This is a genomic window from Altererythrobacter sp. (assembly GCF_050299635.1).
In the GTDB taxonomy this organism is placed as follows: Bacteria; Pseudomonadota; Alphaproteobacteria; order Sphingomonadales; family Sphingomonadaceae; genus Erythrobacter.
Genome location: NZ_JBNKWF010000019.1, coordinates 1 through 42,500, shown reverse-complemented (window position 1 = coordinate 42,500; position 42,500 = coordinate 1). Strand labels below are relative to the sequence as shown.

General features: G+C 61.6%; 35 protein-coding genes, 1 tRNA gene and 2 rRNA genes (1 of these 38 running past the window's edge). 15 read left to right on the top strand and 23 right to left on the bottom strand.

Annotation, left to right across the window (positions count from 1 at the left end; all coding sequences use genetic code 11):
- The 3 genes from ACQY6C_RS10935 to ACQY6C_RS10925 form a co-directional block, all read left to right on the top strand.
- Nucleotides 1–2,027, top strand: a 23S ribosomal RNA gene (locus ACQY6C_RS10935) (it extends 762 nt beyond the left edge of the window).
- A gap of 175 nt (nt 2,028–2,202) precedes the next feature.
- Nucleotides 2,203–2,317: ribosomal RNA gene (gene rrf / locus ACQY6C_RS10930) — 5S ribosomal RNA — on the top strand.
- A 218-nt stretch (nt 2,318–2,535) separates the two neighbouring features.
- Nucleotides 2,536–2,612: transfer RNA gene (locus ACQY6C_RS10925), tRNA-Met, on the top strand.
- 429 nt (nt 2,613–3,041) lie between these two features.
- On the opposite strand, the gene ACQY6C_RS10920 is transcribed toward ACQY6C_RS10925, so the two are convergent.
- The 8 genes from ACQY6C_RS10920 to ACQY6C_RS10885 all read right to left on the bottom strand — a co-directional run bounded on the left by ACQY6C_RS10920 (nt 3,042) and on the right by ACQY6C_RS10885 (nt 13,154).
- Entirely contained in the window at nt 3,042–4,892 is a 1,851-nt protein-coding gene (locus ACQY6C_RS10920; protein ID WP_427968641.1) for a methyl-accepting chemotaxis protein, read from the bottom strand.
- Complete coding sequence (locus ACQY6C_RS10915; protein ID WP_427968638.1) at nt 4,889–6,424, bottom strand: putative bifunctional diguanylate cyclase/phosphodiesterase; 1,536 nt, start codon at nt 6,422–6,424, stop codon at nt 4,889–4,891. Before ACQY6C_RS10915 ends, ACQY6C_RS10920 begins: the two co-directional genes overlap by 4 nt.
- Nucleotides 6,425–6,541: 117 nt before the next feature.
- Nucleotides 6,542–7,393 (bottom strand): CheR family methyltransferase, encoded by an 852-nt coding sequence (locus tag ACQY6C_RS10910; RefSeq protein WP_427968636.1) that lies wholly within the window; start codon nt 7,391–7,393, stop codon nt 6,542–6,544.
- Nucleotides 7,384–8,502: a chemotaxis-specific protein-glutamate methyltransferase CheB gene (cheB, locus tag ACQY6C_RS10905; protein WP_427968634.1), complete on the bottom strand. Its 1,119-nt coding sequence runs from the start codon at nt 8,500–8,502 to the stop codon at nt 7,384–7,386. The genes ACQY6C_RS10910 and cheB overlap by 10 nt, the downstream gene beginning before the upstream one ends.
- A gap of 11 nt (nt 8,503–8,513) precedes the next feature.
- Nucleotides 8,514–8,879: a response regulator gene (locus ACQY6C_RS10900; protein WP_427968632.1), complete on the bottom strand. Its 366-nt coding sequence runs from the start codon at nt 8,877–8,879 to the stop codon at nt 8,514–8,516.
- Between the two features lie 52 nt (nt 8,880–8,931).
- Nucleotides 8,932–9,375 carry a chemotaxis protein CheW gene (locus ACQY6C_RS10895; protein WP_427968630.1) on the bottom strand — a complete coding sequence of 148 codons (444 nt, stop codon included), beginning with the start codon at nt 9,373–9,375 and terminating at the stop codon, nt 8,932–8,934.
- A complete protein-coding gene (locus tag ACQY6C_RS10890; RefSeq protein ID WP_427968628.1) occupies nt 9,372–11,750 on the bottom strand; it encodes a chemotaxis protein CheA in 2,379 nt (792 codons plus the stop codon). Before ACQY6C_RS10890 ends, ACQY6C_RS10895 begins: the two co-directional genes overlap by 4 nt.
- A 57-nt stretch (nt 11,751–11,807) precedes the next feature.
- Complete coding sequence (locus tag ACQY6C_RS10885; protein WP_427968626.1) at nt 11,808–13,154, bottom strand: MATE family efflux transporter; 1,347 nt, start codon at nt 13,152–13,154, stop codon at nt 11,808–11,810.
- A 139-nt stretch (nt 13,155–13,293) separates the two neighbouring features.
- On the opposite strand from ACQY6C_RS10885, the gene ACQY6C_RS10880 reads away from it, so the two are divergent.
- Nucleotides 13,294–13,863, top strand: coding sequence for a (2Fe-2S)-binding protein (locus tag ACQY6C_RS10880; protein ID WP_427968692.1), 570 nt, complete (start codon nt 13,294–13,296; stop codon nt 13,861–13,863).
- Between the two features lie 44 nt (nt 13,864–13,907).
- On the opposite strand, the gene ACQY6C_RS10875 is transcribed toward ACQY6C_RS10880, so the two are convergent.
- Complete coding sequence (locus ACQY6C_RS10875; RefSeq protein WP_427968624.1) at nt 13,908–16,007, bottom strand: TonB-dependent receptor; 2,100 nt, start codon at nt 16,005–16,007, stop codon at nt 13,908–13,910.
- 156 nt (nt 16,008–16,163) lie between these two features.
- Here ACQY6C_RS10875 and arsC point away from each other — a divergent pair, with 156 nt between their 5' ends.
- Complete coding sequence (gene arsC / locus ACQY6C_RS10870; protein WP_427968622.1) at nt 16,164–16,505, top strand: arsenate reductase (glutaredoxin); 342 nt, start codon at nt 16,164–16,166, stop codon at nt 16,503–16,505.
- A 33-nt stretch (nt 16,506–16,538) separates the two neighbouring features.
- Here arsC and ACQY6C_RS10865 read toward each other — a convergent pair whose 3' ends face one another.
- On the bottom strand, nt 16,539–17,939 hold the full coding sequence (locus tag ACQY6C_RS10865; protein WP_427968620.1) for an MFS transporter: 1,401 nt from the start codon (nt 17,937–17,939) through the stop codon (nt 16,539–16,541).
- 115 nt (nt 17,940–18,054) lie between these two features.
- On the opposite strand from ACQY6C_RS10865, the gene ACQY6C_RS10860 reads away from it, so the two are divergent.
- Entirely contained in the window at nt 18,055–18,708 is a 654-nt protein-coding gene (locus tag ACQY6C_RS10860; RefSeq protein ID WP_427968618.1) for a class I SAM-dependent methyltransferase, read from the top strand.
- Between the two features lie 18 nt (nt 18,709–18,726).
- On the opposite strand, the gene ACQY6C_RS10855 is transcribed toward ACQY6C_RS10860, so the two are convergent.
- On the bottom strand, nt 18,727–19,545 hold the full coding sequence (locus ACQY6C_RS10855; RefSeq protein WP_427968616.1) for a glycerophosphoryl diester phosphodiesterase membrane domain-containing protein: 819 nt from the start codon (nt 19,543–19,545) through the stop codon (nt 18,727–18,729).
- Between the two features lie 74 nt (nt 19,546–19,619).
- On the opposite strand from ACQY6C_RS10855, the gene lipB reads away from it, so the two are divergent.
- Nucleotides 19,620–20,291 (top strand): lipoyl(octanoyl) transferase LipB, encoded by a 672-nt coding sequence (gene lipB, locus ACQY6C_RS10850; RefSeq protein WP_427968614.1) that lies wholly within the window; start codon nt 19,620–19,622, stop codon nt 20,289–20,291.
- A 2-nt stretch (nt 20,292–20,293) separates the two neighbouring features.
- Nucleotides 20,294–20,644: a hypothetical protein gene (locus tag ACQY6C_RS10845; protein WP_427968612.1), complete on the top strand. Its 351-nt coding sequence runs from the start codon at nt 20,294–20,296 to the stop codon at nt 20,642–20,644.
- Here the strand turns inward: ACQY6C_RS10845 and ACQY6C_RS10840 are convergent.
- Nucleotides 20,641–21,741 (bottom strand): alkene reductase, encoded by a 1,101-nt coding sequence (locus ACQY6C_RS10840; protein WP_427968610.1) that lies wholly within the window; start codon nt 21,739–21,741, stop codon nt 20,641–20,643. The two genes, ACQY6C_RS10845 and ACQY6C_RS10840, sit on opposite strands and share 4 nt — an antisense overlap.
- A 67-nt stretch (nt 21,742–21,808) precedes the next feature.
- Between ACQY6C_RS10840 and ACQY6C_RS10835 the strand changes: the two genes are divergently transcribed.
- A complete protein-coding gene (locus tag ACQY6C_RS10835; protein ID WP_427968690.1) occupies nt 21,809–22,723 on the top strand; it encodes a DMT family transporter in 915 nt (304 codons plus the stop codon).
- Between the two features lie 10 nt (nt 22,724–22,733).
- Here ACQY6C_RS10835 and nadA read toward each other — a convergent pair whose 3' ends face one another.
- The 3 genes from nadA to ACQY6C_RS10820 form a co-directional block, all read right to left on the bottom strand.
- A complete protein-coding gene (nadA, locus tag ACQY6C_RS10830; RefSeq protein WP_427968608.1) occupies nt 22,734–23,720 on the bottom strand; it encodes a quinolinate synthase NadA in 987 nt (328 codons plus the stop codon).
- A 68-nt stretch (nt 23,721–23,788) separates the two neighbouring features.
- Nucleotides 23,789–24,559, bottom strand: a complete 771-nt coding sequence (locus tag ACQY6C_RS10825) for a hypothetical protein (RefSeq protein ID WP_427968607.1) — start codon at nt 24,557–24,559, stop codon at nt 23,789–23,791.
- Between the two features lie 100 nt (nt 24,560–24,659).
- Complete coding sequence (locus ACQY6C_RS10820; RefSeq protein ID WP_427968605.1) at nt 24,660–25,538, bottom strand: MBL fold metallo-hydrolase; 879 nt, start codon at nt 25,536–25,538, stop codon at nt 24,660–24,662.
- Between the two features lie 86 nt (nt 25,539–25,624).
- Here ACQY6C_RS10820 and glpK point away from each other — a divergent pair, with 86 nt between their 5' ends.
- Entirely contained in the window at nt 25,625–27,094 is a 1,470-nt protein-coding gene (gene glpK / locus ACQY6C_RS10815; RefSeq protein ID WP_427968603.1) for a glycerol kinase GlpK, read from the top strand.
- 11 nt (nt 27,095–27,105) lie between these two features.
- Here glpK and ACQY6C_RS10810 read toward each other — a convergent pair whose 3' ends face one another.
- Together ACQY6C_RS10810 and ACQY6C_RS10805 are read right to left on the bottom strand one after the other, a co-directional pair.
- Nucleotides 27,106–27,606 (bottom strand): DUF1465 family protein, encoded by a 501-nt coding sequence (locus ACQY6C_RS10810; RefSeq protein ID WP_427968601.1) that lies wholly within the window; start codon nt 27,604–27,606, stop codon nt 27,106–27,108.
- A 140-nt stretch (nt 27,607–27,746) separates the two neighbouring features.
- Nucleotides 27,747–27,944, bottom strand: coding sequence for a YdcH family protein (locus ACQY6C_RS10805; protein WP_427968599.1), 198 nt, complete (start codon nt 27,942–27,944; stop codon nt 27,747–27,749).
- Between the two features lie 167 nt (nt 27,945–28,111).
- Here ACQY6C_RS10805 and ACQY6C_RS10800 point away from each other — a divergent pair, with 167 nt between their 5' ends.
- The 5 genes from ACQY6C_RS10800 to tilS all read left to right on the top strand — a co-directional run bounded on the left by ACQY6C_RS10800 (nt 28,112) and on the right by tilS (nt 33,739).
- A complete protein-coding gene (locus ACQY6C_RS10800) occupies nt 28,112–28,267 on the top strand; it encodes a YdcH family protein (RefSeq protein WP_427968597.1) in 156 nt (51 codons plus the stop codon).
- A gap of 167 nt (nt 28,268–28,434) precedes the next feature.
- Nucleotides 28,435–30,705: a phosphoenolpyruvate--protein phosphotransferase gene (gene ptsP / locus ACQY6C_RS10795; protein ID WP_427968595.1), complete on the top strand. Its 2,271-nt coding sequence runs from the start codon at nt 28,435–28,437 to the stop codon at nt 30,703–30,705.
- A 137-nt stretch (nt 30,706–30,842) separates the two neighbouring features.
- Nucleotides 30,843–31,694 (top strand): helix-turn-helix domain-containing protein, encoded by an 852-nt coding sequence (locus ACQY6C_RS10790; protein ID WP_427968593.1) that lies wholly within the window; start codon nt 30,843–30,845, stop codon nt 31,692–31,694.
- Between the two features lie 148 nt (nt 31,695–31,842).
- Complete coding sequence (locus ACQY6C_RS10785) at nt 31,843–32,787, top strand: tetratricopeptide repeat protein (RefSeq protein WP_427968591.1); 945 nt, start codon at nt 31,843–31,845, stop codon at nt 32,785–32,787.
- Complete coding sequence (gene tilS, locus ACQY6C_RS10780) at nt 32,753–33,739, top strand: tRNA lysidine(34) synthetase TilS (RefSeq protein ID WP_427968589.1); 987 nt, start codon at nt 32,753–32,755, stop codon at nt 33,737–33,739. Before ACQY6C_RS10785 ends, tilS begins: the two co-directional genes overlap by 35 nt.
- A gap of 69 nt (nt 33,740–33,808) precedes the next feature.
- Here the strand turns inward: tilS and ACQY6C_RS10775 are convergent, their stop codons facing one another.
- The 6 genes from ACQY6C_RS10775 to zwf all read right to left on the bottom strand — a co-directional run bounded on the left by ACQY6C_RS10775 (nt 33,809) and on the right by zwf (nt 42,309).
- On the bottom strand, nt 33,809–34,573 hold the full coding sequence (locus tag ACQY6C_RS10775; protein ID WP_427968588.1) for a L,D-transpeptidase family protein: 765 nt from the start codon (nt 34,571–34,573) through the stop codon (nt 33,809–33,811).
- Between the two features lie 112 nt (nt 34,574–34,685).
- On the bottom strand, nt 34,686–37,472 hold the full coding sequence (locus tag ACQY6C_RS10770) for a phosphoenolpyruvate carboxylase (protein ID WP_427968586.1): 2,787 nt from the start codon (nt 37,470–37,472) through the stop codon (nt 34,686–34,688).
- Nucleotides 37,469–38,062, bottom strand: a complete 594-nt coding sequence (eda, locus tag ACQY6C_RS10765) for a bifunctional 4-hydroxy-2-oxoglutarate aldolase/2-dehydro-3-deoxy-phosphogluconate aldolase (RefSeq protein ID WP_427968688.1) — start codon at nt 38,060–38,062, stop codon at nt 37,469–37,471. The genes ACQY6C_RS10770 and eda overlap by 4 nt, the downstream gene beginning before the upstream one ends.
- Nucleotides 38,063–38,079: 17 nt before the next feature.
- Entirely contained in the window at nt 38,080–39,060 is a 981-nt protein-coding gene (gene glk, locus ACQY6C_RS10760; RefSeq protein ID WP_427968584.1) for a glucokinase, read from the bottom strand.
- A 5-nt stretch (nt 39,061–39,065) separates the two neighbouring features.
- On the bottom strand, nt 39,066–40,874 hold the full coding sequence (edd, locus tag ACQY6C_RS10755) for a phosphogluconate dehydratase (protein WP_427968582.1): 1,809 nt from the start codon (nt 40,872–40,874) through the stop codon (nt 39,066–39,068).
- Nucleotides 40,867–42,309 (bottom strand): glucose-6-phosphate dehydrogenase, encoded by a 1,443-nt coding sequence (gene zwf, locus ACQY6C_RS10750; protein ID WP_427968580.1) that lies wholly within the window; start codon nt 42,307–42,309, stop codon nt 40,867–40,869. Before zwf ends, edd begins: the two co-directional genes overlap by 8 nt.
- Nucleotides 42,310–42,500 lie beyond the last annotated feature (191 nt).

The window sequence follows — 42,500 nt, the reverse complement described above, 5'->3', positions numbered from 1 at the left end:
GAACCGTTGAATGTTGAAAAATTCTCGGATGAGCTGTGTTTAGGGGTGAAAGGCCAATCAAGCCGGGAAATAGCTGGTTCTCCGCGAAATCTATTGAGGTAGAGCGTCGGATGTATGCCGATGGGGGTAGAGCACTGGATGGGCTAGGGCGGCGCGAGCTGTACCAAACCTAACCAAACTCCGAATACCATCGAGTCTTATCCGGCAGACAGACGGCGGGTGCTAAGGTCCGTCGTCAAAAGGGAAACAGCCCTAACCTACAGCTAAGGTCCCCAAGTCATATCTAAGTGGGAAAGCATGTGGGAATCCCAAAACAACCAGGAGGTTGGCTTAGAAGCAGCCATCCTTTAAAGAAAGCGTAACAGCTCACTGGTCTAAATAAGGGTTCCTGCGGCGAAGATGTAACGGGGCTAAAGATATGCACCGAAGCTTAGGGTTGCAGTTTACTGCAGCGGTAGCGGAGCGTTCCGTAAGCGGATGAAGCCGAAGGGTAACCGACGGTGGACGTATCGGAAGTGCGAATGCTGACATGAGTAGCGATAAAGAGGGTGAGATGCCCTCTCGCCGAAAGACCAAGGGTTCCTGCGCAACGCTAATCGGCGCAGGGTGAGCCGGCCCCTAAGACGAGCCCGAAGGGGGTAGTCGATGGGAACCACGTTAATATTCGTGGGCCTGGTGGTGTGTGACGGATCGTGGAAGTTGTGTGTCCTTATTGGATTGGGCATGCAGCCAAGCGGTTCCAGGAAATAGCCCCACCGTATAGACCGTACCCGAAACCGACACAGGTGGTCAGGTAGAGTATACCAAGGCGCTTGAGAGAAGTATCCTGAAGGAACTCGGCAAATTGCCTCCGTACCTTCGGAAGAAGGAGGCCCCGTTAGAAGGCAACTTTTAGCGGGGGGCACAGGCCAGGGGGTAGCGACTGTTTATCAAAAACACAGGACTCTGCTAAGTCGGCTTCAAGACGACGTATAGGGTCTGACGCCTGCCCGGTGCTCGAAGGTTAAGAGGAGGAGTGCAAGCTCCGAATTGAAGCCCGAGTAAACGGCGGCCGTAACTATAACGGTCCTAAGGTAGCGAAATTCCTTGTCGGGTAAGTTCCGACCTGCACGAATGGCGTAACGACTTCCCCACTGTCTCCAGGATATGCTCAGCGAAATTGAATTCTCCGTGAAGATGCGGAGTACCCGCGGTTAGACGGAAAGACCCCGTGCACCTTTACTGCAGCTTCAGAGTGGCATTAGGAAAGAGTTGTGTAGCATAGGTGGGAGGCTTTGAAACTTGGGCGCCAGTCCAAGTGGAGCCATAGGTGAAATACCACCCTGCTGTTTTCTGATGTCTAACCAACTACCGTTATCCGGTAGTGGGACCCTCTGTGGCGGGTAGTTTGACTGGGGCGGTCGCCTCCTAAAGAGTAACGGAGGCGCGCGATGGTAGGCTCAGGCCGGTTGGAAACCGGCTGCGAGAGTGCAATGGCATAAGCCTGCCTGACTGCGAGACTGACGAGTCGAGCAGAGACGAAAGTCGGTCATAGTGATCCGGTGGTCCCTCGTGGAAGGGCCATCGCTCAACGGATAAAAGGTACGCCGGGGATAACAGGCTGATGATTCCCAAGAGCTCATATCGACGGAATCGTTTGGCACCTCGATGTCGGCTCATCACATCCTGGGGCTGGAGCAGGTCCCAAGGGTTTGGCTGTTCGCCAATTAAAGTGGTACGTGAGCTGGGTTCAGAACGTCGCGAGACAGTTTGGTCCCTATCTGCCGTGGGCGTCGATTGTTGAGAGGAGTTGCCCCTAGTACGAGAGGACCGGGGTGAACATACCTCTGGTGTACCTGTCATCGCGCCAGCGGTGCCGCAGGGTAGCTATGTATGGACGGGATAACCGCTGAAAGCATCTAAGCGGGAAGCCTCCCTCAAGATAAGCAATCTTCGAACCGTCATAGACCATGACGTTGATAGGCTGGGTGTGGAAGCGCAGTAATGCGTGGAGCTAACCAGTCCTAATAGTTCTTATCGCGCTTGATGAATCCCACCATCAACGACAGTCCTGAAAAGGCTGTCAGGTGGAGGATTTCTCCAGCCAGATACGCCCAACACGCCTTTAACCCAGCAATTGCTGGGAAGGTGCATCGATTTAATTTCCATGGTTATCCCATCGGGTTCAGCCCGATGGGTGGCCAGCATCCGCCTGCTTCATTGCTTGGTGGCCATAGCGTCTGTGACCCACCCGATCCCATCTCGAACTCGGCCGTGAAACCGGACTGCGCCGATGGTACTAACGCCTAAGCGTTGGAAGAGTAGGTCGCCGCCAGGCATTGTAGCCGGCGGGTGCGCGGAAAAAACCCATTCACTTGTCAGAGGGCCAACCCCAGGGTTTGGCCCTTTTGGCGTCTCTGGCCTCGGTAAGAGGTCATTGGTGCGGTGCCAGACGAAGCCGCAGGCTTCGCAAGGCCGACCGGCCGTCGCGCGGTCAGCGCGGCAGCCGAGCCGACGGATGTCGGCGCTGGCGCTTGAAGCCAGACAAATAGGTGCCGCGGGGTGGAGCAGTCCGGTAGCTCGTCAGGCTCATAACCTGAAGGTCGTTGGTTCAAATCCAACCCCCGCAACCACCGAAACTCCCAATATTTGAATTGAGTGCAGGCCAGTTGGCCCTGCCTGTCGCGTGACCCCAGCGGCGCTTGCGGCCCGGATCTGCCCGTTAGCGGGCCGCCGGCGATACCGTCGCCGCATTCTCCGAGAGAGCGTGCCTGGGCCCCGCATTTCCAACAAACAGCAGCCGCTCCGTCATTCGGGGCGGCTTTTGTCGTTTTGGGCAGGGACATGATCCGCCACGCCTGCAGACAGTGTCAGCATAGTGCTGCTCCTGCGGTCAGGGTGCGGCAGAGGCTTGGTGCGAGCAACCAACTCTCTGAAAGGGGTGTTCCCCCGCCTCGGTGCTTCACCTCATGGAAAGTCCCGTGCTCAAGCCACACCGCAAAGGGCCCGCTGCTCGCTTGAGCAACGGGCCCTCTGTCAGTGAAGTATGTCGATTTGCGAGCTTAGCCCGAACGGACTTTTCCGAGGAAGCTTTGCATCTGGGTACGAAGCGAAGACGCCTGTTCTTCCAGATCCGTGGCAGACGACAGCACCTGCGTAGCTGCTGCACCGGTCGCCAGCGAAAGCTCGCGAACTTCGTCGACATGACTTGAAACCCGGTCGGTGCTACGCGCGGCTAGATCGATGCTGCGCGCGAGATCCTGGCCTGCGACAGACTGTTGATCGACCGCCGAGGCGATGGAAACAGCTGTCGTTTCAAGCTGTTGTACCTGGCTTGCGATGGAGCGCAGTGCCTCCACACTTGCTCCCGTCGTCTCCTGCATCGACTGGATCTGCTCGGATACCTTCTCGGTGGCGCGGCTCGTCTGCATGGCGAGCTCCTTCACCTCCGATGCAACCACAGCGAAGCCGCGTCCCGCTTCGCCGCCACGCGCCGCCTCGATCGAGGCGTTGAGCGCAAGCAGATTGGTACGTTGGGCAATGGTCTGGATCAGTTCGACGATATGGCCGATCTGTTCAGCAGAATCGCTCAACTCAGAGATTGTCTCGTCGGCCTTGGTCGCCTTGATGGCCGCGTCGCGCGCCAGCTCGGCAGAGGAAGCGGCCTGGCGGCTGATTTCTCCGATCGACATGGCAAATTCGTCGCTGGCTGCGGCCGCTGCAGTTGCGCCGGCGTTTGCCTCTTCCATGGACTTGGCGACCTCGGCGGTCTGACGGGTGGATTCCTCGGCCGATGCCGCCATGGTCGATGCGGTTGCCTGCAGCTGGCTGGAGGCCGATGCCACGCCGCTCACGATATCGCCGACGGTGCGTTCGAATTGGTCGGCAAGATCGATGATGATCCCGCTTTTCTGCTTTTCAGCCTCTTCACGTTCGCGCTGGCGCTCCTGCTGCTGCTCGAGTTGCTTTGCGGCCGCCTTGGCACGTTCATCGGCGAACTGCTCGAGCCTGACGCTGGCGCGCTTGAAGAGCGCCATAGCTTGCAGCATCTCGCCAATCTCGTCCTTGCGTTCGATTCCTTCAATTTCAAAATCGCGGTCGCCCTGGGCAAGTTGAGTCATCCCTGCGGAGATCTCAGCAATCTTCCCAGCAAAGTCCCCGGCGAAGTACCGAATTCCGATTACCATCGCTGCCGCACCAATTACGATAAGTGTCAGGATGACAAACGACATGTAGTTGAAATAGGCGAGCGCCGAGCTTTCGAGATTGTCGGCAGCCTGCATCATGCTGTTGCCAAAGGTCGAAGTTCGCTCAATCAGCGTATCGCCCTGTGCCGAAAGTTCATAGGCAAGGCCAATCGAAGTCTGGCTCTGGCCTTCGCGTGCGAGGCTGGCGCGTAGCTCTTCGAACTTTGCGTCATAGGCTATCAGGTCTTCTGCAAGTTGATCGGCCTGCGAAGTCAGTAGCGGCACGCGAGCGCGGACCACTTCGGTGATCGCTTCCAACCGATTCTTGGCATTTTCATAACTGGTGCGCTGGCGCTCAAGTGCAGCTTCTTCTCCACCGAACACGAATCTAACGGAGTTGTATCGGAAATTGCTCGCTTCGTAGCGCAGTTCCGCTGCGTCTTCCGCCGCTTGTTGCACATCTGCATGCGCATTGTAGCGCCCGATGACCTGGTACAGGCCGATTGCCATGACCAACGCAATCGCCACGGCGAGGACTGAGTAGAGCGAAGTGACGCTGCGGACCTTTTGAACCAGCTTGCGATCGCGAAAACGCTCGATGAACTGGTACCAATTGTGTTCGCCATCCTGCGATGGCGAAGCGCTGCGCCGATGTGCAAAGGCATCAACCAGCGAAGCGTCCTGGTCAGCTTCGGGTTCGTGAGTAATGTCCTGGATAGCGCTCATGCCACGCCCTTCCTCATCGGTTCGAATGTTTCGATTTGTGTTGTGCCGGCGACGCCCAGAAGAACGTCGATTTCACTGGCAGGCATGGCCTTGTAATAGAGCCATCCCTGTATCTGGTCGCAGCCAGCGGTTCGCACCATGGTGGCCTGCTCTTCGGTTTCCACGCCTTCTGCGGTGACGCCCATGTTCAGTGCGCGGGCAACGGTGATGCTTGAAAGCATCATGGCGCGCGAACCGTCATCGTCACCGGCCTGGACCACCAGCGATCGATCCAGCTTGAGTTTTTCGAAGCGGAACTGCCGCAGGAACCCGATCGAGGCGTAGCCTGTGCCGAAATCATCGAGCGAAACATTCACGCCGAAGCTGCGAATGACCTCAAGGCTTCGCTCTGCGACCACCGGATCCAGCACCAGGCAGGTTTCGGTAATCTCCAGTTCCAGCCGTTCGGCCGGGAAGCCGGTTTCTTCGAGAATATGTCCAAGCCGGATCGGGAACTCCGGGTTGCGCAGCTGCGCTGCGGAAATATTTACCGACAGGGTTATGCCGTCCCACTTCAACGCATCGCGGCACGCGCGCTCGAGCACCCACAGCCCGATCTCGTTGATAAAGCCCGATTCTTCGGCAACCGGAATGAAGATGTGCGGTCCGATCGGATCGCCATTGCGCCGTTCCCAGCGAATGAGCGATTCGACTGCGACGATCTGTTGCGTGTCGGCATGGACCAGCGGCTGATAGTGAACGCAGAATTCCTCATTCGCGAGCGCCTGGCGCAATTCGTCATCGAGTTCGCGCTGGGCTTCACGATTTCGGTCGAATGTCTCGCTGTACCAGGTGCAGCGCATCTTGCCGCCGCGCTTCGAGGCATCCATCGCCACATCGGAACGGCGCAGAAGCTCTGAAGATGTCAGCCCGTCATGGCCTGTGCTCCGGGCCAGGCCGACGCTTGCCCCGATGACAACGCGGCGATCGTCAATTGCAATGGGATTGGACAGCCGGGTCACTGCGTTGCGGCAGATCCCTTCCAGGATCGTGCCCGCGACTGGACCGACCAGGCAAATTGCAAATTCGTCTCCACCAAGCCGGTAGCAGCGCGCCTCTTCTCCGCACAGCTCCGTCAGAATGCGGCCAGCCTCGCAGATCAGCTTGTCGCCGACGCTATGGCCAAAATGATCGTTTACCTGTTTGAAGCGGTCCAGATCGACAAGCGCGGTTGCAACTTCGTCACCCGACTTCGCGCTTTTCGCGATATCGGCGTGAAGTGCGCGGCGATTGGGCAGGCCAGTCAGCGAATCCTTCAGGCTGAGTGCTTCGAGCTGTCGCAGTCTGGCCACGCCGAAGTGACCGAGAAGGAAGATCGTCGCGCCGTAAAGCAGGATGCCGCTAACAAGCAGCGATGATGGAGAAACGAAACTAATTCTGTCGCTTTGCAATACGGCAAGCGTAATGAGGCCGAACAATGCCGACAGGATAATCAGCGGTACAATCGCGACCGCTGCAGGCGTAAGCCTTCCTTGCCTGAGCAAAAACCCCATTCGTACCCCCGTTTGACCCGTGGATCGCACAATCTAGCCAAGTGATTATCTTCGTTTCGCTAATGAACGGTAAACCCGATATTTACCTTGGTTCGCCGCCTCTCCGCATCGCTCGACTCAGCCTGCCAGGCGCATGCGATCTCCGGCGGTAGCCGGCACGGGCTCGCAGATACTTGCGTGTTTCGCGAGCGGTACGAACATGTCGGTCTGGCCGACCACGGTTTCGCCTGCGCCAAGCATCAGGAAACCATCCGGCGAAACTGCGCTATGCAAACGCTGGAATGCGCGGCGGCGTGTGTATGGATCGAAATAGAGCAGCACGTTGCGGCACAGGACGAGGTCGAACCTGCGCCGTGCAGGAGGTTCGTCCAGAACATTATGTTGTTGAAAACGAACGTCTTTGCGAGTGCCTGACCGGATCTGCCAGCCGTTGGTCGTTTCATCGAAATGCTGAAGCATCTGGGCTACTGACAGGCCGCGCTGCACTTCGAACTGGCTGTAACGGCCGCTTCGTGCCGCCGCGATCACCTTGTGCGACACGTCCGTACCGAGAATGTCGATCGACCAGTCGTCCCAACGCGATCCCTGTTCCGCAAACATGATCGCGATCGAGTGAACTTCTTGGCCGGTCGAGCAGCCTGCGCACCAGATCTGCAGGTGTCGCTCCGCAGCTCGCCGCTTGGCCAGGAGCGGAAAGATGTCTTCAGGAAGCTGGTCGAAGGTCGGCTTGTCGCGGAAGAAATAGGTTTCGTTGTTGAGCAGGGCTTCGACGACGTCCTGGGCGAGCTGCGTCTCGTGCTCCTGCGCCAGCAAGCAAGCGAGCTGGTCCAGATTGGTGATGCCGCGTTCGCGGAAGATCCCGGCCAGGGACGTGCCGACCCGCCAGCGGCGGCTCTCATTCAGCCGCTGCCCGGTGCGCGCTTCCAGAAGGTCTTCGATCAGTGCGAAGGAAGCGTGACTTATTTCCATTGTGCAACTCCGGCGGCCGCAACCACAAGCTCGGCCAGTTTTTCGGGCGGTTCGATTGCGCTGGCGAGTCCAGCCTTGGCGATGCTGCCGGGCATTCCCCAGACGGCTGAGCTCGCAGCGTCCTGTGCCAGGATCGCTCCGCCTTCGCCGACAAGGGCTCCCGCGCCTTCCGTCCCGTCGCGTCCCATGCCTGACAGGATCACGCCGATGGCGTGACCTTTGAGCGCCTGCGCCACGCTGGTGAACATCGGATCGACCGATGGCATACAGCCGCTGCTGGCAGGTTCGACGTCGAGCATCGCGTAGAGCGATTCACCACGCCGTTTTACGATCATATGTCCGTTTCCTGGCGCAATGACGATTTCCCCGCGCCTGATTTCCGTGCCTTCTTCAGCCACGACGGTCCGCCGCGCGGAGGCGACTTCCAATTGCCGCGCCAGCACCGGCATGAATGAAGCGGGCAGGTGCTGGGTGATGAGGATTGGCAATTCGAAATTGTGCGGCAAGCTGCGCAAGAAAAGGTTGATCGCGTGAATCCCGCCGGTCGAAGCGCCGATCGCGACCAGTTCGGGAGTCTTCCTGCGCGGTAGCGGCCTTGTGTTCTGTTCAGGCGATGCCGGGGCAGTAGTGGCCAGGCCCGGCTGCGGCGCTCCTCGATGCTTGCCGCCCAATGCGCGGATCTTGGCAAGCAGTGCCGAACGATAGACTGCATCGAATCCGCCGGTTCGGGGCTTCAGCATCGTTTCGGCTGCGCCCATCGAAAGCGCTGCCAGAGTGTGCTCCGCGCCTTCCTCCGTCAGCGAGGAAACGACCAGAACCTGCGCCTTGGCGGCGGTCTCCAGCATCTTTGGCAGAGCTTGCAGCCCGCCCATGCCGGGCATTTCCAGATCGAGCAGGATCACATCGACCGGGAGTTCTTCGAGCTTGGCGATAGCGCGTTCTGCGCTGGAGAAGGTTCCCGCAACCTCCATTCCGCCTTCGTCTGCCACCATCCGCGCAAAGATGGTGCGCACTGTCAGGGAATCGTCAACCACCATCACCCTGATGGGGGCGTGGTTCTCCCTGTCCGGCGATGACTTCCGATTGACCGGGTCCGGGCGGTTGGCCATGGGACCGGCTCTCAGGCGAAGCCGACGAGTTGTAGCTTGATCTGCAGCGTTTCGTGATCGAACGGTTTCATCACATACTCATCTGCACCAGCGCTGATCGCTTCGCGAATATGCGCCACGTCGTTCTCGGTGGTGCAGAACACGACCTTGGGCTTGGCGCCGTTCGGGCGTTCACGCAGTTGAGTGATGAACTCGATGCCGGTCATGACAGGCATGTTCCAGTCGAGCAGGATCACGTCGGGCATGGCCTCGTCGCACTGCTCGAGGCCTTCCTGGCCGTTTTCAGCTTCCTCCACCGTGAATCCGAGTGTTTCGAGAATATGCCTCGAAACCTTCCGGATGACGCGGGAATCATCGACTATCAGACACGTTTTCATTTTGACCCCTATTTTGCGCGCATTCGTGTAGCTGGCAGGCGTAACTATTGAATTAAGCTGCTGCGGCGGGTTTGATCGATCCAGCGATCAGCGCACCGATATCCAGCATCAGCACCGGTCCATCGGCGGTTTCGACGATTCCCTCTGCCGCGGCGGTCCATTCCTCGCCGAAGCCGCCCAGCACCGTATCGATTTCGCTGACCGCTTCGGTAACGTCTTCCACCTTGTCGACAAGCAGGGCGTAGCCATGCTCGGCATGCTGCACCACCGGCGCGCGGGCGTCGGATTGAAGCTCGTCATCGCTTTCGATGCCTATCGACTTGCGGCAATCTATGACGGTTAGTGCGCGGCTGCGGAGCGCGGTCAGCCCGATCACGAAATCTGCAACACCGGGAACGGGGGTGATCTCTTCAAGCTCAATGACCGATTGCACATCCTTTGCGTGAAAGCCGCAACGGCGACCGGCAATGGTTACGGTGACGAGTAGTTCGCTCACGCGGCCTCTCCTTTGCGGACCTGGCGCAACGCTTCGAGAAGCGCCGCCCTGTTGTAGCGGTAGATTGAGCTTTCCTTCTCTTCGCCGGAAACCTCACTGTCAGGTGTGCTGCGCAGATCGATCACGGCGCTTTTCCCGTCGCGCGGTTTCGATGTCCCCTGGCCGTCAAGCGTGATGGCAACATCGGCTTCCTCTTCGTCGTCGCGGACGATTTCGTAGCCAGCATTGGCAAGCAGCGGCGCCAGCATACGTCGCGACCATTCGTCATCCGGCAGGCTGCAGCTTAGGCGCGAAACCCGCTTCGGCACGGCGCCGTGTTTGGCGAAGAGCGTATGCGCATCGATAACGCCGACGGAAACACCATCAACCAGAGTGACAGCTTCCAGCACCGGATCGTCGTCTGTCTTGACCAGTTCCTGATCGAGCACGACCGAATCCTCGACCCGTTCGACCGCGTAGAGGACCTCACTGCTGCCGTCGGAAAGGCGCAGCAGGCGGACATGGTCGTCCGGCAAGGGGCCGTCAGGCAAGCCGGCGAGCGGCAGAATTTCGTCATCGACCACAGCGCGTGCCGCAACGGCGGTCCGCTCGATGGCGTCAGCTGCAATTGTCTCGATCCGCTGGACGAGGCCGAGCGCGATCGCACGGCGATGCCCATCGAAATCGGTGAACAGCATGGCGCGGACTTCATCCTTGTCCTGTTCGTCCGATACGCTGTCGATCGTGCGTTCGATCATGGAGCGCGATTCCGTCAGGAAGCCAGCCGTGCGTGATATCAGCGCAATGTCCAGCACCAGTATCGGCCTGCCGTTATCCAGCAGCGTGGATCCGGCGTAGCAATTGGTAGCCATGATCGCTGGTGGCAACGGCTTCACGACCAGATCGGAGATCGAGTGGATGCGGTCCACGATCATGGCGAAGATATTGCCGTTGGCCAATTTCATCAGCACCGCCGAACGATCGATCGTGGGTGCCGAATGCTCGATTCCGAGTGTGTCGCCCAGCGACAGGCATGGCGTGCGCTGCCCACGGAAATCGATCAGCGTAGTGCCGCCGACCTTGGTAAGCTGGATATGCTCGGCCCCCAGATGCACGATTTCCTCGACATAGGACTGAGGGATAGCGAACTGCTGATCGGCCACTTCCACCGCCAGTGCGGAGATGATGCTGAGCGTGAGCGGGATCTGGAGCAGGAACTGCGTGCCTTCACCCGGCGTGCTGGACACGCGGATCGAGCCGCCGATCTTCTCGATATTGTCGCGCACCACGTCCAGCCCGACGCCGCGACCCGAAACCGCGCTGACCGTTTCGCTGGTGGAAAGCCCCGGCTCGAAAACGAGCTGGAGGATTTCGTCGCGGGTCATGTTCTTGCGTGCGGATGTGGAAATCAGCCCGTTGGCGACGGCCTTGTCTGCAATCCGGTCTTCCTGCAGGCCGGCACCATCGTCGTTGACGACGATCGAGATCTTGTTGCTCGATTGACGCGCTGCAATCCGCAGGATCCCGATTTCATGCTTGCCCGATTCACGCCGGTCCGCCGGAGTTTCGATGCCGTGATCGATCGCGTTGCGGATGATGTGCGTCATGGGATCGCGGATCATCTCGATCATTTCGCGGTCGAGTTCGACATCGCCGCCCTCGATGTCGATCATCACCTGCTTGCCCAGTTCAGCGGAAAGATCGCGTACCATGCGCGGGAAGGCCCCGAACAGGAACTCGAGACGCTGCATGCGCATCCGGGTGACCGCTTCACGCACGTCGGTCAGGATTGTGCTCAGCCGCTCGAACGGGCCGTCGATCGCAGGCTGCGTGCCCGCTTCGCGCAGGCGGTGAGCCAGATCGTTGCGGGCCAGGACCATGTCGGAAACGCCGCTCATCACGCGGTCGAGCAGGTCGACCGACAGGCGGATCGAGCGCGGGGCTGCGATGGAGTTTTCGGGTTTCTGTCCGGACTTCTGATCGCTGTATTCAGGGCCCGCGGTGACGGGTTCGTCTTCCGGGATGTAGCCTTCTTCGAGCGCGTCGATCAGCCGCTGATCTCGCTTGTCGTCTCCCAGCTCCTCGCCGTTCTCGATGGCGTCGACCATTTCTGAGATGCGATCGATGATTGAAAGGACAGCCGTGACCATATTGGCGTCGGGCCGGCGGCGGCCTGCCCTTACCTCGGCCAGGGCATCTTCGGCCGCATGACTGAGCTTTTCCAGACGCGGAAAATCGAAGAATCCGCAGTTACCCTTAACGGTGTGAACAAACCGGAATATCGTATCCAGTCGAGCGCGATCGGTCGGATCAGCCTCCCAGGCTATGATCTCGCCCTCGCTCGCTTTGAGCATTTCGCGCGTTTCTGCGACGAATTCCGCCAGCAGCTCTTCCATCAAGACACGTCCCCACAGCTATTGGAGCCTCTATGCGTTATGATGGTTAACGAATGGTCATCCTCTCAAAGATTTACTGCGCAAGGCCCGCCAGACGACCGCTGCGGCAATTGTGCCGCCTATCAGATTGGCGGAAAGTTCGGCGGCGTAAATCGCGTCCGCGCCCCAGGCGCTGCGCATCAGCCATGCGACCGGCAGCATCACGAGAAACACGCGGCTGGCCGATTGCAGCAGCGCAAAGGAGGCCCTGTCCACAGCGTTGAGCACTCCATTCGCGACGATCAGCATCCCGAACCCGGCGTAGCCCCATGCCGCGATCGAGAGGTATCGCGCGAACTGCCTCATCACGGCCGGGTCTTCGGTGAAGAAGTCCGCGAACCATCCTCCGTTGAATGAAAGGATCGCGGCGATCAGCAAACCATATGCCAGGCAGAATAACCCGGCGAGAGTCGCTGCATGTTGCGCGCGCTCGAACTGCCTCGCGCCGACATTCTGGCCAACAATCGCGCCGATAGACCCGGAAAGCCCCAACAGCGGCACCACGGCAAAGCTTTGTACGCGGCCCGCCGCTCCGAAGCCCGCGACTGCGGCATCGCCTTCGCTGGCGATCAGCGCGGTGAGGATCGAAAGCCCGATCGGGTTGATCGAATTCGAGAGGGCCGCCGGGCCTGCCACCCGCAGCATGGCGGTGAGTGGCTCGCGCAAGCGACAATTGTGCAGCAAGGCAAACTGGAGCCGGAGCGGCGCATGTCTGATCAGCCACAGGCCCAGCGCGATCGCCATCGCCCAACCCGTCAGGCTGGCATAGGCCGCGCCCGCCATCCCGAAACCCTCGAAGCCGAGCGCGCCGGTAATGAGGATGGGATCGAGCACCCAGTTGGCGATTGAATAACAGATCGAGACCATCGACGTCTTGCGTGCCTCACCCTGTCCTCGCAGTACGCCATTGATGCCCATGATCGCCATTTGCAGCGGGAAACCGAGCGCGAAGGGCCGCATATAGGCCCGGATGAACGGCAGCAGGTCGTCCGATACCTGCATCAGGCCGAACAGGGGATCTAGTGCCAGGAACAGCAGCAGGCCGGCGACGATCCCTGCACAAACCGCAAAGATCATGCCCAACAGGCCGCGTCGCGCCGCCTTGTCCTCATCGCCTTCACCCAGCGCACGCGCGACGACGGAATTGATCCCCACCATCACGCCAACGCCCAGGCTGCCCATCGCAATCGTGATCGGGAAGATGAAGGAGATCGCGGCCAGTTGCTGGCTACCGAGCTGACCGATGAAATAGGCGTCGACCAGGCCGATCGACATGATCGCGGCAACACCGATAATCATTGGCAATGTTTGCGAGACGAGATGCCCGGCGATGGGGCCACGCGTCAATTTGGCATTCCCGCTCATTGCCGGTGGACTACCGCCGCGAAGGCGCGGAGCATAGCAAAAACGCGAACAAGATCCGCGCGGGCGCTTGTGCCGCATTCATCCCTCATGCGATAGGGCTGGCCATTCGAACCCAAGTGAAGTGAGGGATGCAGCGCCGATGCCGGGCCTGACCGTGAATGACCGTCCGGTCGATTTCGAAATGGACCCGCAAACGCCCCTGCTCTGGGCGCTGCGCGACGCCGCCAATCTGACCGGCACCAAATATGGCTGCGGCAATGGCGATTGTGGTGCCTGCATGGTGATCGTCGATGGCGCTGCGCTGCGATCCTGCATGATTACATTGGCCGAGGCCGAAGGGCGTTTCGTCACGACCATCGAAGGGCTGTCGCGCGATCGCTCGCATCCCGTGCAACAGGCGCTGGTGGCCGAACAGGCGATCCAGTGCGGCTTTTGTACGCCGGGCATCGTCATGGCCGCTGCTGCACTGCTCCAGCGCAATACCCGTCCGAGCGAGGACGAGATCAAGGCCTCTCTCGCCAATCTGTGCCGCTGCGGGGTCTATCCGCGGTTGGTGCGCGCGATCCAGCGGGCAGGGCGCGTAATGCGCGGCGCGGAGACAATCAGCGCCGCGCCTGCACCGGGAATCAATGCCGAAGATGCGGCGCGCGAGGTCCCTGCCTTGCGCCCGCCTCCAAATGAGGCGGAGCCGGGCCCCGGCACGGAATAGAGGTGGCGCGGCCAGGCCGGTGCCACCCCTCCCGCGACATTCGATCACATCTTCAAACGAATGCCGAAACGCGCGCTGAATGGTTCGGCGGGCTGGATATTGTTGTCGCCGTGAGCGCTTGCATAATAGGTTTCGTCGAACAGGTTCTCAATGTTGACCTGGACCGAGAGACGTTTGTTCACATCCCAATAGGCCGCTGCGTCGACGCGCCAGTAATCCGGCAGAGTCACCGAATTGCTCACCGACGTGAACTGTTCGTCCTGATAGATCGCGCCCAGGCCCAGGCCGAAAGCCTCGGTTAGCTGGAAACGATTCCAGATGCTGAGCTGATTTTCCGGGAGCTGTTCAAGCCGGGTTCCCGCCGGGGCTGCCGCTGTATCGTTGCGGATCTTGCCGTCGAGATAGGTGTAACCAATGTTGGCCTGCCATTGCTCCGTGATCTTGCCGACCAGGTTCAGTTCAATCCCCTTGGTGCGGGTCTCGCCAGTCAGCACGACGTTGCCGGGAACCAGCGGGTCCGGCGCACGGGTGTTCGAGCGGTCGAGTTGGAATGCAGCAGCGGTCAGGAACAAATCGTCCTTCACCAGCCACTTGGCGCCGATCTCGAAATTCTCGAACTCCTCCGGATCAAGTTCTGCGGTACTGGATGAGAGGCTGACGAACTGATCGCCCGATTGCGGGAGGAAGCTCTGCGCGTAGCTGGCATAGAAGGAGAGCTGCGGAATCGGTTTGACGACGAGGCCGAAGCGCGGGCTGACCATTTCGTCCTTGCGACCCAGTAGCTGGCCCGACTGCTGGTTGCGCGTTTCGAGGTCGAAACTGTCCCAGCGCACGCCCGCGACGAGTTGCAGGTGCTCACCGAATTCGATCTGATCCTGCACATAGGCGCTGAGCGTGGTGAGCTTGCTGTCGCGTGCACGAACGGGAGCGGTCAGCGAAAAGCCTGGAATGGCCAGCCGCCGGGCAAGCGGAATTGTGACATTCGTTGCGGGGCCAGTGGCGGTGTCGAACTCGACGAGCCTGCGTGAATCGTCGGTCTGCTGGTCCCCCGCTTCGAACCCGGCCAGCACGGTATGCCGGATCGGACCCATCGCTGCCTTCCAGACCAGGTTTGCCTGACCGATCAGGTTCTGCCGGTCTGTTTCATTGCGATAGCCTGCCAGCGATACGTCCGTGCCGTCAGTCGAACGGGGCACGACGTTGGCATAGAGCTTGTCGTAGTCGGCAAACTGGACCGAGACGTTCGCGCTCAAGTCATTCGAGAACTGATGCTCGAGACGCGAGCGGGCAATGTGTACCTTGGTGCGGGCGACGTTGAAGTCCGGATCGCCGAACATAGTCTTGTCAAATCCGGCCAGCGGCCCGCCGTTCAGCGAGGGAATACCGCGATCGGTGAGGCGGCGATCATCGTCATAGGTGTAATGGGCCGTAAGACGGGTATCGGGGCCTAGCTCGACCGTTACCGTCGGGGAAATGCCGATGAAACGCCCTTCGTAAAAGTCCCGATCATTGTCGAACTCTTCATAGGTCGCGTTGAGCCGAATGGCGGCGGGCTGGGCGATCCTGGTTGTCACATCGCCTGCGATCGAGAACGCGCCGAAGCTATTGACCGAGGCATCGAACTGGGCCGAATTGCCGTTGAGCCGCGCAGTCTTGCTCACGCGGTTGACGACACCGCCGCCACCGCCACGACCGAAGATGAGCGCATTGGCACCCTTGAGCACTTCGATGCGCTCAACATTGTAGAGCGAGCGGTAATATTGTGCGTCGTCGCGCAGCCCGTCGAGATAGAAGTCCGCTGTCGATTCCTGTCCCCGGATAAACACCGCGTCGCGATTGCCTTCACCCGATTCGAGGCTGACGCCCGGAACATAGGCAAGGGCATTGGCAAGCTGGCGAACGCCCTGGTCTTCCAACTGATCGCGCGTGATCACGTCGATCGTCTGGGGGACTTCGATCAGCGGTGTGGGTGTCTTGGTCCCGGATGAGCCATCATCGGCGGCGTAGCCTTCGCGTTCGCCACTCACGATGATCGAGCCCGGCAGATAGTCGCGATCTTCCGTATCGGCGGCATGGGCCACGGCTGGGAAGAGGAGCGCCGCCGCGGTGGAGAGAAGGACGGAACGGGAAAAGTTGGATGTCATGAAGCCACTTTCTTGCGAATGATTCTTGATAGCGGTTGCCTGCTATTGAGAATAAGTCGCAAATGCAAGTGCTCATTCGCGCTTGGCAAAAAAGTTTGTTCGCTGCTAGTCGAAAGGACGAGACATCCGACAAATTCCCGACTTCAGGAGAGCAGTGTGAAGGCGACTATCTGGCACAATCCGAAATGCGGAACCTCGCGCAAGACGCTGGCGATGCTTGAGGAGGCAGGCGTCGATCTGACAGTCATCGAATATCTCAAACAGGCACCCACGCGCGAAAAACTGGAACAGCTCTATCGCGACGCCGGGATCACGCCGCAGCAGGGATTGCGCATTCGCGGCACCGACGCGGAGGAACGCGGCTTGCCAGATGCCGATGCTGCGACGGTCCTTGATGCCATGGCGGCCGAGCCGATCCTGATCGAACGCCCGCTGGTCGAAACGGACAAGGGCGTGCGCCTTTGCCGTCCGCAGGAAAAGGTCCAGGAAATCCTCTGACACAATCGCCTGAAGAAGCGCTCCTTGCGGTCCCTAATGTCGGTCGCGGGTCAAGTGAGTGTCGTCGCCCAGCCGGATCCAGCCCAATACGAACACGGCACAGCACAATAGGCAGATGGTCGCGAAGCCGATCAGCGGGTGATGACCGTACAGCCACACTCCGATTGCCGGAGCGAGGACATAGGCCGCACCGTTCACCGATGCGACGATCCCACTGACCTGCCCCTGCTCGATCCTGCTGACGGACAGCGATGCGCCCGACGTAAAGCCGGGGCGGAACAGGCCATAGCCGAGCGAGGCGATGGCAAAGCCGACCGTGATCGAATGCAGGTCTTGCGACACGGCGAAGGTCGCCGTGCCGAGCGCCGACAGTGCCACGCCCCACATGGTCGAGGCGCGCGGACCCAGCTTGAGTATCGGGATCAATCCCCATTGTGCGAGCAGAGTAGCGATCGCGCCGCTCATCAGGACCAGCCCGATCGGCCCGGTTCCAGCGCCGGGATCGCTCCGCAATCCCAGCCTGTCGAGGATGAAGAAGCCGATGATCCCCAGCGTTGCCGCCTGAGCGTGGCCCCCCAGCAGCCCAGCCAGGATCCACGGCTTGAGGCGGCTGTCGCTCCATTTAAGATCGGGAATCGATGCTCCTTCGGCGGCGACGGTGGCAGCATTATCCTCGTTATCGTCAGATTCCTGGGAAGCGACTTCACTGCCGATGCGTGGGTTCGAGCCCGCGCTGAACGGCGCGGCCATCACTTCGCCGCGCGCGGCAAAGGTCGGCGTATCGTCCGGCAGTCGCAGCCGCAGCGTGACCAGCACCAGTACTGCAAAGATGGCAAAGGCGAAGAACGGGCCGACCAGCCCGGTCGAAGGAAAGATCAGCAAGGGAGCGAGCGCGGGGCCGATTACCGTGCCGAGGCCGAAGCTCGACGCGACCAGCGCAAGCGCTTGCGTGCGTTCGGAGCGCGGCGTGCGGCTCGCGACATAGGCCTGGACAGCGGGCGGAGCCGCCGAGCCGAAGCCGCCATAGAGACTTCGCGCCAGGGCAAACAGGATCAGCGTTGCCGCTGCAGGAAGCAGGCCAGCCAGGCCGAAGATCAGCGCCAGACCGCACAGCGACATCGATGCGATGAAGCCCACCAATCCCATCGCCATCATCGCCTTGCGCCCGCGTCGGTCGGAACGCCGCGCCCAAAGCGGTGCACAGATCACCCACAGCAGCGCCGACCAGGTATAGGCCAGGCTGATCCAGACATCGGCCACGCCCAACTCGGTTCCGATCGAAGGCATGACCGATTGCATCGCCGTATTGCCGGCCGCCGTTACCAGCATGACCATGAACAGCAGCGCCATTCGCTCGCGCGAGATTGTTCGCTGCGGCGCGGATTGAACATTTGGCGCGGTTTGATCGTTTCTGGTCGGTTCGACGTTTGACATGGCTGCTTTGCCGCTAGTCAAGCCAAGGCGTGCTTGCAATGCAAGGCTGCTTCTGCGAGTGCCGCAAACTCTATGTTTGGCTGCCCCGCACGCCGGGCGCGATACAGGAATGCAGATGGATTCTGAAACACTGGCGATCGGGGAACGCGGGGGTCTGCGTGAACGGCTGGGCCTCTATCTCGCGCAATGTTCTGTCTTTTTCCGCGGGTTTCTCGAGCATCCGCGAATGGTCGGATCGATCATTCCGTCGTCGCGCTTCACAGTGCGGCAGATGCTGGAGCCGGTTGACTGGGGCAGTTGCAATCTGTTCGTGGAATACGGCCCCGGTATCGGGACCTTCTGCCGTCCGGTGCTCGACCGGTTGCGGGGTGACGCGACGCTGATCGTGATCGACACCAATCCGCTCTACATCGACTATCTCAAGCGCGCGATCCGCGACAAGCGCTTCCATGCCGTGCTGGGGTCGGCCGAGGATGTCGAGCAGATCGTGCGCGATCACGGCTTCGATCATGCCGATTATGTACTGTCGGGCCTGCCGTTCTCGACTCTGCCGTCCGGTGTCGCACCAGCCATCGCCGCAGCCACGCATCGCGTGCTGCGCCCGGGCGGAGCTTTTCTGGTCTATCAGTTCACCGCTGCCTGCCGCGACTATATGGCGCCGCACTTCCGGCGGATCGACGCCGGGTTTGAACCGCTCAATATCTTGCCCTGCAAGCTGTTCTGGGGCTGGAAGGACGAACCGGCGGAAGACGCGAACGCCTCCGCCTGATCGCTTTTCGTCCGGTCTCTACTCGAAAGTTTCGCTGACAGCTTCTGTACTTGGCCCGGCGAGTTGGCGGTGCACCGCTGCAAGGACCGCGAGGAAAACCGTCACGAAAATTGCGTTGATCGCGCTCGAGATGACTCCGTTGCCGATCACTTCGATGTCGCCGCCAATGACCGCAAGGATCAGGCCGAAGATCATCGTTGCAATAATCAGCAAGACACCCATTGCGACGGCAAGCAGCACGTAGAAGACCAGTAGGCGCACACTGTTGCCCTTGGTCAACTGCCACGACCGCTTGAGCACCTGGACCGGATTGAGAATGCCGTCGATCGCGATGACCTGGGGGATCAGGGAACCCTTCACGACAGCGTAGAGCATGAAGACGACGGCGGCGATGACCAGGACCGCGATCAGCGCGCCTACGCCGGACGCAGCGGCAGCTCCGAGCGGAAGACCGATGACCAGCGCCACGCCGAATGCCAACAGGAGTTGCGCCCCCAGATAGGACGGGAATCCCGACGCGCCGCGTTTGAGTGCTTCGCCCACGGTCGGGCGCGAACGGTCGGTCAGAAGCGCCAGGAGCGCGAGCATGCCGATGCCCTGCGCCACGCTGGAGAGCAGAACGGCCCACCAGTTTTCCGTATAGATTTGCATCATGGCTTCGAGTGCCGCCTTAGGATCGGCAGTTTCAGCAGGCGGCTGGACCGATTCTGGCAGGAGCAGGACAAGCGCAAGCGAGGGCAGAAAAAAGAACACGCCCGCCACGATCATGACAACGCTGCGATTGGCCGTCAGCATGGCAATTGCCGCGTTCCATGCCTGACCCATATCGAGTTTCATCAATTCACTCTCCAATCCGAAATTCGCCTATTCCCCTCTTGATAAGCGCGGACAATGCCCCCACGCAATCTCTCATGGATAACTCTTCAGGATCCGCGATCGAATGGCGGCGCGACTATGCGCAGGTGCCCTATCGTGCCGCGCTTGAGGAGATGGAAAACCGCAACCGCGCCATTGCTGCGGGCGAAGCGCGCGAGATGATCTGGCTGCTTGAACATCCGCCGGTCTATACTGCCGGGACAAGCGCGGATGAGAATGAACTGCTCGACCCGCGTTTCGAAGTGGTAGAGGCAGGCCGCGGCGGTCGCTACACCTATCACGGGCCGGGCCAGCGGATCGGCTATGTGCTGCTCGATCTCAACAAGCGCGGCAAGGACGTGCGCTGCTTCGTCCATGGGCTGGAGCAATGGGTCATCGCTGCGCTGGCCAATTTCGGTGTCGAAGCCTGGGCGGCGGAGGGACGCGTAGGAATCTGGACGCACGACATAGACGGATCGGAGGCCAAGATCGGCGCGATAGGCGTGCGTGTGCGGCGCTGGGTGACGATGCACGGATTCTCGGTCAATCTTGCGCCCGACCTCTCGCACTTCACCGGGATCGTGCCCTGCGGGATCGAGGAGTTTGGCGTTACCAGCCTGGCTAAGCTGGGGCTCGACATTTCGCCGCAGGAATGGGACGAGGCGCTGATCGCGACTTCGCCGGGCTTCCTTGAAAGCCTTGCCGGACAAACGGGAATTTGCCGATGAGAATGACTGCCGCCATTTCCCTGCCGCTGCTGGTGCTCCTGGTCGCCTGCGGTGGCTCGCCTGACAAGAGCCGTGCGGACGATGATGCCGCGAATGCCGAAGGCGAAGTGCTGGGCGGCTCGATCAGCGACGCTATGCTGCCGCTCGATCAATTGAAATCACAATCGCCGCCTTTGAAGGCTGCGCCGCGCTCGGCCGCTGCAAACAGCGACACTCAGGGCGAAGGTGATGCGGGCGAGGAACCGCCGGCGGCTGAAGCCCCCGCACAGCCTCCTGCAGCTCCCGCCCCAGCGCCGGAACCGCCCGCGCCTTCAGCCGAAGCTCCGGCGGGCGGTCCAGGTACTGACGGCTAGGCCGCTTCTTCTTCCAGGGCCGGATAGTCGATATAGCCTTCCGCGCCGGGCAGGTACCAGCTCTTGGGAACATTGACATTGGGAGCCCATTCGGCCTCCAGCCTGATCCGCTGGTCGAGATCGGGGTTCGAGATATAGGGCCGCCCGAAGCTCACGGCATCGCATTTGCCTGAGGCAATGTCGGTGCTTGCCTGCGCAGCCGTGTAGTCGCTGTTGAGCACCAGCGGGCCGGAATAAAGCGTGCGGATCATCGGGCTCTGCTTGGGCACGTCGGTGCGACCGAAGGTGCCGTCCGGCCCTGGCTCGCGCAATTCGAGGAAGGCGAGGCCGAGTTCCTCGATCACCCTGGCCGCAGCGCCAAAGGTTGCAGCCGGATCGCTGTCGTCGCAGCCCTGCGTCTCACCATTGGGAGAGAGGCGGATGCCGACGCGATCGGCGCCCCAGACATCGATCAGTCCTTCCAGAACTTCGCGCATGAAGCGGGTGCGGTTCTCGGGCGAGCCGCCATATTCGTCCTCGCGCAGATTGCTGCTGTCGCGCAGGAACTGGTCGACAAGATATCCATTCGCGCCGTGCAATTGCACCCCGTCGAAACCGGCCGCCTTGGCATTGGCGGCGGCAAGGCGGTAATCCTCGACCACGCGCTTGATTTCGTCTTTCGTGAGCGCGCGCGCCTGCTCGTTTGGCTTGCGGCCCGTGGGCGTATGCGCGTGATCGGGCGCAGTGGTTGCGCTGGCGGAGACAGGTGAATTGCCGCCCAGGAAGTCTGGATGTACCAGCCGGCCCATGTGCCACAGTTGCAGCACAATCTTGCCGCCGGCTTCATGGACCGCTTCGGTCGTCAGCTTCCAGCCTTCGGTCTGCTCCTCGCTCCATACGCCGGGCGCGGCGGGCCAGCCCAACCCTTCGACACTGATACCCGTCGCTTCGGCGATGATGAGGCCAGCGCCCGCGCGCTGGCGGTAATAGGTTGCCATCATCTCGTTGGGTATGAAGCCCGGCAGGGTAGCGCGTCCGCGCGTGAGCGGAGCCATGAAAATGCGGTTCTTCGCTTCGATTGCACCGAGTTTGAGCGGCTGGAAGAGGATATCGGTCACGTGTTTCCTTTCGCCTATCTTGAAGTTGAATTTATTCGTGCTTGTCTGTTGGCAGAGCTATGGCGCGCTGGTGACAGTTTCAACCGCAACAAAAGCGAGCAGGGGAGATAGCTCAACTTGGCCGCGCTGGCTGCTGCTGGCGGCGCTCCTGCTTGGCAATGTCGCGCTGGCGCTGGGGCCATGGTCAGTCCGGTTGACCGACAGCGGACCGGTTAGCGCAGCCTTCTGGCGATTGTTCCTGGTCTTGCCTTTCCTGGCCTTGCTGGCGCGCAGGACAGGGCAAAGGCTGACCGGCATTCCCCGCCGCACATTGTTCTTTGTGGCACTGGGGGCCTGTGCCTTTGCGCTCGACCTCGCCAGTTGGCATGTCGGGATCGAGCGAACGCGGCTCGGCAACGCGACGCTGTTCGGAAATGCCGGATCCATCATCCTGCTGTTCTGGGGCTTCATTGTCGCGCGTACGCTACCGCGCGGGCTGGAATGGCTTGCGATCGTCTTCGCGCTGGGAGGGGCGGGAATCCTGATGGGCCGCAGCCTCGACATCTCGATCGCAACACTGCTGGGCGACCTGTTCTGCCTGGCGGCGGGCATGTTGTACGCGGTCTATCTCATCACACTGCAGAACGCGCGCGGGACGATCGGGTCATGGAGCCTGCTGGTCTGGGTCAGCATTTTTGCCTGCCCGGTATTGCTGGTGATTGCGCTGGTGCTTGGCGAGCCGGTGTGGCCTGGCAGCGAAGGGGGCACATGGGCGCCGCTGATCGCGCTCGCCTTCCTGAGCCAGTTGATGGGGCAGGGCCTGTTGGTGTTCAGCCTGCGCCATTTCCCGCCGCTGGTAATCGGGCTGGCCCTGCTGACACAGCCCGCCGTCGCCGCACTCTATGGCTACGGCGTGTTCGGCGAAGTGCTGACTCCGCTCGATGTCTTGGGCATGGTCCTGCTGGGCAGCGCGCTGGTGGTGGCACGGATGCGGCGAGACTGATCGGGTAACGCTAGACCTTACCCAGATCGCCCTTGCCGACCGTGCCACTGGCCATTTCGAGCATCTTGTCGAGGCTCTTCTTGGCGGCAAGGCGCAGATCCTCGTCGATCTCGATCCGCGGCTCCAGATCGCGCAGTGCGACATAGAGCTTTTCCATCGTGTTAAGCGCCATATAGGGGCAGATGTTGCAGCTGCAGTTGCCGTCTGCACCCGGCGCACCGATGAAGGTCTTTTCCGGCAGCGCCTTTTCCATCTGGTGCATGATATGCGGCTCGGTCGCGACGATCAGCGTATCGCCTTCGAATTCCTTGGCGAACTTCAGGATCGAACTGGTCGATCCGACATGATCGGCATGGTCGATGATCGATGGCGGGCATTCGGGATGCGCGGCCACGGGGGCGCCGGGATATTGCTCCTTCAGCTTGAGCAGCTCGGTCTCGCTGAAGGCCTCGTGCACGATGCACACGCCCGGCCAAAGCAGCATTTCGCGGTTGAACTTGCGGCTGAGGTATCCGCCCAGGTGCCGGTCAGGCCCGAAGATGATCTTCTGTTCGGGCGGGATCTGCTGCAGGATCGTTTCCGCACTCGAGCTGGTGACGATGACGTCGCTCAGTGCTTTCACTTCGGTCGAGCAATTGATGTAGGTCAGCGCGATGTGATCGGGATGCGCCGCGCGGAAAGCCTTGAACTTTTCCGGCGGGCAGGAATCTTCCAGGCTGCAACCTGCGTCCATATCGGGCAGCACCACGATCTTCTCGGGGCTCAGAATCTTGGCGGTATCTGCCATGAATTTGACGCCGCAAAAGGCAATTACATCGGCATCGGTCGCCGCCGCCTTGCGGCTCAGTTCCAGCGAATCGCCCACGAAATCGGCAATGTCCTGAATATCGGGCGTCTGGTAATAATGCGCCAAAATCACCGCGTTGCGCTCTTTGCGCAGCCGGTCGATCTCGGCCAACAGGTCTGTGCCGGAAGGAATCTTGGTCTCAACGCTCATCAAACAATCCAGTTATTTACCGCTGGCTCCCATATAGGCATGCGGTGCAGGATTGCGAATGCCAAGTTTCAGAGCGCGCTTCCCTTCAGCGCGAAGACATAGTCCGCGAAGACTGGAACAGAGGCCAGCGTCCAGATTGACGCGTAAAGGAGCGCAACGCCCGTCATGGCCAGCCATATCGCCGGGTGAACGCTGCCGCGAACCGCACGGTCGCGCCAGGCGACAATTCCGACGATGGAAAGCTGCGCCACCATCTCGATCGTAGGGACGAGCCATTGGTTTGACCCAGCCAGTGCGATGGCTTTGGCCGGATCACCTGTCACCAGGAGCAGCGAGATGATCGTCAGGCGGCCGAGAGCCGGTTCGGTCACGATCAATATTGCGCCGAGCATGAGGCGGCGATGCCAGTCGGTGCGCTTGCGCATCAAGATGGCGGCAGTGATGAACCCGGCAAAGAATACCGGGGTCAGCAGGTTCAGACCTAGGAAATAGGGAGGGTAGAAAACCGGCGGCACGCGGTCGACCATGGTGGTGGTGAAGCCGGTATTCCATGCAGTGGCAACCGCCACAACCGCCAGGCCTGCGCCGAACCAGCCCAGTTTGCGGTGCAGGGACAGGTTACGCCCGGTACCCAGAAAGCTCTGCACAACGAACAGCGCCAGCCAGGCAAACATGATCAGGCCATGCAGCCATGCGCTTCGCGGCATCACTCTCAAATCGGTAATGCCCAGGCCGTTGAATAGGCCGAAGGCTATCAGGATCAGCGCGGCAAGGGCGAGTGCCACCGTCTTGTAGAGCTTGTTTTCGCGCGTGAATAATGCGGCAGGCGTTGTAGCCATGGAGCTTGTCCCCCTCTGCAAGCGACCGCAATTGCGACTTAATACAATTTGTCTTGCGCCATGTGAAGCTCCTGCGCGTTCCCCGTATGCACCGGGGCGATCAGGTGCTTCGCCAGATGTCGTCCTCGCTTGCGACCATGCCGCGCTTCTCGAGATCGAGCAGATGCGCCTTGACGCTCATCTGTGCAGCGCCGTGCAGTCGCTCGTCGAGGCCTTTGTACATCTCGGGGATGAAGTCGGGGATCGGTCGTGCGCGCTCGCCCAGCAGGCGCAGGATCTGGTTCTCGCGCTGGCGGCGGTGGCCGATCATCCCGCGTACAAGCTGGCGCGGCCTTGTGATCGGATCGCCATGCGCGGAGTAATAGACATGGTCCTCGCGTACCTGCAGCTTTTCAAGACTTTTCAGATAATCGCCCATGTCGCCATCGGGCGGAATGACTACGCTGGTGGACCAGCCCATGACATGGTCGCCAGTGAACAGCGCGCCCGATTCCTCCAGCGCGAAGCAGAGGTGGTTGGATGTGTGGCCGGGCGTGTGGAGTGCGCGCAAGGTCCAGCCGGGGCCGGTCATGGCTTCGCCGTCTTCCATCACTCGGTCGGGGGCGTAGCTTCTGTCGAAGGCTTCGTCTGAACGGGGCAGGGTTGTTTCGATCACCAGCGGTGCGCAACCGACGATGGGCGCTCCGGTCCGTTCGGCCAGTGGCGCAGCGGCGGGCGAGTGATCGCGGTGAGTATGGGTGCACATGATCGCTGTTACCCTGGCCTCGCCCACCGCCTGCAGGATCGCATCGAGATGCGCTTCGTCGGCAGGGCCCGGATCGATCACCGCCACCTCTTTGCCGGCGCCGACGATATAGGTCTGTGTGCCGGTATAGGTGTAGGGCGAGGGGTTGGGTGCAAGCACGCGCCGCACCAATGCCTCGCATTGCTCGGCAATGCCGGTGGGCCAGGGTTTGGGCGGAATAGCCATATCTTGCATATGGAGATGAAGCTGGCAGAAGTCACCCCAAGGCCAAACGCGAGATGGCGCGTGTTGTGGCAGAGTTGCCGCCCAAGGGAGGGTTAATGTCAGAGCTGATTCTGGTTCTCGATGAAGGAACTACCTCGACCCGCGCGATGCTGTTCGGCCCGGACGGGCGCTTCCACGGCAGCGCCCAGCAGGAAATCACGCAGCATTACCCGCGCGCAGGTTGGGTAGAGCATGACGCCGGTGAAATCTGGGAGCGGACGCTGGCTTGCGCGCGCGAGGCAGTTGAAAAGGCGGGCGGCGCAGACCGGATTGCCGCGATCGGAATTACCAATCAACGCGAGACGGTGGTTGCCTGGGACCGGCAGAGCGGCGAGCCGCTATCCCGCGCAATCGTGTGGCAGGACCGCCGGACCGCGGATTTCTGCGCGACATTGCGCGAGGCGGGGCACGAGCTGGAAGTGCAGCGACGCACTGGCCTGCTGCTCGATCCCTATTTCTCGGGCACCAAGATGCGCTGGCTGCTCGAGCATGGCGACGAGGTGAAGAGTGCCGCCGAAGCGGGCAGGCTCGCCTTCGGAACTGTTGAAAGCTGGCTGATCTACAAGCTCACTGGCGGGGCGCATCTTTCCGACGCGAGCAATGCCAGCCGTACGCTGCTGCTGGAGCTTGGTGGCAAGCAGTTCGACACCGGCCTTGCGGAACTGTTCGGTGTGCCTATCGGCGCGTTGCCTGAGGTCATCGACAATGCAGGCGAGCTTGGCGTTTCGAACCCCGAATGGCTTGGCCGCGCTATCCCGATCACCGGGCTCGCGGGCGATCAGCAGGCGGCGACCATCGGCCAAGCCTGCCTTGCGCCGGGCGAAACCAAGGCGACTTACGGCACCGGCGCATTCGTGCTGACCAATAAGGGTAGCGCGCTGCCATCGTCGGAAAACCGGCTGCTTGGCACGGTGCTCTGCCAGATCGGTGGCGAGCGGACCTATGCGCTGGAAGGTTCCGTCTTCGTTGCGGGCAGCCTGGTGCAATGGCTGCGCGATTCGCTCGGCATCGTTGATGTCGCCGCGCAGACGGAGGAGCTTGCCCGGTCGATCGACGATACAGGCGGAGTGACCATCGTTCCGGCGCTCGCCGGGCTGGGCGCGCCGCATTGGCGCGCCGACGCGCGCGGCGTGATTTCGGGGTTGAGTTTCGCCAGCGGCAAGGCCGAACTGGCGCGCGCAGCACTGGAAGCTATGGCGCATCAAACCCACGATCTGGCCGAAGCCTTTGCCGCCGATGGCGCGCCCTGGCAAAGCCTGAAGATCGATGGCGGGATGAGCGCGAACGACTGGATGGCGCAGGATCTCGCCAATATTCTCGACCTGACTGTCGAGCGGCCCAGCTTCGTGGAGACAACTGCGCTCGGCGCGGCCATGTTGGCGGCAACAGGCGCCGGGCTTCATCCCGATCTGGAAACCGCCGCTGCTGCAATGCGCGGAGAGTTGAGCCAGTTTACGCCCGAAATGAATGATGCGGTCCGGCAGGAACGGCTGGCTCGCTGGCGCGAAGCTCTCGCCGCTGCCTGAACCAGGGCCGTTTAACCCAGCCGTCGACCTTGGTGCGAGGAGGGCCGCTGCATCTCTCGCTCAATCATGGCTCGCCCGATCCGTTCGTGCAACGCCCGCACGTAAGGCTGCGCCTCGAAACCATCGCGCCATGCAGAGTCGAGCCGCGCGATACGGCGATGTAGCCGCATCGTATCCTCGATCAGCTCGCGCGTCGCATCTTCCAGCAAGGCCATGTCTTCCTCGCTCGACTCGCGGTCCTTCGGCAATTCGCTGTGCTTGCGAAGCTGGTTTTCCGTCAGGTCACCGGAGAAATAGGCACGCTGGTTCAGCAACCATGCCAGCACATGCATCATGCGCGTCGTCGCTTTCAGCCCTTCGCTCGAAAGCGCGAGACGGAGCGCATCGCTCGCCCCCTGCAGGCTGCTGTCCAGACCCAATGCGAAGACTGCACGCACTTCGTCTGCGAGCACAAGCGCTTCGGTATAGAGCGATTCGATGATCGGCTGCGAGAGGTTGTTCGGCCTTGCCATAACGGCAGTTTGGGTAGTCCTTCGATTGGCGCGGCACCAGCTTGGCAACCATCTTTTCCAGCGGGAACCGCACCCGTGTCCCAGACTGAAACGCAATTGTCGCAAACGTTATACGAAGAGTGCCCTGAAGGGAGATTCCGTCAGGCGATGATGTCAGGCAGCAGGTAATCCTCGATCAACGAGATCTGGTCCCTCAGCTTGAGCTTGCGTTTCTTGAGTCGCGCAATCTGGAGCTGGTCGGTCGAACCGGCACCCACCAATGCCGCGATCGCGGCGTCCAGGTCCCGATGCTCTGTCTTGAGCAATTCCAGCCTCTTTTGCAGCTCTTGCTCGTTCAAGCACCTTGCTCCCTGACACAACGATTCGGCGCATCCTTTAGCGCATGTATCGATAGAATCCTCATAGACCTTCCCAAGATAGGATCGTTGTGGTTTTATGACAATTCGCGGCCTGTCCGCGCTGGACGAGTCGTCTCGCCGGGGCCGCACCGCGAAAGGAGACCCAAATGGAATCGTCCCACGTTCACGCGCTACAGTCCAAACATGATCGGCTCGAGGCTCTGCTTCATGACGAGATGAACAGGCCGGCGCCCAACGCAGCGACGATCCAGGAGCTCAAGAAGCGCAAGCTGATTATCAAGGAAGAGCTTCAACAGGCCTGACCGCGCTCCAAGCCGCAAACCTTTCGGAGCCTCTGCGGCGCCGGGAACCGGTTTGCGCTCCGACCCTGCCGGTCGCGTGCCGGCTCTACCCGACCCTTGCGGCCGCCGGTCTGGCGGCAGGGTGTGCATTTTGCTTTTACCAAACACTGCTATAGGCGGTTGAGATCATGACAGCTGCCGCATCTGCCCGCCAGATTCTTGTCCGCCTGCACGAGGTGATGGCTTCGCGCATGCATGCGCAAGGCAAGCTGGACGCTGTGGTCGACATTGTCGGTGAGGCGCTCGATAGCGAAGTTTGCTCGATCTACCTCCTGCGCGAGGGGATGCTGGAGCTTTACGCTACGCGAGGCTTGAACAAGAGCGCTGTCCACGTGACCCGGATGGCGGTGGGCGAGGGCCTGACCGGCACGATTGCGCAGAATATCGAAACGCTCAACCTGGCCGAAGCGAAGGCCCATCCGGACTTTGAATATCGTCCAGAGACGGGCGAGGAGAAGTTCCACTCCTTCGCCGGCGTGCCAATCGTCTATCGCGAACGTGCAGTGGGTGCGCTGATCGTCCAGCATGTCGATCCGCGCCGCTACGAAGATATCGAGATCGAAGCGCTTCAGACGACTGCGATGGTACTGTCCGAACTCATCGCCAATGCAGAGCTGATCGACGAAGTGGAGGCCGGGTCGACCGGCGACGGACATAATGGCACGCAGGTTGTCAACGGACTGGCGCTGGTAAAGGGCCTGGCAGCGGGCCAGGCCGTGTTCCACCAGCCAAGGGTCGAAATCGTCCAGGTCGTGGCCGACGATATCGAAGCCGAACGCCAGCGGGTCTATCGCGCCTTCGACAAGATGCGCGAGCAGATCGACAATATGGCGAGCCAGGCCGAATTCGGCGTTGGCGGCGAGCATGAAGAAGTGCTCGAGACCTACAAGATGTTCGCCTATGACGAAGGCTGGTCGCGCCGCATCAACGAAGCGATCGACTCCGGCCTCACTGCCGAAGCGGCGATCGAACGGGTCCAGCAACGCACCCGTATGCGCATGCGGGAGATTGACGATCCGCTGCTGGCGGACCGGATGCACGATCTGGAAGACCTCGCCAACCGCTTGCTGCGGATCGTTTCGGGCCAGTTGGGGACGGCGGCGAGCCAGGGCCTGCGGCGCGACACGATCCTGATCGCGCGCAATCTGGGCCCGGCCGAACTGCTCGAATATGATCGGCGCCGGCTCAAGGGAGTGATCCTCGAGGAAGGATCGCTCACTGCGCATGTGGTTATCGTGGCGCGTGCAATGGGCATCCCGGTGCTGGGCCGCGCACGTGGTTTGCGCGGGCTGGTGCGCGAGGGCGACGAAGTCCTGCTCGATGCCGATGCGGGAACGGCCACGATCCGTCCTTCGCAGCAGATTGCCGACGCCTTCGACACGCGCTTCGCCCGTACTCGCGAGAAGCAGGCCGTCTATGCCGAGCTGCGCGACGTCGAGCCCTTTACCCGCTGTGGAACGCGGATCCAGGTGATGATCAATGCCGGGCTGCGAGACGATGTCAGCGCGCTGGCGATGACCGGGGCTGACGGTATCGGGCTGTTCCGCACGGAGTTCCAGTTTCTTGTATCGGCGACACTGCCCCAGCGCGAGAAGCAGACGCGGCTCTATCGCGATGTGCTGGAGGCGGCGGGCGACAAGCCGGTGATCTTCCGTACGGTCGATATCGGCGGCGACAAGGCTGTACCCTATTTGCGCGACGAGGACGCCGCGCTCGACGAAAACCCCTCGATGGGCTGGCGTGCGCTGCGCCTGGCGCTTGAGCGCGAAGGGCTGTTGCGCGCGCAGGCGCGGGCGCTGCTGGAGGCTGCAGGTGGACACACTCTGAACGTAATGTTCCCGATGGTGTCGGAGCCCTGGGAGTTCGACGCAGCCAAGGCCGTGTTTGACGAACAGTTGCAATATCTCAAGACGCGCAAGAAAGTCTTGCCAGAGGCGATCCGCTATGGAGCGATGCTGGAAGTGCCCTCCTTGGCCGAGGTGCTCGATTTGCTGATCCCGAAGTTGTCGTTCATTTCGGTCGGGACCAACGATCTCACACAGTTCCTGCTCGCGGCCGATCGCGCCAATCCCAAGCTGGCGGTTCGGTATGACTGGCTCAGCCATTCGATTCTGCGCTTCCTGCGCCGTGTGGTGCAAAATGTTGCCGGGCAGGAGGTCGATTTGGGTGTCTGTGGCGAGATGGGCGGCCGCCGGCTGGAAGCCCTCGCGTTGCTTGGGCTCGGATTTCGGCGTTTCTCGATCACTCCGGCTGCGGTCGGCCCGATCAAGGAACTGATCCGCAAGGTCGAACTGGAAGAGATTACTGCGGCCATGAACGGGTGGCTTTCTTCACCCACGGTCGATCTGCGCCACGAACTGCAGGAATGGGCGAGCGAACGGGATATTGACTTCGAATAGCGGGGATGGGTGCTGTTTGACCGCGACTGTAAGCCATTTCGTCGCTTTGGGATGATTCACACCTGTCGGATTGCTTGACAGCCGAGCCGCAGACCGATCTTCTGCAGTCAAATACGATTTGGGTCGCGAGTTGAGGTATGGTGGAAGAACAGCAAGAGGTAGCGCAAGAGCTGCCGATGGAGAATGTCGGCAGCAAGCTGCGACGTGCTCGCGAAGCGAAGGGTCTAGACCTTGAGCAGGTCGCGGCTGAAACGCGCATCCCCCAGAGGCATCTCGAAGTTATCGAACGGAGCGCTTTTAACGAGCTTCCCGCGCGCACCTATGCAATCGGGTTCACCCGCACCTATGCCCGCATGGTCGGTCTCGATGATGTTGCGCTGGCGTCCGAGGTTCGCGCCGAGATGGCGGAGTATGAGGAAAGTCGGCCCGAGCGCGGGGCGAGTTTCGAGCCGGGCGATCCGGCCAAGGTGCCTTCCGCCGGCCTGGCCTGGGCGGGAGGGATCGCCGCGATCATCCTGTTTGCAGGCGCAGTGGCGTTCTATTCCAGCTACTTCGGGATCGGCAAAGGTCCCGATCCGCTTCAACCCGACGCACCGCCGCCACAACAGATGAGCGGCATGACCGATGTTTCCGCGCCTGATGCAGCCACGGCCACGGCCTCGGCCACTACGGCAAGGCCCGGAGATGGGCAGGTGGTGTTCACCGCCCTCGAAGAAGGTGTCTGGGTTCGTTTCTATGACGCCAATGGAAACCGTCTGCTCGAAAAGCAGATGGCCAGCGGTGAGCGGTTCGAAATCCCCTCGGATGCGCAGAGTCCGCAGATATGGACCGGGCGCCCCGATGCCTTTGCCATCACGATCGACGGGCACCCGGTGCCCAAGCTGGCAGACGACGATTTCGTCATGCGCGATGTCGCCATTTCCGCTGAAGCGCTGATGGCCCGATCCGATCAGACCGGCGATCCGAACTCCACGCCATCGGTCAACTGACAATTTTGCACCATTTTGCGCAGGTGTCGGCTCGACTTGGAAGCTCGCCTTGGGCACAGATTCGCCTGTAGTTCAGGCTGGCGTGGTTAACGCCCGTCTGTAGGCCCGGCCTGGTGCCGGATGGCAGAAACTGAGGAGTTCAGGCAGCATGTCTTCACGGATCCCCCGCATACTGGCCCCGGCACTTGCGGCATGCGTGGTGCTTTCGACGCCCGTTCCGGCACTGGCGCAGGACGGAACGTCCGAAGCGCGCCTGCGCAAGATCGAAGCGGAAGTGCGCGCCTTGCAGCGCAAAGTATTCCCTGGCGGCGATGAACGATTCTTCACTCCCGAAATCAGCGCCGGTGGGCAAACCGCCAGCGGGCCGAGCACGCCCTCCAGCACTGCGGTGACTGACATCCTCGCGCGGCTCGACGCGATCGAAACCCAGTTGCAGCGGCTGACTGCGCGAAGCGAAGAGAATACCAATGCCATCGCAGGCATCGAGGCGCGACTGACTGCACTGGAGCCGAAGCCTGAGGTTGTGCCCGAACCGCCGGTCGAAGATACACCGCCGAGCGCCGCTGAAACCAACCTGTCCGCAATGACCGGCGGTGCATCGGAAGCCGTCAAGGAAGTGCCCACCAAGCCCGTTTCGCAGCCTGCCGGACCCAGCGCTGAACGGCTGGCCGCGGTGCAAGCGATCGCCAAGCCGCAAACTGACGATCCGGCGGATGATGAATATTCCTATGGCTACCGCTTGTGGAAGGCGGGTTTCTATCCCGAGGCCGAGCAGCAATTGAGCCTGTTCGTTGAGAAATATCCCAGCCATTGGCGCATTACCTATGGCCGCAACCTGCTGGGCCGCGCTTATCTTGACGATGGCAAGCCGCGCGAGGCCGCGCCCTGGTTCCTGCGCAATTACCAGACGGACAAGCAGGGCGCGCGTGCGGGTGACAGCCTGCTCTATCTGGCCGAAGCCATGATTGCGCTGGAAGACACCAATCGCGCCTGCATCGCCCTGGCCGAGTTCAGCGAGACCTATCCCGCGCTTGCTGCCGGGCGGCTGCAGGACCAGTATGAGGCGAACCGCCAGAAAGTGCGCTGCAATTGATAGGACGCTCTCTCCCGATCTGATCGCGCGGTTCCGCGTTGAACTGGAACGGCTGCAGGCCGAATCCGGTCGATTGGGCGTGGCCGTTTCGGGCGGGCCGGACAGCCTGGCGCTGCTCCTGCTGGCCCAGGCTGCCATGCCCGGCAAAGTTTCAGCGGCAACAGTCGATCACGGCTTGCGGCCGGAGAGCGCGCAAGAGGCGGCGTTCGTCGCATCGCTTTGCCAGGAATTGGATGTGCCGCACGAAGTTCTGACGGTGGATGTGCCACCCGGCAATCTGCAGGCCAATGCGCGTGCCGCGCGCTATCGCGCACTCGGAGCATGGCTCGATATCGAAGGGCTGGGCGCAATCGCTACGGCGCATCATGCAGACGATCAGGCGGAAACTCTCGTGATGCGGCTCAACCGGGGCAGCGGGTTGAGCGGTCTCGCGGGCATTCGCGCCGATACCGTGATCGCCGGTCATGGCGGCAGGCTGATCCGGCCGCTGCTCGGCTGGCGCAAGGTCGAGCTGGAAGATCTGGTGCACGCTTGCGGAATCGAACCGGTGCTTGATCCATCGAACGCAAATGAGGAATTCGACCGGGTACGGATCCGCAAGGCTCTGGCCAAAGCGGATTGGCTAGATATTTCGGCCATCGCGCAAAGTGCCTCGCACCTGCAGGAGCTCGATACGGAGCTGGCCGTTTTGGCGCAGCGGGAATGGAAGACCTGCGTCACATTTGTTGGCGATCAGGTTACCTATCAGCCCAGCGCGGATGGCCTGCGCATGACAAGGCAACGCATTCTGACCCGCGCAATCGCAGAACTGGGTGGGGAACTGCCGCGCGGCTCGCAGGTTGCTGCGCTGCTCGACGCGCTTGAGCGAGGCGAGGGCGGCAATCTCGCGGGCGTGCTGGCAAAGTCCGGGAAAGAAGGCTGGGTGCTGCGGCGCGAACCTCCGAGGCATTAGCTTTGGCTCCAGTGCCTCGGTCGCGCCGCAGCACGACGCTGCGGCTTTAGGGGCCAGGGGATACTGACCCTAGATGATCGAATCCCCCAATCCGATCATCTTGCCGCGCGTGATCACTACTTTGTCGCCGCGCCTGGCGATATCGAACAGCCGGGCCGCGAAGGGATCGGGCACCGATATGCAGCCGTGGCTGGCATAACCGTTCTGAATTTCTGATCCGCCATGAATGGCGATTCCGTCCCAGGTCAGCCGCAGCGTCCAGGGCATCGGAGCATTGTCGTATTTTTCCGACACATTGTGCCGTTCCTTGGTCAGGATCGGGAATGTGCCGAGCGGCGTGGGATGATCTTCCGTGCCGAGCAAGACAGCAGCGGCGCCGATTTCATAGCCGTTGCGGAAAACCGAAATGACGCGTGCATCCAGATCCACCGTCACCACCAGCTTGCCGGGTGGCACGCCCTCATCGTCCCAGAACCATTCGCCATATTTGATCGGGCCGTCGATCGGCAGGATGCGCTTGATGACGAAAGCGTCATTGGACCGCTCGCCCGGCCTTGTCGCAAGATTGCCAGGCTGCGGCGGAACTGCCTGTATCACGGGCTCGGAAACCACCTGCGGTGCAGCGATCGAAGCCTCTGTCGGCGAACCATCCGGGGCGGTCACGGTCAGTTCGCTCGCTGCAGGTTGCAACGCTGCCGGATCGACTGCAATCGCCGCCTGTCTGCCAGAAAGCTGCGCTTCGATCGGGGCCTGCGCACCGGCCATGGAACTGCCGCCGAAGATCGCCAATGTGGCGGTGAGTACGATCCGGGCATATTGCGTGGCTGTCTTCATGCAGCGCAATATGTCGTAAATTGCAGTGAGTCGCCAGTTAGTTGCCGCTCTGCGTCCCTTGGCGAGACGCGCGGCGGCCAAAAGTTAACAACAGCGACGTGGCGATCCAGAGTCAGCCGTGTGCGCCGAACTCATTGGCGATGGCAGTCGAGAGCCGCAGGACCAGGCCATAGGCGCGCTCGATGGGATCGATATAGTCGCGCCGGATCTGGCTGTAGCCTTCATCGTCGTCATCGGGATAGTCGCTCGGCGCATCGACCGCAAAGTCGGTGATCTGCGGATAGTCGGTGGGATAGGCGCGGCGCAATTGTGCCAGCGCATCGTCGATCCGCAGCGTGAAGACCATCTCCAGCACGTCGTCGCGGCTGATGTCGTTGGCGCGGCTGAAAGCGGGAATCGAAACGGCGCGCAGAAACATATATTGCAGCAGCGCCAGCCTGAGTGCCTGCGCAGCGCCGATTACACGGCGCACATGTTCGCGGTCCTCCAGCGGTGCTTCATCGGGCACCAGTGCCAGCAGGCGGTGCAGCTTGAGTGCATCGATCCGCAGACGCGAGGCGAGCCTGCGATAAACGCCGGTGCGGTCATCCTTGGTAAGATATTCGGCCAGCGCCTGGCAGGCGTCCGACAGATGGCTCTCCGTCCCGCGATAGGGGCGGCTGGCCCAATATGCGCTGTTGAACAGCTCGCCATAGGCGGCGACTGTCTTGATGCTGGCAAGAGCATTGGAACTGCGCACCAGCCGCAGGAGTTGCCGGCCGCGCTCGCTTTCCATCAGCAGCGCAGCCAGTTCCTCGTAATTACCGTCCGAAGCGCTGCCGATCCCGGCGATCACATTTACCGGATAGCCAAGCTGTTGCAGGATCGCATTGTGCGGAATCGCACGGATCTGGCGCAAAGACATGTCCCGGTCAGCGCTAAGGTCGCTTTGCCGCCGGGATACGCGGCTGCCCGTGGCGTTGAGCAGGCCCAACCCGAAGGCCGTGACCGCGCGCGAATAGGTCTTGCTTTCCAGATGCCCGCGCTGGTGCGAACGGATCGCACGGTAGAAATCAAGGCTCAGATCGGTGCGGCGATAGAAGGGGTCGGTCGGCGCATCCGTATCGGTATCGGCGGGCCTGATCTCGACGATCCGGCCCAGAGTGGCGCGCGCGAGCTCTGGCGTGGAGAAATAGAGATAGCCGTCGCCGCCCTGAAAGCTCACTTCGGGTTCCAGCGTGATCCCGGCGCGGACGAAACGGCGCTTGGCCCAGGGCGAAAGCGGCCATGTGAGCCGGTCGGCGAAAGAATCGGGATGCGCGCCGCGGCCCATGCTCTCGCCATGCGTGTTGAAGATCAGTGCGGCAACATCCGTAAGTCCGTTGGACTCCATCGCTTCGCTGAGCCGACCTTGCAGGCGCTCGATCGCCAGGCTGGCCGGAATCTGTCCAACGAAACGCCCCGCATCCGAAAAGCCCGTCTGGATGCACAACCGGCCACGCTTGCGGGCATATTCGCGGTAGATTTCCTCGGAGAGCAGGGCATCGAGGAAGCGGCCACCATGTTCCAGCGCGCTTTCGGTTTCGAACAGCGGGGAGACATCGACCTTGTCCTCGATCCCGAACAGGCGAGCGAAATAGAGCGCAGCGAGGATGGTGGATGGCTGTTCGCATTCGGCGATCAACATCCGGATCGGTGCGTCCGAATCCACATGAGCCAGTATTTGCGCCATCGCCAGGAACTGGCGGATCGCAGTGGAGCTCTCGATTGCCAGCGCAGCGAAATTGCTGCGTAGCGGCTTCACTCTGGCCAGAAGCTCGCGCAAGGTTGCCATCGCGCCCTTGCTGGTCAGGTCGAGCGTGTTGTCGGGATCGATCCGGCGGCGGATCGCGTTGTGAAGCTGGCTCGAGTTCACACGGAAATGGATCCAGCCCATTCCCAGCCCGTCGGCACGCATCGCGGCGGCGAGCGTCTTGAGCTGGATCGCGCGTTCGGTATCGACCTCCCGCGCTTCGGCTTCGAGCCGGTCGATGAAGGGGGCAAGAGAGAGGAGCTTGCGCGGATCGCTCGCCGTCAGCCGGTTTGCGGCCAAAGACAGCGCGCCCGGATCGGTCAGATCGGCGGCGAAATCGCGCGCGCGGGCGCGGGCATATTCAAGTGCAGGGCGCAGCTCGCCCAGAAGCCCATGTTCGGGGTCGATTGCTTCGAGCGATGCCGTGTAGCGCTCCAGCCGCTCGACCTTTTCGGCCAGACGGAATCCGATCGAATCGTACCACTTGATGTCCGTCCGTCCGTCCATGTCGTAACCGACCCAGCTGGCGAAGCGGAACGGCAGAGGTGCGAGAGCGTGCCATTCGTCGGGCCACTGCTTGGCTGCATGAGCCAGCACTTCGCTAACGATCCCGTCACGCGCGTCCTGCGCATTGCCGATCGCACGCATGGCGCGGTCATGCTCGTAGTCGAGCGTGATCTGCGGGCGCTGTGTACCCACAACGCACACTTCGGTGCCGATCTCACCCTGTTTGCCAGCTTCGCGGGCGACCGCTTCGGACTGGTCGGGTGTAAGCAGGAAGGTGGGATGCGCAGTGAAGACGGCGTGGAGTTGCGGGCGCTCCCATGCCTGCTGGAATACCTTGAAATTGCTAGCACTTTCTGCGGAAAGCGCATTGGCGAGCGTCGCCTGGTTCTCTGCCGGATCGACCGGAGCGACGAGCCGTCTGAGGCGCGATGCACGGCTTTGCATGCTGTCGCATTCAAGCTCGGCCACCAGCGCTTCGATCCCGTCGAGATCGATCTCGCCACCCTCCAGTTCGCGCGAAAGATCCAGGCCCAGCTGGAAAACCGGATTGAAAAGCGGCGTTTCCCGCGTCCGCTGGTGATGGATACTAAGTCGCTCGTTGAGGTCGGCGACTGTCTTCATGGCCGCATTCCCGAAGCTTCTCGCGCGAGTGTTTCGATCTTATGCGTATCGGGTGCCCCGCGCGGCGCAACCCAGCTTCCCCCCACGCAGAGTACCGGCGGAAAAGCGAGCCATTCACCGGCATTGTCAGGTCCGATCCCGCCTGTAGGGCAGAACAGGCATTGTCCGAACGGGGCAGCAAGTGCCTTCAATGCCGGTAGCCCGCCCGCCGCCATGGCAGGGAAGAACTTGAAATGCCGCAGCCCCAGGTCGAGCCCGCGCATGATGTCGCTGGCATTGGCGATGCCGGGCAGGAACGGGACCTGCGCGCCGATGCAGGCGCGGGCAAGCGGTTCGGTAAGGCCGGGCGAAACGATGAACTCGGATCCGGCCGTGAGCGCATCTTCCAGCTCATCAGGGTTGGTTACCGTTCCTGCACCCACGACTGCACCGGGCACTTGCTTCATCGCCGCGATTGCGGGCAGGGCCGCTGGCGTGCGCATCGTCACCTCAAGCACGCGCAATCCGCCAGCGACGAGCGCTTCGGCCAGCGGCACGGCGTGTTCGACTTCGTCGACCACGATCACCGGGATCACCGGGGCCATGCGCATGATGGTTTCGATATCGCTCAAGTAATATGCTCCTTGGCAAAGGCGGCAGCGGCGCCGAACAGGCCCGGTTGCGGATGGGTGATGAGCTTCACGGGGATCGACGCCATCAGGTCGGCGAAGCGGCCCTTGGCACGAAAGCGTTCGGCAAAGCCGGACGTGGGCAGATGGTCGCGCAGGCGGTAGCCGAGCCCACCCGCGATCACGACGCCGCCGAAGCCGCCTTGCGCCAGTGCAATGTCACCGGCCACGCTGCCGAGCGAAAGGCAGAAACGGTCCACCGCAGCTGCGGCAAGCGAGTCCCCTCCGCCTATGCCGCGAGTCCAGATCGCGATATCATCTTCCTCGGCAACGGTGCGGTGCTCCATGGCAGCCAGTGTCTGGTAGATATCGACGATCGCCGGGCCAGCCACCACGCGCTCGATCGAGACGCGATTGTGCCGCTTCCTGAGGCGCGCAAGGATCGCATCCTCGATCTGGTCGAGCGGAGCGAAGTCGATATGCCCGCCTTCGGTCGCGGTGACGCGGTAGCTGTCGTCTGAGCGCCATAGGTGCGCCACGCCCAATCCCGTGCCTGGCCCGAGTACGCTGATCGTTCCTTCTTGGGCGAGCGGCTGCTTGGGACCGGCAAGGTGCAGGAACTGGTCATCGGGCGCGCGTGCCACGGCATGAGCGACCGCTTCGAAATCATTGACCACAGTGAACTGCTCGACGCCAAGCTTGGACGGGATCAGGGCTGGGCGGATGATCCACGGATTGTTGGTGAACCGGATCACTTCGCGATCGACCGGCCCGGCGATCGCGATACTCACGCGCGGCGGCAATGTTCCGCCCGCGCGGCTGCGAAAATCCTCCCAAGCAGTCTGGAAGCTGGCGTGGTCTTCTGTGTGGAGCGTTTCCGGCTCGCTCAGGCTGATCGCCCCGTCATCCGCCACCGTGGCGATGGCGAAGCGGGCATGTGTTCCGCCGATATCTACGCTGACCAGTTCGGTGGCGCTCATATCCGTCAAAGCCCCGCTGAGGCGAGCATGGCGCTGCCGCCCTTTTCGGCGCTGTCGGCCCCGATACGAAGCATGGCGAAGAGCTCGCGCCCAACGCCCGCCGCCGGTTCGGGGTCAGGCACCGCTTCTCGCACGCCGAGATCGGCATCGGTCGAAAGCACGCCCGTTTCCGCGCACAGGCGCACCACGTCACCATCCTGAAGCTTGCTGAGCGGCCCGCCGCCCAGCGCTTCGGGTGTGACATGGATCGCTGCAGGGACCTTGCCCGATGCGCCCGACATGCGGCCATCGGTGACCAGTGCCACGCGATATCCGCGGTCCTGCAGCACACCCAGGATCGGAGTCAGCTTGTGCAGTTCGGGCATCCCGTTGGCGCGCGGCCCCTGGAATCGCACGACCACGACCACGTCCTTCTCCAGCTCGCCCGCCTTGAAGGCGTCGACGACATCGGCCTGACTTTGGAAAACGCGGCACGGGGCCTCAACCGTCCAGCGTTCCTTTTCGACTGCCGAGGCCTTGAAGCAGCCGCGACCGAGATTGCCGGTGACGAGCCGCATCCCGCCGTCCGGCTGGAACGGTGCGCCTGCGGGGCGCAACATGTCGCTGTCTCCGCTTTCACCAACTTCGCGCCAGAGTAGCGTATCATCCTCGCCCAGGCCCGGTTCGAGAGCATAGTCCGACAGATCGCCGTCGCTCACCGTCGCCACATCGCGGTGGCACAGTCCTTCCTCGAGCAGCGAGCCGATGACATAACCCATGCCGCCTGCATCCTGGAAGTGGTTCACGTCGCCGGGGCCGTTGGGATAGACTCGCGCGATCAACGGGACAGCGCTTGAGAGTTCGGACAGATCGTCCCAGTCGAAGATTATTCCGGCGGCGCGCGCCATGGCCGGAATGTGGATCGCATGGTTGGTCGATCCGCCGGTCGCGAGCAGGCCGATCGCGGCATTGACGATCGCTTTCTCATCGACGCAGCGGGCGAGCGTCTTCTCGCGTGTCCCCGACAGCTCGGCCAACCGATGCACGGCCTTGCGGTCAAGCGCCTGGCGCAGCTTGGTGCCGGGCTGGACGAATGCCGCGCCGGGAATGTGGAGACCCATCATCTCCATCATCATCTGGTTCGAATTGGCGGTGCCATAGAAAGTGCAGGTGCCGGGCGAGTGGTAGCTGCCCATTTCGCTTGCGAGCAGCTCCTCGCGCCCGACCTTGCCTTCGGCATAAAGCTGGCGAACGCGCTGCTTTTCCTTGTTGGCGACACCGCTGGGCATCGGGCCGGAAGGAACGAAAATCGCGGGCAGATGGCCGAAGCGTAGTGCGCCCATTACCAGGCCGGGCACGATCTTGTCGCAAATGCCGAGGCACGCGACCCCGTCATACATCGCATGGCTGAGCGCAACGCCGGTCGAAAGCGCAATAACGTCGCGACTGAAAAGCGAGAGCTCCATCCCGTCTTCGCCCTGAGTCACGCCGTCGCACATGGCCGGCGTGCCGCCCGCGACCTGCGCGGTGGCTCCGACTTCGCGGGCATAGATCTTCATCCGATCCGGGTAGCGGCCATAGGGCTGATGGGCGCTGAGCATGTCGTTATAGGAACTGACGATGCCGATATTCGGCCCGCGCGCTGCCTTGAGCGCTTCCTGGTCCTCGACCGCGCCGGCAAAGGCATGGGCGAGGTTGGAGCACGAGACCTGACGTCGATCGGGCCCGCGATCGGCTTCGCGATCCATCAGGTCGAGATAGGCCTGGCGGCTCGCGCGCGAACGTTCGATCACCCGCTCGGTAACATTGGCAATGACCGGGTTGAGATCACTCATCGTGCCAGCTCACTCCATCGCGTTCGGTCAGGGCAATCGACGCACTCGGTCCCCAGGTCCCTGCCGTATAGGTCTTCGGCTTGAGGTCTTCCTCAAGCCATGCTTCGCGGATCGCATCGATCCAGTGCCATTGCGCTTCGACCTCGTCGCGGCGGACGAACAGCGTCTGATCGCCTTCGATCAGGTCCAGCAGCAAGCGCTCGTAGGCGATGCGTTTGTGCAGGCCGACGAAGGCATCGGGCATCGCGATGTCGAGCGGGACCTGACGCAGGCGGATGCCTTCACGGTCCAGCCCCGGCACCTTGGCCATGAGCGATAGCGAGATATTTTCTTCGGGTTGTATTCCGATCACCAGCCGATTGGGCTGCACAGATGCTCCCTTGCCGGCGAAGATCGAATGCGGGATGCAACGGAATTGCACCACAATTTCGGTCACGCGTTCGGGCAGCCGCTTGCCGGTGCGCAAGTAGAAGGGCACGCCCTTCCAGCGCCAATTGTCGACATGGCTTTTGATCGCGACGAAGGTTTCGGTGTCCGAATCCTTGCCCAGTTCCTCGTCATAGCCAGGCACCGCCTGGCCGCCGATCGCACCGGCGCGATACTGCCCGGTCACCGTCTCGCCCTTCTCGACGTGGCGCAGTGCGCGCAGCACCTTCACCTTTTCGTCGCGCACGGCGGTGGAATCGAAACTCGTAGGCGGCTCCATCGCGACCAGCGACAGAAGCTGGAGCATATGGTTCTGCACCATATCGCGCAAAGCGCCTGCATCGTCGTAAAAGGCCACGCGGCCTTCCAGCCCGACCGTCTCCGCGACGGTGATCTGGACATGCTCGATATAATTGGAGTTCCAGATCGGCTCGAACAGGATATTGGCGAAACGCAGCGCCAGCAGGTTCTGGACCGTTTCCTTGCCCAGATAGTGATCGATGCGGAAAATCCGCTCTTCCGGGAAAGCTCCCGCAACGGCATCGTTGATTTCGCAGCTCGATCCCAGATCGATGCCGAGCGGCTTTTCCAGGCACATGCGCACATTGTCGCCATCAAGCCCGGCGTGCTTGAGACCCTTGATCGTTGGTTCGAACAGGCTGGGTGCCGTGGACAGGAAGATCGCCAGCCCGTGCTTGGGCTCGCCAACCTTCGCGGCAAGTTCCTTGTAGCCTTCCAGCGTTGTCGCATCGAGCTGTTGGTAATGCAGCCGGTTGAGGAAATCGGCCATGCCGCCGCGCCTGTCTGCTGGCAGGTACTTCTCCAGCGCTTCGCGTGCAAAGTTGCGAAACTCGGCGTCGGTCAGCGCGGAGCGTGCAGTGCCGACGATCTGCAGATCGTCATGCAGCAGCTCATCTGCATCGAGCGCGCAAAGCGAAGGCAGCAGCATACGCTGCGCCAGATCGCCGGTCGCGCCGAATAACAGCAGTCTGTCAGCAGTAAAGCTCATTGCAGGTCTCGCCCTTCAGTTTGCCGTGCCTTCTGTTGTGCATTGCAACACCGCACCTAGCAAGGACGCGTTTCAAGAGCCATCACCGCGCATACCAATTCATTATGTCGGCGAGAACGACGGGTGTCGGATGGTGACTGGGCTTAGGCCTTACGAAGCGGTGCCGATCACGCCGAACAGATCGTGTGCGT

Bases quoted from the DNA above. Each gene is read 5' to 3' on its own strand.
- ACQY6C_RS10920 (WP_427968641.1), bottom strand. From the start codon at position 4,892: ATGAGCGCTATCCAGGACATTACTCACGAACCCGAAGCTGACCAGGAC.
- ACQY6C_RS10770 (WP_427968586.1), bottom strand. From the start codon at position 37,472: ATGAAGACAGTCGCCGACCTCAACGAGCGACTTAGTATCCATCACCAG.
- ACQY6C_RS10855 (WP_427968616.1), bottom strand. From the start codon at position 19,545: ATGAAACTCGATATGGGTCAGGCATGGAACGCGGCAATTGCCATGCTG.
- ACQY6C_RS10775 (WP_427968588.1), bottom strand. From the start codon at position 34,573: ATGAAGACAGCCACGCAATATGCCCGGATCGTACTCACCGCCACATTG.
- lipB (WP_427968614.1), top strand. From the start codon at position 19,620: ATGGATAACTCTTCAGGATCCGCGATCGAATGGCGGCGCGACTATGCG.
- ACQY6C_RS10845 (WP_427968612.1), top strand. From the start codon at position 20,294: ATGACTGCCGCCATTTCCCTGCCGCTGCTGGTGCTCCTGGTCGCCTGC.
- glk (WP_427968584.1), bottom strand. From the start codon at position 39,060: ATGAGCGCCACCGAACTGGTCAGCGTAGATATCGGCGGAACACATGCC.
- edd (WP_427968582.1), bottom strand. From the start codon at position 40,874: ATGAGTGATCTCAACCCGGTCATTGCCAATGTTACCGAGCGGGTGATC.
- ACQY6C_RS10875 (WP_427968624.1), bottom strand. From the start codon at position 16,007: ATGACATCCAACTTTTCCCGTTCCGTCCTTCTCTCCACCGCGGCGGCG.
- tilS (WP_427968589.1), top strand. From the start codon at position 32,753: ATGAGGCGAACCGCCAGAAAGTGCGCTGCAATTGATAGGACGCTCTCT.
- ACQY6C_RS10825 (WP_427968607.1), bottom strand. From the start codon at position 24,559: ATGGCTACAACGCCTGCCGCATTATTCACGCGCGAAAACAAGCTCTAC.
- cheB (WP_427968634.1), bottom strand. From the start codon at position 8,502: ATGGCCAACCGCCCGGACCCGGTCAATCGGAAGTCATCGCCGGACAGG.
- ACQY6C_RS10885 (WP_427968626.1), bottom strand. From the start codon at position 13,154: ATGAGCGGGAATGCCAAATTGACGCGTGGCCCCATCGCCGGGCATCTC.
- ACQY6C_RS10890 (WP_427968628.1), bottom strand. From the start codon at position 11,750: ATGGAAGAGCTGCTGGCGGAATTCGTCGCAGAAACGCGCGAAATGCTC.
- ACQY6C_RS10910 (WP_427968636.1), bottom strand. From the start codon at position 7,393: ATGGAAATAAGTCACGCTTCCTTCGCACTGATCGAAGACCTTCTGGAA.
- ACQY6C_RS10915 (WP_427968638.1), bottom strand. From the start codon at position 6,424: ATGGGGTTTTTGCTCAGGCAAGGAAGGCTTACGCCTGCAGCGGTCGCG.
- ACQY6C_RS10820 (WP_427968605.1), bottom strand. From the start codon at position 25,538: ATGCAAGATATGGCTATTCCGCCCAAACCCTGGCCCACCGGCATTGCC.
- ACQY6C_RS10810 (WP_427968601.1), bottom strand. From the start codon at position 27,606: ATGGCAAGGCCGAACAACCTCTCGCAGCCGATCATCGAATCGCTCTAT.
- ACQY6C_RS10785 (WP_427968591.1), top strand. From the start codon at position 31,843: ATGTCTTCACGGATCCCCCGCATACTGGCCCCGGCACTTGCGGCATGC.
- ACQY6C_RS10860 (WP_427968618.1), top strand. From the start codon at position 18,055: ATGGATTCTGAAACACTGGCGATCGGGGAACGCGGGGGTCTGCGTGAA.
- ACQY6C_RS10800 (WP_427968597.1), top strand. From the start codon at position 28,112: ATGGAATCGTCCCACGTTCACGCGCTACAGTCCAAACATGATCGGCTC.
- ACQY6C_RS10865 (WP_427968620.1), bottom strand. From the start codon at position 17,939: ATGTCAAACGTCGAACCGACCAGAAACGATCAAACCGCGCCAAATGTT.
- zwf (WP_427968580.1), bottom strand. From the start codon at position 42,309: ATGAGCTTTACTGCTGACAGACTGCTGTTATTCGGCGCGACCGGCGAT.
- glpK (WP_427968603.1), top strand. From the start codon at position 25,625: ATGTCAGAGCTGATTCTGGTTCTCGATGAAGGAACTACCTCGACCCGC.
- ACQY6C_RS10900 (WP_427968632.1), bottom strand. From the start codon at position 8,879: ATGAAAACGTGTCTGATAGTCGATGATTCCCGCGTCATCCGGAAGGTT.
- nadA (WP_427968608.1), bottom strand. From the start codon at position 23,720: ATGAGCGTTGAGACCAAGATTCCTTCCGGCACAGACCTGTTGGCCGAG.
- ACQY6C_RS10880 (WP_427968692.1), top strand. From the start codon at position 13,294: ATGCCGGGCCTGACCGTGAATGACCGTCCGGTCGATTTCGAAATGGAC.
- eda (WP_427968688.1), bottom strand. From the start codon at position 38,062: ATGCGCATGGCCCCGGTGATCCCGGTGATCGTGGTCGACGAAGTCGAA.
- ACQY6C_RS10790 (WP_427968593.1), top strand. From the start codon at position 30,843: ATGGTGGAAGAACAGCAAGAGGTAGCGCAAGAGCTGCCGATGGAGAAT.
- ptsP (WP_427968595.1), top strand. From the start codon at position 28,435: ATGACAGCTGCCGCATCTGCCCGCCAGATTCTTGTCCGCCTGCACGAG.